The sequence below is a fragment of the Chromobacterium sp. Ag138 genome (genome assembly GCF_055181315.1).
The window spans coordinates 4,118,457-4,174,981 of the sequence record NZ_JBUPWA010000001.1 but is presented as its reverse complement, the minus strand read 5'-3'; the positions used below and the strand labels follow the sequence as shown (position 1 = coordinate 4,174,981).

The following is a 56,525-nucleotide window of genomic DNA, read 5'->3' as shown; positions in this document are numbered from 1 at the left end:
CGCCCAACCCGATGTCGTGCGGAGGATGCTGGTCGTTGGGCTTATCCAGCAAGGGAATCTGGAAAAAGCGCGGCTCAATGAAGACGAACTCGGGAAAATCGTCCGGCTTCGCTTGCGCCACATCCTCGGCGAAACTGGAAAAACGGCGGCGCAATGACGGTATTTTCCAGGTCTGCCGCAGCAGCAAGGACAAAGAGACATCATGGTAATAAACGCGCGGTCGCTTCCCGGCATCGTGCAGGCGGTTGAAAATGGTGGGCATGTCGTAATCGCGGAACAAGGTGCCTATGGTTTCGACGCCCTCCGGCATGCGCAGATTGCCCTTGGTGGTGCCAGCCAGCGCGAAGAAGCGATTGGGCCAGGTCGGGCCGGGGATTGACGAAAACCAGTGGTCGCACACCACGTATTCCTGCGCCAGTCCCTGCAACGCGGGTATCGCGCCCTGGCTGCCCGTGTTCACCGGAAAATACGCCATGCTCTGGCTGATGCTCTGTCGCAACGTCTTGGGATTGAATTTGTCCTTATATGCCTGGTAAGCGTTGGCGACAAAGCCGTTCATCACCGGCTGGCCGAGGCTCCCGCCCAACTGGGCTTTCACATCGACAAATTCATGATGCGGATCGAAGCTTGTCTTCTCACCCAATGTCCGGGCATCTAGGCTTCGCAAGGCATTGCCCCGGAAAGGCACCGGCTCCGCATCGCCAGGAATCAGGCTGGGATGCCGCAACGCATACGACTGCGCATTCTTCACTCCTTCCAGCCTCGGCAGTTTCTGATCCAGATCGCCCAGCAAATGGTCGAAAGACCGATTTTCCAGCATCAACACGACAACGTGACGAATGGGGTCGCTCATCTGCTTATCCTCCCTGACGCTCCAAGACCTGCGCGCTCACTCGGAAAGCCCGCCGGACAACAGCACCGAAACAGGCATCCACGCGAAAACGCCAACGTTTCCGCTGGCGTTTTAACTATATTCAGGCCCGCCCGGGCACGATGTACGGCAAACTACCTACCTCACGCCCTGTCTCGCCAAACTGCGCCCAAGCGCCGGCAGACAACAAAAAAGAGAGGCCAGGCCTCTCTTTATGTTTCACCCGAAGCAGGTCAACCTCAGGCCGGCGCAGACTCCCGCCTGCGGGTGCGTCCCGAATGCAGGTAATCGGCGATGTAGTCTTGCGACACCTCGCCGCAGTAGCGGCCGGCCTCGTCCACCACCGGCATCCAGGTGAGGTTGTGCTCGTACAGCCGCGACAGCACGATGCGCAGGTTCTCGCCGACGCCGGCCGTCACTTCGATCCTATTGATCTTGTCGCGGCAGCGGCCATCGCCGCCGGACTTGGCGTCGCGGCGCTTGACGAAGCCCAGCGGCTCGCCGGAGCCGTCCACCACGGTCAGATGCAGCAGATCGGCATCGTCCATCATGCCGTAGGCGGCGGACAGCGGGGTATCCAGCCGGGCGGTCAGCGTCTCGCGCTGCTCGGCCACCTCGCCGGCCTTCACCAGCAGCAGCCGCTTCAGCGTGCGGTCGTGGCCGACGAAGCTGGCGACGAAATCGTCGGCCGGGCGCGCCAGCACCTCGTCCGATCCGGCGCACTGCACCATCCGCCCCTGGCGGAACACCGCGATGCGGTCGCCCAGCTTGATCGCCTCGTCGATGTCGTGGCTGACCAGCATCACCGTCTTGCCCAGCTGGCGCTGCATCTGCAGGAATTCGTTCTGGATCTGCTCGCGGTTGATCGGGTCCACCGCGCCGAACGGCTCGTCCATCAGCAATACAGGCGCGTCGGCCGCCAGCGCGCGGATCACGCCGATGCGCTGCTGCTGGCCGCCGGACATCTCGCGCGGGTAACGCTGCAGGAAACGGTCCGGATCCAGCGCCACCATATGCATCAGCTCGCGGGCGCGCTCGCGGCAGCGCTTCTTGTCCCAGCCCAGCATGCGCGGCACCACGGTGATGTTTTCCTCGATGGTCATATTGGGAAACAGGCCGATCTGCTGGATCACGTAGCCGATGTGCCGGCGCAGCGTCACGGTGTCGATGCCGGCGGTGTCCTCGCCGCCTATCAGCACCTTGCCCGATGTGGGCTCGATCAGGCGGTTGATCATCTTCATGGTGGTGGTCTTGCCGCAGCCGGACGGGCCGAGCAGCACGCAAATCTCCCCCTCGGCCACCTTCAGGCTGACATTGTCCACGGCCTTGAACGCCTGGCCGTTCTTTTGGGTGAATTGCTTGCAGAGATTTTGCAGTTCTATCATCGGATTCCTTTCGGTGTCAGCGCGCGCTGGGCGCGCAGCAGCAGCCAGTCCATGGCCACGGCGAGCAGGCTTACGGCGAGGGCGCCGGCGATCAGCTTGCGGATGTCGCTCTGGCTGATGCCGTGCAGGATCAGCGTGCCCAGGCCGCCGGCCCCGACGATGGCGGCGATCGCCATCACGCCGATATTCAGCACCACCGCGGTGCGGATGCCGCCGAAGATCACCGGCACCGCCAGCGGCAGCTCCACCCAGCGCAAACGTTGCCAGAAAGTCAGGCCGATGCCGCGGCCGGCCTCGCGCACGCCGGGCTCCAGCTGCGTCAACGCCGCGTGGGCGTTGCGCACGATGGGCAGCAGCGAGTAAAGAAAAGCGGCGGAGATGGCCGGCACCGCGCCGATGCCGTGGCCGATCAGCGAAAACAGCGGGATCATCAGGCCGAACAGCGCGATGGCGGGAATGGTCAGCAACACGGTGGCCAGGCTCAGCACCACATTGGCGGCGGCGGGAAAGCGCACGATGGCGACGCCCAGCGGCACGCCCAGCAGCACGGCGAGACTGACGGCGACGGCGACCAGCGTCAGATGCTGCCCGGCCAAGACGCCGATATAAGACAGATTGGCCAGCACGTAGCGGCCGGTTTCCAGCAGGGTTTCCATCACGCGCCCTCCTTCGCCAGGCCGCGGCTGCGCAGGAACTCGGCCGCCACCTCCTTGACCGGGCGGTGCCGGATATCCACCTCGGCGTTCATCGTCGATACCGCATCGTTGTCCAGCAAGGCGGACAGGCGGTTCAGCTCGTCGGCCAGGCCGGGATTGCGGTCCAGAACCTCCTTGCGCACGACCGGCGTCGCCGCATAGGCCGGGAAGAAATTCAGGTCATCCTCCAACACCAGCAATTCGAAGCCCTTGATCCTGCCGTCGGTGGTGTAGGCCAGGCCGGCGTCGACAAAGCCGTCGCGGATGGCGTTGTACACCAGCCCGGAATCCATCTGCCGGATCTGCGGCCGGCTCAACGCCATGCCGTACAGCTGCTGCAACGGCTTGAGGCCGTCCGGACGGCCGGCGAACTCCATGTCGAAGCCCAGCTGCCAGCGCTTGTCGCCGCCGTTGTTGCGATTCACTGCGCGCGCTAGATCGGACAGCGTGCGCACGCCCTCGGCCTCGGCGCGCTCGCGCTTCATCGCCAGCGCGTAGGTGTTGTTGAGCGCGGCAGGGTTCAGCCAGACCAGACCCATGGGCTCGTCCAGCCGCTTGACCATGGCGTAGGCCTCCTCGTTGCCCATTTTTTTCTGAATGCCGTGATGGACGATGAGCCCGGTGCCGGTGTAGTCCCAAGCCAGGTCGATCTGCCCGCTTTCCTGCGCCTTGCGCAGGATCACCGAGGCGAGGTCGGTTTTTTGCGCCACCTCGTAGCCCTTGCCGCTCAGGTACTGCGCGGTCAACTCGGACAGCAAGTGCTGCTCGGTGAAATTCTTGCTGCCCAGCGTCAGGCCGGCGGCAGCGGCCGCCGCCGGCAGCAGCGCCAGCGCCGCTCCCGCCAGGCAGACGGAAGCCAGCCAGCGTCGAAAACACGCGATCATTTTCATAGGTAATCCCTCCTGCAAGTCAGCTCAGGCCACGCCGCGCGCGGCGGCCAGGCGTCCGACCAGCGCCACCGACTGGTCCAGCGCCAACGCCATCAGCGCGGTGCCGCCGGCGCCCAGCAGCAAAGCCGTGTGGTTGTTGAGATAGATGCCGGGGAAGATCAGCTCGCCGTAGCTGCTGGCCCCGATCAGGAAGGCCAGCGGCGCGGTGCCGACGTTCAGCGCCAGCGCGATCCGCACGCCGGAGAGAATCACCGGCAAGGCATTGGGCAGCTCTACGCGCCACAACCGCTGCCGCGGCGTCATGCCAAGCGCGTCGGCCGCCTCCAGCAAAGCGGGCGGCAAGCCGGCCAGACCGGCGTAGACATTGCGCACAATCGGCAGCAGGGATGCCAGGAACAAGGCGGCGATGGCCGGCGCGTCGCCGATGCCCACCACCACCATGGCCAGCGCCAGCACCGCCATCGGCGGCAGGGTGTTGCCGATATTGAAGATCTGCATCCAGGACTCGGCGCTGCGCCGCAAGCGCGGCCGGCTCAGCAGGATGCCGCTGGGCAAGCCCACCGCCAGCGCCAGCGCCATCGACGCGCCGACCAGATAAAGATGCCGCCCGCCCAGATAGACCAGGTCTTCGCGGTATTCCGCCCACACGGCCGGGCCAAGGCCGTAATACAGTCCCGCCGCCGCCAGGGCGGCCAGGGTCAGCCAGATCATGCTGCGCTTGCCAAACGCTCTTTTGTGCATCTGCGTCCTCCTTGGCGGATAGCGACGACAAAACCGTCGGCGATCCGCTGTAATGATCGCGACAACCAGAGAGCTGCCAGTAGATTTTCAAGACATCCGGCCTGGCCGGATACGAGGTGCGTGAAACGCGGGAACGGGACAAGCCCGAAGATTGAGTGGCGCATGGCGCGCCAGAGAACTTCGCAAATACTATAACACCTGGCAAATCAACATGCAAACAATCTAATATTAAAAAACACCATAAAAATCTTGGCATTGCGAAAAAAAATATAATGGCGAACCTTAAATTTGATCCAAACGTGCTGATGAACGTCTCACCCTGAATGGCCTTCTATTCGCAATCGAACCGGCAGTCCACACCGGGAAAAATCCGCCGGACCCATTGAAAAACAAACGGAATCCGCCTTCGTCATCGAAGACTGGACAGCGGGCTCCGCTCTTCCTCCCCGACCTTCGCTCAGGCGGCATGGGGTATCCACCGTCATGAAAAGTAAAATTGCATGGCTGCATGCTTTGCATTTCATTTGCCAAGCGAAACCAGGCGCGCCCAGACGCGGCCCGCCCCTCGCCCGGGACTTCTCGGCGAAGGAAACGGCCTGCGCCTTCCAGCCCGCAAGCCATGCTGGAATGACGTATGAGACATGCAGCCCAAAGACAAACCCTATGTCGTGAATCCTTGAAGGACGGGCTGAAGCCGCATCCGTACTTCTACTAGCCGCCATCCATTTGTCTTGATTGAAGGCCAAACGCCATTCAATTCGAGCCATCGCTTATGCCAAAAGGCAATGCGATGAACTAACTTGAATGGATGAGACGGTCCGCGCCTCGAGGGCGGGCCGGAAATGGAGTCCGTGATGACAGAATCACAGTCAAAAAGACTGTTCGGCTTCGACAGGCGGATCGCGTTGCTCGGCCTGCTGTTGTGGGGTCTGCTGGCTGCGGCGGTCACCTGGATCGCCGGCGAGCATGAGCGCGAGCATGCGCTGTCCTCGATGCACAACCGGCTGGCCTCGCTCGTCCAGCTTAGGCTGGAAATACTGAGCCAGAGCCTGGAGCGCTACAGCCAAAGCGTGCGCTTTCTGGCCAATACGCCGCCCGTGCCCGGCCTGGCCCGCGCCAGCGTGAACAACGACTTCGACGCCGAAGAGCGAAGCTCCGGCGAGCTGTGGCGAAGACGCCTGGCCGCGATCTTCCAGGCCTATGCCGCCAGCGCCCCGGAAGCGCTGCAACTGAGACTGATCGGCCTGGCTGACAATGCCCGCGAGCTGGTCCACGTGCTCAACCGCCGCGACGGACCGGTCAGCCTGCCGGCATCGGAAATGCAGCACAAGAACGATTCCGATTACTTCAAGCAAGCCATCCGTCTGCCCGCAGGCGAAATCTACTTGTCGGACATCCGTCTCAGCAAAGACCGCAGCCGTAACGAAAAAGAGCCGCCGCTGCCGGTGCTGAGGCTGGCCACCCCGATCTACAACGCCGGCGGCAAGCTATTCGCCGTGCTGTCCCTCAATATCGACGCCCGCCACCTGATGTCTTATCTGCGGGTGGGCAGCGGCGAGAGGAACGTCCGCGTCTACATCACCGACCAGAATGGCGATTTTCTCGACCACCCGGACCCGAACAAGACTTTTGGCAAGGATCTCGGCAAGCGCTGGCGATGGCAGGATGAGTTCCAGCCTCTCCCCGCGCCCGACGGCCACAGCGGGCTGCAGCGCCTGCGATCGCCCGAAGGGGAAATCTACGCGGTGAGCCGCCAGTTGCCGCTGATGCCGCAAAAACGCGATGGCCGCTACCTGGTCATCACCGAGGCGCTGCCCGAATCCATCATCGCCGACGCCGTGGCCACCGCGCGCCGCGACACCTTGCTGGCGATGTGGCTTGGCGGCCTGCTGGTGGCGGCGCTCGCCTGGGCGTACCAGCGCCAGCGCAACCGCTTGCACATGCAGATCCGCGAGATGAACGCCTCGCTGGAAACCGAGGTGCAGCAGCGGACGCAGGAAATCCGCCGTTACGCCGCATTGCAGCGTGCCATCTTCAATGACGCCAGTTACGCCATCGTCGCCACCGACCAGTCCGGCCTGGTCACGCTGTTCAATCCGGCCGCGGAGGCGCTGCTGGCCGAAAGCGCCAGCGAAGTCGTCGGGCGCCGCCACCTCATCGACTGGCTGGACGCATCGGAGCTGGAACGGCATTCCCGGCGGCAGGCCGAGCAAAGCCACGCCCTGCCCGCAAACGCTTTCGAAGCGCTGGTATCCGGCTCCCGCGGCGGCCGGTCCAGCCAGCAGGAATGGACCGTTACCGCCAGCGACGGCCGCCGCATACCGGTGTCGATCGCGATGACGGAGCTGCGCGACGACGATGGCGAGCTGCAGGGTTTTCTCGCCATGGCGGCGGACATCTCCGCCCAGCAGCAGTACCAACGCGAACTGATGAGCGCACGCGACCAGTTGGGCAAGGCGGTGGAAGTCGCCGAACTCGGCATCTGGACCTGGTGGCTGGCCGACGATTCGCTGGAACTGAATCCGCGGATGTTCGACATGTACTGCTTCCCGCCCGAGTTGCGGCATGGCGGCCTGACTTACCTGCATTGGCGCAGCCGACTCCACCCCGACGACGTCGATGCCGTCGAATACCAGCTGCGGGAGGCTATCGCCGGCCACGGCGCATGCGCCCCGGCGTTCCGCATCGTGCTGCCGGATGGACAGATCCGGCACATCCAGGCCGGCGCGCTGGTGGAGCTGGACGACGACGGCCAGCCGCGCCGGGTCACCGGCATCAACCGCGACATCACCATCCAGCACAATATCGAGACCACGCTGCGCGAGGCCAAGGAAACCGCCGAGGCCGGCAGCCGAGCCAAGGCCAACTTCCTGTCCAATATGAGCCACGAGATCCGCACGCCGATGAATGCCGTGCTTGGTCTCGCCTACCTGCTGGAGAAGCACGGCCTGCCGGCCGAGGCGCTGGATCTGGTGCACAAGATCCGCATCGCCGGCCGCTCGCTGCAGGCCATCATCAACGACATTCTCGACTTCTCCAAGATCGAGGCCGGCAATCTGGAGATCGAGCGGGCGCCGTTCCGCCTCGCCGACGTGCTGGACAACCTGTCCACCATCATGAGCGCCAGCGTCGGCAACCGCGACGTCGAACTGATCATCGCGCCGCCGCCAGCGGACATCGACTACCTGCGCGGCGACGCGCTCAGGCTGGAGCAAGTGCTGATCAACCTGACCAGCAACGCGATCAAGTTCACCGAGCAGGGCCACGTCAAGGTCAGCATCCAGCCGCTGGAAATCCGGCCGAAGCAAGTCCGGCTGCGCTTCGCGGTGGAAGACACCGGCATCGGCATCCCCCAGGCCAAGCAGCGCGAACTATTCCGGCCCTTCACCCAGGCCGACGCCTCCACCACCCGCCGCTTCGGCGGCACCGGCCTGGGGCTGGCCATCAGCCAGCGGCTGGTGGCGCTGATGGGCGGCGAGATCGGCCTGGACAGCGATCCCGGCCGCGGCAGCACCTTCTGGTTCACGCTGCGCCTGCCCCGCGAGCAGGGCGTCAGGCTGTCCTCTCCGGAAATGGCCCATCTCAACGTGCTGATCGCCGACGACAATCCCATCGCGCGCGAGACGCTTGGCGTCACCGCCAACGAACTCGGCTGGAAAACGCTCGCCGTCGACTCCGGCCGCATGGCGGTGGATCAGGTGATCGCCGCGCTTGACGGGAACGAGGCGGTCGACGTGGTGATCCTGGACTGGAAAATGCCGGGCATGGACGGCCTGGAGGCGGCGCAGGCGATCCGCCAGGCCTGCCGCGGCAAACACATGCCCATCATCCTGATGGCCACCGCCTACTCCCGCGAGATCCTGCTGGCCGACCCCGCCGCCGACACGGTGACCGAGGTGCTGAACAAGCCGGTGACGCCGTCAGGGCTTTACAACGCCGTCGCCCGCGCGCTGCGGCCGCAACAGGCCGAGCCGAAAATCGCGGCGCCGGCGCAGCATGCCGGCCGGCTGCATGGCTTGCGGCTGCTGGTGGTGGACGACAGCGACATCAATCGCGAAGTGGCGCAGCGCATCTTCGAGGACGAGGGCGCCGCGGTCTCGCTGGCCAATGACGGACGGCAGGCGTTGGACTGGCTGCTGCAGCACAGCGGCGAGGTGGACATTGTGCTGATGGACGTGCAAATGCCGGTAATGGACGGTTACGAGGCCACGCGGCAAATCCGCGCCACCCCGGCCCTGACCCATATTCCGGTGGTGGCGCTGACCGCCGGCGCCTTCCAGGCGCAACAAGACGCCGCGCGCGAGGCCGGCATGAGCGACTACATCGCCAAACCGTTCGATGTCGAGATCGCCATCGGCCAGCTGCGCCGGCTGGCCGGCCGTCAAGCCACTCCGCCGGCGGACGCGGGCGCTGCCAGCCAGACGCCGATGCAATCGGACCTGCCCGGCCTGGCGATCTCGCGCGGGCTGCAGATCTGGCGCGACGCCGACGTGTACCGGCAATACCTGCGCAAGTTCGCGCGCGATTACGGCGACAGCCCGTCCACCATGCGGCTGGCCGGCAAGGTGGTCGCGCAGGCGCTGGCCCACAAACTGAAAGGGGCCGCGGGCAATCTGGCGCTGGACGAGGTGTCGGCGCGCGCCGCCGACGTGGAAAGCCGGCTGCAGGCCGGCAGCGAGCCCGGCCCGGCGCTGGACGCTTTGCGCATCGCGCTGGCGCGGGCGCTGGACTCCATTTCGCGCTACGCGCCGGCGACGCAGGCCGGCGAGGCCGCAAGCGCCCCCGCCATCGACGCCGAGCGGTTGAGGCCGTTGCTTCTCCAAGCGCTGCAGGCCTTCAACCGCGACGATCCCGCCGCGGTGGAGCCGGTGCTGGACCAGTTGGCAGCCCTGCTGCCGGACAAGCAGGTGGCGCCGCTGCGCGACGCCGCGGAGAACTTCGATTTCCGCGGCGGCGAAGCCGCCACGCAAGCCCTGGCGGAAACGCTGGGCCTTTCCCAGGAACGGTGACACATGCAGCCCTCTCCCCCCTTGCTCGTTGTCGACGACGAACCGCAGAATCTGGCGGCGATGCGCCAGGTGCTGGCGCCGCAATATCCGCTGGTTTTCGCCCGCAACGGCGCCGAAGCGCTGGCCGCCGCCGCCAAGCACCGCCCCTCGCTGGTGCTGCTGGACATCCAGATGCCGGACATGGACGGCTACGAGGTGTGCCGCCGCCTCAAGAAAGATCCGCAATCTTCCGCCACCCCGGTGATCTTCGTCACCTCGCTGGCGGAAATCGGCAACGAGGCGGCCGGTTTCGACGCCGGCGCGGTGGACTATCTGGTCAAACCCGTCTCCCCATCCATCGTGCAGGCGCGGGTCCGCACCCATCTCTCGCTGGTTCAAGCCACCCAGCTGGAGAAAAGCCACCGCGACGCGATCTACATGTTGGGCCAGGCCGGCCACTTCAACGATACCGACACCGGGGTCCACATCTGGCGGATGGCCGCCTATTCGGCCATGCTGGCCTCGACCAGCGGCTGGGACGCGCCGTCCTGCCATCTGCTGGAACTGGCCGCGCCCATGCACGACACCGGCAAGCTGGGCATACCGGACGCCATCCTGCGCAAGCCGGGCCCGTTGACGCCGGAAGAATGGGAAATCATGAAAACCCATACCCGGATCGGCCACGACATCCTGATCCGCAGCGAGGCGCCGGTATTCAGGCTGGCGGCGGAAATCGCGTTGCGCCACCATGAGAAATGGGACGGCAGCGGCTATCCCGACGGGCTGGCCGGAGAAGCCATTCCCGAATCGGCGCGCATCATTTCGCTGGCCGACGTGTTCGACGCGCTGACGATGCGCCGCCCTTACAAAGACGCCTGGCCGATGGAAAAGGCGCTGGCCACGCTGCGGCAGGGCAGCGGCGTCCATTTCGAGCCCAGGCTGGTCGAAGTGTTCGACGCCGCGCTGCCCAAGCTGCTGGAAATCAAGGAAATATGGGGCGACCTCTCCCAGCAGGCGGAGCACGACGTGCTGATGCTGTTCTGAGCGCGCGGGGGCGCCCGACGCCGCCGGCTCCCGAGGGGCTGCCGGCGGCGCTAAACCGCCTCGACGTTGTTGTGCACCTCGCTGTCGCGCAGCACCACCTGCGCCCACACCACCGAATCCAGGTAATACTGGTTGGCCAAGTCCAGGTCGAAATCCAGCACCCTGGCCAGCGCCTCGATCTGCGCGTTGTCGCCCTGCTCGCACGCCATCGCCAGCGACAGGTGCGGCGAGAAGATGCCCTTGCCCTCCACCACCGCCTCCCTCACCGTCAGCGGCAGCTCCAGCGGGTCCAGCACATCCGGAAAGGGTTGGTTGAGCAGCACGTCCAGCAGCGAGAACATCCCGGTCAGGAACAGGTGCTCAGCCTCCAGCTTGTTGCCGCGATAGCCGCCCAGCTTCTCCATGAAGCGGGCGCGGATCAACGACTTCTCCAGCAGCGCGACGGCGGTGCCGTCCTCCTTGCGCGAAGTGAACAGCAGCATGGACAGCCATTTGAACAAGGTCTCCCGCCCCAGCAGCAGCAGGGTCTCCTCTATCGTCTGCACCTTGCGCGACAAGCCGTGTATCGGCGAATTGATGAAGCGCAGCAGCTTGAACAGCAGCACCGAGTCGAGCTTGAACTGGGCTTCCACATCCTTGGGATCGGCGCTGGTGCGCAGCAGACGCATGATCTGCAGCACCCGGGTCTGGTTGGTGTCCACCTTGCCGCCCTCCAGCGCATGGGCGGTGGTGACGAAGGGGCCGTGGAACAAGGCGAAGCGGTTGTTGCCCGGCGCGCGCAGGCAGACATCCATGTCCTCTGCCGTGCCGACGTTGCGCGCCAGCCATCGGGCGCCGGGATAGCGCTTGGGGAGTTGATCCAGAATAGGCGCCAGCACCCGGGTGGACGGGCCGGCGAAATCCAGCACCATGAAGTCTACCCGGCTGAACAAATCGGCCTGCAATGCTGGGCTCAGCATGTTCTGGTCGTAGGCGGCGGGTTCCAGCGCGAAGCGCAGCCCGAGCTTCTGCAGCTCGTCCAGCTGGCGCAGCATATGTTCCGCCACCTCCATGCCCGGCAGCGGCTCCAGCACGAAGATCACGCTGCCCGCCGGCATGCCGCGCAGTTGCGGATCGTCGAGCGAGGTCATCGCGATGTGGACGAAGGCGCGGCGGTAGGCCAGCAGCCGGAAGATGTCCATATTGTGCAGCGTGGCCAGCAACAGCCGGTCGAACTCCTGCTGCTTGCCGGCCTCGATGTTGCGCTTGCCCTGGCGCACGAAGAAATCATAGGCGACGACGCGCTGCTGGCGGTCCATCACCGGCTGGTGCGACACGAAGCCCAGCGTGGCGGGCAGATCGGCCGGCTCGCCCTCCTCCGGCGGCAGAATGATGGTATCGGGCGGCTCCGGCCTCGCGTCCTGGTGCGGGGCCTCTTCCTCATGCGCGTTCTTCTTCAGACGTCCGGCCAATCCATCTATCAGATTTTTCAGCATGGTGTCATCCCAGGGTTGAACTGGCCTAGAGCCTGCCCGGCCGGTATATGTGCATTTTAGCCGATATGACCCGCAATTCTCGGCGTTTCCACCCGCACGTCGCCGCATTGCGCGCGGTGGCGCAAGGCATGGTCGATCAGCACCAAGGCCAGCATCGCTTCGGCGATCGGCGTGGCGCGGATGCCGACGCAGGGATCGTGGCGGCCATGGGTTTCCATGACCACGGCCTCGCCCTGCTTGTTGATCGAGCGCCGCGGCTGGGCGATGGACGACGTGGGTTTGATGGCGATGGAAACGTCGATCTGCTGGCCGGTGGAGATGCCGCCCAGCACGCCGCCGGCGTGGTTGCTGGCGAAGCCTTGCGGCGTCAGCTCGTCGCCGTGCTCGCTGCCCTTCTGCGTCACGCAGCCGAAGCCCGCGCCGATCTCCACGCCCTTGACCGCGTTGATGCTCATCATGGCGTAGGCGATGTCGGCGTCCAGGCGGTCGAACACCGGCTCGCCCCAGCCCACCGGCACATTGTCGGCCACCACGCGCAGCCGCGCGCCGATGGAATCCAGGCTCTTGCGGATGGAATCCATATATTCCTCCAGCCGCGGCACGATGTCCGGATCGGCGCTGAAGAAGGGATTGCCGCCCACATGCTCCCAACCCTTGAACGGCATCTGCACTTCGCCGATCTGGGTCATGTGGCCGCGAATGACGATGCCGTATTTTTCGCTCAGCCATTTCTTGGCGATGGCGCCGGCCGCGACCCGCACCGCGGTCTCGCGCGCCGACGAGCGGCCGCCGCCGCGCGGATCGCGGGTGCCGTATTTATGCCAGTAGCAGTAATCGGCGTGGCCGGGGCGGAAGGTCTCGGCGATATTGCCGTAGTCCTTGCTGCGCTGGTCCGTGTTGCGGATCAGCAGCGCGATCGGCGTGCCGGTGGTCTTGCCCTCGTAGACGCCGGACAGGATTTCGACGGTGTCCGGCTCGCGGCGCTGGGTCACGTGGCGGCTGGTGCCGGGCTTGCGGCGGTCGAGCTCCGCCTGGATGTCCGCCTCGGTCAAGGCCAGCCCCGGCGGGCAGCCGTCCACCACGCAGCCTATGCCCGGCCCGTGGCTCTCGCCGAAGGAAGTCACCGTAAACAATCGTCCCATGCTGCTGCCTGACATCTGCGTTCCCCTGCTGCTGATTGCGTATCGTCATCGATTCTAGCATGGCGCGCGCAGCAAGCAGCCATGCTGCGGCGCGCATTGAAATCGGCGGCGGACGCTGGCATTCTTTTTGCATAAACGGGCGATGCGGGAATGCCCGCCCTTTCCCGACGGGGAAGGCCATCCAATCGGACAGGAGTCTGCCATGAACGCATCGACACCCGGCCTCGCGCGCAAGCTCGGCGGCTGGCAACTATGGGGCATCGCCGTGGGGCTGGTGATTTCCGGCGAATACTTCGGCTGGAGCTACGGCTGGGCGCAGGCCGGCACGCTGGGCTTCCTCTGCGCCACGCTGTTCGTCGCGCTGATGTACGCCGCCTTCATCTTCAGCTTCACCGAGCTGACCACCGCCATCCCGCATGCCGGCGGACCGTTCGCCTACGCCCGCCGCGCCTTCGGCCCGCTGGGCGGCTTCGTCGCCGGCTTCGCCACGCTGTGCGAATTCGTGTTCGCGCCGCCGGCCATCGCGCTGGCGATAGGCGCCTATCTCAACGTGCAGTTCCCGTCGCTGGCGCCGAAATGGACCGCCTGCGGCGCCTATCTGGCCTTCATGGCGCTGAACATCGCCGGGGTCGGCATCGCCGCGATGTTCGAACTGGCGGTCACGCTGCTGGCCATCTTCGAACTGCTGGTGTTCATGGGCGTGGTGGCGCCGGGCTTCAGCTGGGACAACTTCATGCGCCACGGCTGGGCCGGACAGGACGCCTTCCATTGGGGCGCCGCCAGCGGCATGTTCGCCGCCTTGCCGTTCGCGATCTGGTTCTTCCTGGCGATCGAAGGCGCGGCGATGGCGGCCGAAGAAGCCAAGGACCCGGCGCGCACCATACCGCGCGCCTACATCGCCGGCATCCTCACCCTGGTGGCGCTGGCCTTCGGCGTGATGGTGATGGCCGGCGGCGCCGGCGACTGGAGCCGGCTGGCCAACATCAACGACCCGCTGCCGCAGGCGATGAAGCTGATCGTCGGCGAGCACAGCGGCTGGCTGCACATGCTGGTGTGGCTGGGCCTGTTCGGCCTGGTGGCGTCGTTCCACGGCATCATCATGGGTTATTCGCGGCAGATCTTCGCCCTGGCGCGGGCCGGCTACCTGCCGCGCGCGCTGGCCGCCGTCCATCCGCGCTTCAAGACGCCGCACCGCGCGATCCTGGCCGGCGGCGCGGTCGGCATCGCCGCCATCTTCAGCGACGATCTGGTGCAGATCGCCGGCCAGCCGCTGACCGCCAACATCGTCACGCTATCGGTGTTCGGCGCCATCGTCATGTACATCGTGTCGATGCTGGCGCTGTTCCGGCTGCGCGGCCGCGAGCCGGCGCTGCCCCGGCCGTTCTCCGCGCCCTGTTATCCGTGGCTGCCGGCGCTGGCGCTGGGCTGTTCGCTGATCTGCCTGCTCGCCATGGTCTATTACAACCGCTTGCTGGCCGGCATCTTCGCCGCGATGCTGGCCGCCGGCTACCTGTACTTCCTCGCCACCGCCCGCCAGCGCGCCGAAGCCGTCCAGGACGCGTTGCTGCAAGGCGCGCCATCCGAAACCCAACCCGATCCCGTCAAGGCCACGACATGAGCCACGCCATCGCCATAGGACCGCGGACCTACCGCTTCGCCGACCTGAAGACGCTAATGGCGCGCGCCAGCCCGCTGCGCTCCGGCGACCAGTTGGCCGGCGTCGCCGCCGCCAGCGCCGAGGAGCGGGTGGCGGCGCAGATGTGCCTGGCCGACCTGCCGCTGACCGTCTTTCTCAACGAGACGCTGATCCCGTACGAGGAGGACGAAGTCACCCGGCTGATTCTGGACAGCCACGACGCCGCCGCCTTCGCCGCCGTCTCGCACCTGACCGTCGGCGGCCTGCGCGACTGGCTGCTGTCCGACGCCGCCACCGCGGAGACGCTGGCGGCGCTGGCGCCGGGGCTGACGCCGGAAATGGCGGCGGCCGTGTCCAAGCTGATGCGCAACCAGGATCTGGTGCAGGCGGCGAAGAAATGCCGCGTCGTCACCGCCTTCCGCAATACCCAGGGCCTGCCCGGCCGCATGGGGGTGCGGCTGCAGCCCAACCATCCGGCCGACGACGCGCGCGCCATCGCCGCCGCCACGCTGGACGGCCTGCTATACGGCGCCGGCGACGCGGTGATCGGCATCAATCCGGCCGGCGACAGTCCTGAAGACATCCGCGGTTTGCTGACCCTGCTGGACGAGGTGCGCCAGCGCTACGCCATCCCGACCCAAAGCTGCGTGCTGACCCACGTCACCAGCACGCTGGACCTGATCCGCCAGGGCGCGCCGGTGGACCTGGTGTTCCAATCGATAGCCGGCACCGAGAAGGCCAACGCCGGCTTCGGCGTCAGCCTGGCCGTGCTGGACGAGGCGCATCAGGCCGCGCGGGAGCTGAAGCGCGGCACGGTAGGCGGCAACGTGATGTATTTCGAGACCGGCCAGGGCAGCGCGCTGTCGGCCAACGCCCACTGGGGCGTGGACCAGCAAACTTGCGAGGCCCGCGCCTACGCGGTGGCGCGCCGCTATTCGCCGCTGCTGGTCAACACCGTGGTCGGCTTCATCGGCCCGGAATACCTGTACAACGGCAAGCAGATCATCCGCGCCGGGCTGGAAGACCATTTCTGCGGCAAGCTCCTGGGCCTGCCGATGGGCTGCGACATCTGCTACACCAACCACGCCGAGGCCGACCAGGACGACATGGACGCGCTGTTGACGCTGCTGGGCGCGGCCGGCGTGCACTTCATCATCGGCGTGCCCGGCGCCGACGACATCATGCTGGGCTACCAGAGCACCTCCTTCCACGACGCGCTCTACCTGCGCAACACCTTGGGGCTGAAGCGCGCGCCGGAATTCGAAGACTGGCTGGAGACCATGGAAATCACCCGCGGCGGCAGGCTGCTGCCGCAGGATAGGCGGCAACGGCTGCTGGCGATGATGGAGGGCGTAGCGTGAAAGAGAAGCAGAACCCGATCACCGAAGACGGCTGGGGCGAACTGTCCCGCCTCACCGCCGCCCGCATCGCGCTGGGCCGCGCCGGCAGCAGCCTGCCCTGCCGCGAGACGCTGCGCTTCGCCCTGGCCCATGCCCAGGCGCGCGACGCGGTACACACGCCGCTGGACGTGGCGGCCTTGGCCGGCGAGCTGGCGGCCGACGGCCATCGCGTCATCGACATCCATAGCGCGGCCGCAAGCCGCGCCGAATACCTGCAGCGGCCGGACCTCGGCCGCAAGCTGGACCAGGCCAGCCGCGCGCGGCTGCTGGCCGAAACCGGCAAAGGCTGCGATCTGCTGATCCTCATCGGCGACGGCCTGTCCTCGCGCGCGCCGGCCCTGCACGCGGTGCCGCTGCTGCGCGAGCTGCTGCCGAGAGTGCGGGAGATGGGCCTGAGCGTCGGCCCGCTGCTGATCGCGCGCGAGGCGCGGGTGGCGCTGGGGGACGAGGCCGGGGACATCCTGGGCGCGCGAATGACGGCGATGCTGATAGGCGAGCGCCCCGGCCTGAGTTCGCCGGACAGCCTGGGCCTGTACCTGACCGCCGCGCCGCGCGCCGGCCGCAGCGACGCCGAGCGCAATTGCATTTCCAATGTGCGGCCGGACGGCCTGCCCTATCCGCTGGCGGCGTTCAAGCTGGCCTGGCTGATAGACGCCGCGCTGCGCCAGGCCACCGGGGTGGGACTGAAAGACGGCAGCGCGGCAGATCCTCGCTGGGCGGCGCTGTTGGCGAGGCAGGCCTGCCTAGTCAAAGACTGAGCGCTAGCACAGCTCGTATGTGTCCGCTGCGCGGACAGTATTTTAAGTGCCGGTTCCGCCCGGCAAACGGGCCAGGGGCTGTGCGGCCAGCCCCTTGGCGATCCCAGGCCGCCCCTGCAGCCCACGAAACCCCGACAAAAAAGCGTCTGGCCAGGAGCAGCCGAAACTAGCCGCGCGCTAACGTCGCGCGGCGTCGAACAAGTCGGCGGCTTAAAACCCGGCCAGGCGCTTTCTTGCCGGCGTGCGCTGAAGGGGAATATGGTCGTGCTAAAACGGATCTACCTAAAGCAGGAAAATCCAAGTCGATGACCTGCCGCTACGACCGAGCTCTATCAAACGTGCAATTTAAGAGACGCAATTCAACATCAGGGCTTGCCATAATCCTCACCACGGCAAGCTGCCGCCCTGGCGGCGATACCAGCCGGTGATAGATAGCCGCTGCTTCCGCGCCGGCAGCACCTCATGCCAGAAACGGTCGGCCAGGAACAACACCAGGGTGCCGGCTTCCGGCTCCACATCGATGAATTCCTCGCAGGCATCGTCCAAATACAGGCGGATCTGGCCGCCGCCGTCGGCTGGCCAGTTTTCGTTCAGATAGAACACCGTGGTCAGCGCGCGGGCATCGTCGTCGCGGAAGCGGTCCAGGTGTTTTTTATAGAACGCGCCTTCCGGGTAGACCGCGAAATGGGACTCCAGCTCGGCCAGGCCCAGATACAGGCCGCGGTTCACCGCCTGCATGATCTCGTCCATCGCGGCGTTGTAGGCGCGCACCGCCGGCAACTCGCCCACCTGGTCCAGCCACAGCACCGAGTCGGAACGGATCTCGGCGCGGCGCGCCTGGCCATCGGCGCGGCCGGTGGCGGCCTCGTGGAAGCGGCCTTCATCCCATACCGTGAGGCAGGCCTCGCGCAGATTGGCGACCAGTTCGGCCGGCAAGGCGCGGGGGATGACGATCCAGCCCTGGTCGGCCAGGGTGTCGAGTACGGCGTCGAGTTCGAATTGCAGCGCGGTCATGTCGGTGTTGTCCAGAAAACGGGCTGACGCTTTCTACCACATGCCGCCCCCGCTGGCGAATGTCGAATATCAATCCTTGCAAGCTTATCCGGCCGCGTCGCGGCGAGATGGTCTTCTCGCCCCTCACCCGCAGCCAGCCCCGCCAGATCCGCGGCGGGCAGCGCCATGAAAAAAGGGAGCGGAATCATTTTCCGCTCCCTTTTCAAAAAACGATTTCTCACGCATTCGGCGGCGTGCCCTCGGCATTGGCCACCACGGCGTCGATTTGTATCATCGCGCCGCGCGGCAAGGCGCCGACGCCCACCACCCGCCGGGCGGGAACCCCGCCGGGGAAGAAGGTGGCGTAAACCCCGTCCACCGCATCCATGTCCGCGATGTTTTTAAGGAAAACATTGACCTTGACCACATCGCTCGTCGCGTGGCCTATGCTTTCCACGATGGCTTTGATGTTGTTCAAGCACTGCGCGGCCTGATCCTTCACGCCGCCGGCCACCATTTCATTCGTCTCAGGATGCAAAGGCAGCTGGGCGGAAAGATGGTTGTAATGCGAGAACGCCACCGTTTGCGTAGACAGCGGGCATCGGGGAGCCTTGTCTGTGTTGTGCGCCTTGATCACAATGCCATGCCTGTCTTCAACGGCTTGCGGCGGCGTGCCATCCCCATGCGACACCACCGCTTCAATTTGAACCAGGGCATCCATCGGCAGCGCGGCGGCTTCCACCACCGTGCGAGCCGGAACATAGGCCACAGCCCGGGCGATGGCCGAATCGGGGAAAAACGCGCGGTACGCTTCGTTTACCGATTCGATATCCGACAGGTTTTTAAGGAAGATATTGACTTTAACGATATCGTCGAACGGCACGGCGATGTTCTCCAAAATCGCCCGGATATTCTGCAAGCACTGCACCGCCTGCTCTCTTGCGCCGCCGGCGACCAACTTTCCGGACTCAGGATCGATCGGCAACTGCGCCGAGATATTGTTGTAATGGGAAAAGGCTACCGACTGCGTGGACAGGTGGCTGGTCGGCGCATTGCGGGTATCGCTTGCGATCTTGACCAGGTCGCCCGCCTGCGGCGCATTGGGAATGGTGCCCTCGCCATTGGAAAGCAGGGCCTCCACCTGCAGCAAGGCGCCCATCGGCAAAGCCGCGACCGCGACAGTCGTCAAGGTAGGGACATAATCCGCGAAGAAGGTGGAATACACCGCATTGACCGCATCCATATCCGAGATATTCTGCAAGAAAATGGTGACTCTCACCACATCGTTCATCTCATGGCCGATGCTTTTTATGATTGCCTGAATATTTTTAAAGCATTGCTCGGCCTGCTCTTTCGCGCCGCCAGCCACCAAGCGCCCCGTCGCGGGATCCACCGGCAATTGGGCCGATAAATTGTTGTAATGCGAGAAAGCTACCGTTTGGGAGTACGGTCCCATTCCAGTTGGCGCCTTTTCGGAATTTCTTGCCAGTACCGCGTTGAAGCTACTCATGATGGTGCACCTGTTTCGTTCGAATGAATTCGCAGCCTGGCGAATATATATCGTTTCGCCATCCACAGCCGCCGCGCCATTGGCATTGCCATTATCCAATCCACTCCGCAGACAAATAAAGCCTTGGCAAAACCGAAAAACCAACCAAGACCACAGCCACGGGAAATGGAAGCAATGCTTTCAAGATTCCGGATTTTATCGGTTCATCGCCCAGGACTGTCAATACGGCTCTGCAATAAAACAAGGCGCAAAAAATTGATTCAAATCGAGTAAAACCGCGTCACCACAGGTGGTAGCCATCCATCATGTCGCATATTCAACCAAAGCTGCGCTTTAATGCTAATAATTCGCGCTGGTATTTTCTTCACACCCGCCCTTTAAAACTGCAGGATCAAACATATTCCAAAGAGGCCGGATTTGATAATGATCAATATCAACACCATGCGGTGCCAAATGTTTTTTGCTTATCACGTTTTAAATGGAAATCGCAATTCGGCAAATAGCCGCGCGCTCCGGCGGCAGTGTCGCGGCGACTCGGATAAAGACACGCGAGCGGGCGCATGGCATCCATGCCGCCTCGCCCCGCAAGTAGAAATGCAGAAGGACCCTGAAATCCAAGACCCGTCGCCCATCCAGCCAAAGCGGCTCAATAATTCTCCGCCACCGCGTCGTAACGCCCCGCCAGCCAGTCCAGCGCCAGCGGGAAATGGTCGCGCGGCGCGTCGGGGTGGGTCAGCAGCGACACATGGTTGTAGTCGTGCAGGTGGCCGGAGCGGCGCCCCAACAGGTGCAGGCGGGACAGGTGCGGGCCGGATTCGTCGCGGAAGCGGCGCACGTCTTCCGGATGGCCGCGGCAGGGATCGTTGGCGGCGGCGAAATACAGCACCGGCGGCAAATGGCCGGCGCGCGCGGCTTCGGCGTAATCGAAGCCATCGTCGCTATCCACCCACGGTCTGGGCTGGGCCCACAGCTTGCTCTGCAGATGGCTCTTGTCGCTCTCGTCGTCGGCGCCCAGCCGGATGCGCCGCGCCGGCAGATAGCCGCAGGCCTTGATCAACCAGCGCGCGGCGGTGCACCACATGAAGTCCACCTCGATCAGCTTGTTCAGATTGCTCACCCGCACGCTGCGTTTGGAGCCGAAATACACCACGCTCGCCACCTGGGCGGCTATTTCCGGGAAACGGACCAGGCAGCTGGTCATGTGCACGCCGCCCCAGGAGTGGGCGATCCAGTGCGCGCGTTGGCCGCCGCTTTTCCTGCGGACGAAGTCATGCAGCGCCGGCAAGTCCTCGCAGATGGTCTCGGTCTGGCCGTGGCGGGAATGCGGGCCGATCTTGGGCGTGCTCTTGCCTCGGCCGCGCAGGTCGGCGACGTACACGTCGTAGCCCGCGTCGGCCAGGAAGTGGGCCAGGCCCTTGCCGGACTCGGTGTAGAAGGTGCGGCCGTTGGCCATCACGCCGTGGACCATCAGCACCGGCGCGCCGCCCTCGCGGCCGCAGATGCGCTTCAGATGCAAGCGCTCGCCGTCGCCGACCGGCACCCATAAGTCCTGCTGCAGTTTCTCCATATTCTCCTCGCTGGCCGATGCCATCGCCGTCTGCGCGGCAATTCAAGCAAACGCTTGATCATGACAAAGAACCCGGCAAAGGAAAAGCCATTCGCGCGCCGTTCTGTCGCAACCGCAGCCGCTCGCTGTAGAGCGCCAGCGCCGCGCCGGCCACGCACAACAGCGCCAATATGGCGAACACCACCCAGGACGGCCCATGCGACAGCAGCGCGCCCACCATCGCCGGCCCCAGCGCGCCGCCCAGCGAAGCCAGGTTCTGCGCGCCGTAATAGCTGCCCTTCAGCGCATCCGGCGCGATGGCGTCAATGTACAGGTACTCGGCCGGCACCAGCACGATCTCGCCCAAGGTGAACAGCGCGATCGCCGCGCACATCAGCGGCAGGCTGTCGACATTGCCCAGCCACAGCATGCCGGCGCCGATCAGCAGAAAACCGCCGACGATGGCCCGCATCAGCCGGTTCGGCTTCAGCAGCCGGCCCAGCGGATATTGCAGCACCACCACCACGATGGCGTTGCAGCTGATCAGCGCCGACATCCAGCGCATCGCCTCGGCCTCGTCCATCCGCGTCAGCAGGAACAGCGGCAGATAGCCGGAAAAACGGCCGTACACCACGTAGGCCAGCAGGCTGCTGACAGTGAACCAAACCAGCACCCGGTCGCCGGCCAGCGTGCGCAGCGTGGCGGCGAAACCGTCGGGCAACGCCGCGGGATCATGCCGCCGCGCAGGCAGCCGGGGCTGCGCCGCGAGGCCGGCCAACGCAAGCAGGCCGCCCAGCCAATAAGGCGCCGTCTCGTGCCAGAACAGCATGCCGGCACACAGCATGGGGCCCAACGCCCAGGCCACGTTGGCCAGCGTGTAGCGCATCGAAAACGCCTTGCTGCGCCACCTCTCGGCCACCACGTCGCTAAGTATCGCCTTCACCGCGATGCCATAGACCACCATCGCCAGTTCGCCCGCCGCCAGCGCCGTCACCACCGTCGCGTAGCCATGGCCGTAAGGCAGCAGCACGCTGCCCGCGCCCATCAGCACCGCCGCGCCGCGCAGGGCCGGCCCTCTGGGCAGCCGGTCCAGCCAGTAGCCGCCGTAGAGGCCGAACAAGGCCGAGCCGAGCAGCACCATCGCCAGCAGCGTGCCGGTGGCCTGCACCGACAACTGCAATTGCTTGCCCAGCGCCAGCACCAACAGCGGCGAGATCACCGCCCGCGACAGGGACAACAGGAAGGAAGACAGCAGCACGCGCCGCACCACGGAAGAACGCAGATCCACGACAACACCTTGTAAAGCAAAGGGAACCGCTGCAGTATTGCCGATAAAGCGGAATGTAAAAATGGATGCGATCCCGAATAAATACTTCCGCTTTTATCCCGCCCATCCCAACAGGAGTCTCGATGCGCCTGCAGCAGCAATACCAGCAGCTCTACCTGGCCTATGGCGACGCGCCGGCCCAGCCCGGCCTGCCGCAACTGGCCGAGTTGTGGCGATGCGGAGAACGCAACGCGCGGCTGCAGCTGGCCAGGATGCGCGAACTGGGCTGGCTGGAATGGCAGGCCGGCCGCGGACGCGGCCACCGCTCCACGCTCAGGCTGCTGCAGCGGCCGGACGAGCTGGAATGGCAGCAGTTGCAAGGCATGCTGGCGCGCGGCCAGCTGGAGCAGGCGTTCTCCCGGCTCGAGCCGTCCAGGCAGCAGCGGCTGCTGGCTACCCTGCCCCAACATCTGGGCGCCGGCGACAGCGGGCGCAGCCTGCGCATTCCCATTCCGCACGCGCCGCTGACCCTGGACCCGCAACACGTCAACTCCCGGCTGGAATCGCACCTGGTGCGGCAGATCTTCGACCGGCTGTGCCGCCACGATCGCCTGGGCCAGGAGCTGCGGCCGGCGCTGGCCCACCACTGGGAAGCCGATCCGGAAGGCAGAAATTGGCGATTCTGGCTGCGTCCGGGCCTGCGCTTTCACGACGGCGGCGCGCTGGACGCCGAAACCGCGGCCGCCAGCCTGCTCAGGCTCAAGCGGCCGGACAATCCCTACCACGCGCTGTACGGCCATCTGCGGCAAGTTGACGTCCATGACGCGCTGTCGTTCAGCTGCCGGCTGTCCGAAGCCGACCAGCTGTGGCCGCAGCGGCTGGCCACCGCCAATTCGTCCATCGTGCCGATGCGGCGCGGCGCGGATTTCGAGCGCATGCCGGTGGGCAGCGGACCGTTCCGCGTCGAGCTGCACAGCCCGCAGCGGCTGAAACTGGCCGCGTTCGATCAGCACTACCGCGAGCGCGCGCTGCTGGACGCGATCGAACTGTGGATCATCCCGTCTCCGGCCGAGCAGGAGTTTCACCTGCGGCTGGAATACGGTAGCCAGCGCGGCGCCACCATGCTGCAATCGGCTTGCACCTACCTGCTGCTGTCGCCGCGCAGCGCCCGCGTTCCTGATGGGCAGCGGCTGCCGCTGATGCGCTTCCTGGCCGAGCCGCATCCGGTGGCCGCCTGCGACGAGCGCGCGCCGGCGCTGGGACTGCAGCCGGGCTGGCGCCACCCGCGCCCGGCGCCGTCCCCGCCGCCGCGGCTGGATGGCGCGCGGCTGACGCTGTTCCATTACGATCTGCCCTGCTTCCCGCCGCTGGCCGCCGCGTTGGCGCAACGGCTCGCGCAGTTGGGCATCGCGCTCGACATCCACGGCCTGTCGCGGCGCGAATTCTTCGACAGCGCCGCCTGGCGCGACCGCGCCGACCTGATTCTGTGCAGCGAGCTGCTGCACGACGACCGCGACTACGGCATGTTCGAATGGCTGAGCGGCTGCAGCACGCTGCAGCTGGGCCTGGCGCCCGACGCCGCCGCCCGGCTGGCGCGCGACATGCGCAGCCTGCAGGCGGAGCCGGCATTCGCCGCGCGCCAGGACGGCTACCGCCGCGCCGGCGACTGGCTGGTGGCAGAAGGCTGGATGCTGCCGCTGTCGCACGAGACGCTGGGCCACGTCGCCAGCCCGCAGCTGGCCGGCTTGCAGCTGGGCGGCAACGGCTGGACCGACTTCGCCGGCCTGTGGCTGCGCGGCTGAGTTGACGCGCGTCAAGTCAGAACGCGTCCCGCCTCTTGAAACCGCTCGCATGCGCCTCATCTTCGATGACAAGACGGCACATCCGCCGTAAGCCCATGAACTGAAAGGAGAAGCAAATGAGCATGCTGCCTGCCCGCCATAGCCTGTTTGACGAGTTTTTCCGCGATTTCACCCCGGGTTTCCTCATCAAGCCGTTGCATGGAGACCCGCTGCCGGCTCAGATCAAGATGGACGTGAAGGAAACCGGCGAGGCTTACCAGGTGGAAGCCGAACTGCCGGGCGTCGGCAAAGAAGACATCCACGTCGACATCGACGGCGCGCTGGTGACGATCAAGGCCGAGATCAAGCAATTCGACCAGCAGGACAAGGATGAACGCCCGCTGCGCAGCGAGCGCTATTACGGCCTGGTATCGCGCAGCTTCCAGCTGCCGCAGGACATCGACCGCGAAACCGCCAGCGCCAAGTATGAGAACGGCGTGCTGAGCCTGACCCTGCCCAAGCGCCGCAACAGCGGCGCCAGCCAGCGGCTGCGGATCGAATAAGCGGCGCGACAGCGCCGGGGCAATAAAAAACGCGCCGGTCTCCCGGCGCGTTTTCACTGGCGATGACGCGAATCAGGCCAGGATCTTGGATACGATCTCGTACACGTCCTTGGACAGCTCGGCCCGGGCCATGCGCTCCAGCTCGGCGCGCATCAGCGCCTGCCGGCCCGGCTCCAGCTTCTGCATCCGGCGGAAAGCGCGGGTCAGGCCGCTGGCCCCCTGCGGATTGATGGCGTCCAGCTCCAGGATGCGGTCGGCCAGGAAGCGGTAGCCGCTGCCGTCTCCGGCGTGGAAGTGGTGCAGGTTGGCGCCGAACGCGCCCAGCAGCGAGCGCACCTTGTTGGGGTTGCGGATGCTGAACGCCGGGTGATGCAGCGCCGCCTCCACCCGCTGCAGCGTGCCGTCCAGCTGGCTGCCGCCGATTAAGGTGAAGAACTTGTCCATCACCAGCGCCTCGTTCTGCCAGCGCGAGGCGAAGTCGGTGAAGCAGTCGTCGCGCTCCTGGCCGTCGCGGTCGCGCAGCGCCAGCAACGCGCCCATCTGGTCGGTCATGTTGTCGGCGTCGCGGAACTGCTTGGCGGCGATCTCGGCCGGCCAGGCGTCGTCCAGGCGGTTCAACATCCATAGCGCGCGGTTCTTCAGGCTGCGCTTGTCGGAGTCCTGCGGCTTGTACTCGCGGGTGAGATTGAGTTCGTACGCCTCGCGCCATTCGCCGCGCAGCGCCTGCGCCAGCTGGTCCAGCACGAATTCGCGCACCTGGTGGATCGCCGCCGGATCGGCCACGTCCACCATTTCCAGGATTTCGCCTTCGCTCGGCAGATTCAGCATCAGCGCCTTGAACGCCGGATCCAGGCTATGGTCCTTCAACACCGCGCGGAAAGCGCCGACGAACGTTTCGGACAGCTTCAGTTCGCGGCCGGCGGCCGCGTCGTCCAGCAGCTGCTTGAACAGGCGCTCGGCGAAGATCTGGCCGGCTTCCCAACGGCAGAAGCTATCGCTGTCGTTGGCCATCAGGAACACCAGCTGGTCGTCGCGCCAGTCGTACTCCAGCTTCACCGGCGCGGAGAAGCCGCGCAGCAGCGACGGCACCGGCTCGGCCGGGATGTCGACGAAGGTGAAGCTCTGCTCGGCGGCCTTGACGTCCAGCACGCGCGAGACGCCGACGGCTTCCGCCTCGCCCTTCAGGCGCAGCGGCAGGTCCTGGCCGTCCTGGCCCACCAGGCCCAGCGCCAGCGGGATGTGGAACGGCAGCTTGGCCTGCTGGCCCGGCGTGGCCGGGCAGCTCTGCTTGACGGTCAGGGTGTAGCTTCGCTCGGCGGGGTTGTAGCTGGACGACACGGCCAGACGCGGCGTGCCCGCCTGGCTGTACCACAGCGCGAACTGCGACAGGTCGACGTCGTTGGCGTCGGCCATCGCGGCGCGGAAGTCGTCGCAAGTGACGGCTTGGCCGTCATGGCGCTTGAAGTACAGGTCCATGCCCTTGCGAAAGCCGTCGCGGCCCAGCAGCGTCTCGTACATCCGCACCACTTCCGCGCCCTTCTCGTACACGGTCATGGTGTAGAAGTTGTTCATCTCGATGTAGCTGTCCGGGCGGATCGGGTGCGCGGTCGGGCCGGCGTCCTCGGGGAACTGCGCCATGCGCAGGCCCTTGACGTCCTCGATGCGCTTCACCGCGCGGCTGTAGATGTCGGCGCTGAATTCCTGGTCGCGGTAAACGGTCAGGCCTTCCTTCAGGCTCAGCTGGAACCAGTCGCGGCAGGTGACGCGGTTGCCGGTCCAGTTGTGGAAGTACTCGTGGCCGATCACCGCCTCGATGCCTTCGAAGTCGGCGTCGGTGGCGGTGTCCTGGCGCGCCAGCACGTACTTGGTGTTGAAGATGTTGAGGCCCTTGTTCTCCATCGCGCCCATGTTGAAGTCGCCGACCGCGACGATCATGTAGATGTCGAGGTCGTACTCCAGGCCGAAGCGCTCCTCGTCCCACTTCATCGAGTGCTTGACCGACTCCATCGCGTGCGCGGTTTTGTCCTGGTCGGCGGGCTCGGTCCAGATTTCCAGCGCCACTTCGCGGCCGCGCATGGTGACGAACTTGTCGCGCAGGGCCGTGAGCTTGCCGGCCACCAGCGCGAACAGATAGGACGGCTTGCGATACGGGTCTACCCATTTAACCCAGTGGCGCTTCTTGTCCACCATGCCCTCGCCCACCTTGTTGCCGTTGGACAGCAGCACCGGGTACTTCTGCTTGTCGGCCTTGATGGTGGTGGTGAACTTGGCCATCACGTCCGGACGGTCCAGGTAGTAGGTGATCTTGCGGAAGCCTTCCGGCTCGCACTGGGTAAACAGGTTGCCGCTGGACGCGTACAGGCCCATCAGGCTGGTATTGGCCGCCGGGTCGAGCTCGGTTTCCACTTCCAGGATGAAGCTGTCCGGCACCTGGCGCACGGTCAGCACGTCGCCGGCCAGGCCGTAGCGGGTCTCGTCCAGCTTTTCGCCGTCCAGCAGCACGGCCAGCAGCTTGGCGCTGCCGTCCAGCGTCAGGTCGCGCTCGGCCGATTCGCCGTTGCGGGTGACCACCAGCCGCGACTGCACGCGGGTGGCCTCGTCTTCGATGTCGAACACCAGATCGACGCGGTCGATCAGGAAGGCCGGAGCCCGATAGTCCTTGCGATACTTGACTTCTGGCTGTTGAGCCATGCGTGTCTCCTTATGGTCCGGCTCGTGGCCGGTCTCTTTCATAGACGGCGCGGCGCCCGGTCGGCGCCGCTCTTGGTCGAAATCGGCCGTTCTGTCAGCGGCCCGCAATCCATTTGCCGCTGTCGGCTTCCAGCTTGAGGCGGCAGGTGTCCTCCGGCGCGGCCTGCGGCGCCACGTCGAACGTCATCAGCTCGTCGCGACGGAAGGCATGCAGCTTGATCTTGTCGCCCGCGGCCAGACGGGCAAGCTGTTTGTCCAAATCGTAGGCGCGCAGCTTGTCCACCGCCACCACCACGTCGCCGCCGGACAGGCCGGCCTGTTGCGCGGCGCCGCCGTCCAGCACCTGAACCAGCTTGACGCCGGCGGCGTCGGCCGCGGTCTTCACGCCCAGCGTCAGCGGCGCCGGCTTGCCGGCGAAAGCGTCCACCACGCCGCCGCGGTCAGCCGCGCTCTGCGCGGCCTCGAATTTCAGCTCCACGCCCTGGCTCTTCAACAACTCCGCCAGCGGCAGGTCCTGGGTGCTGCGCAGCGCCAGATCGAAGAACGGTTTCAGCTTGAGGCCGGTGGTTTCGATCGCGACCTTTTCCCACTCGTCCTCTTCCAGGCCCTTGCCGTCGGCCAGCCACTTGCTCCACAGCGCGCGCATCACGTCGTCCAGCGACTGCTTGCCCTTGCTGTCGCGGCGGATGGTGAGATCCAGCGCCAGCGCGGCCAGCGAGCCCTTGGTGTAGTAGCTGACGATGCTGTTGGGGCTGTTTTCATCCTGACGGTAGTACTTGGTCCAGGCCTCGAAGCTGGATTGCTCCAGCGTCTGCTTGAGGCGGCCCGCGCCGCGTTGCACGCCGGTGATGGTTTCGGCCAGCAGGCCCAGATAGCGCTTCTCGTCGATCAGGCCGCAGCGGACCAGGGTCAGGTCGTCGTAATAGGAGGTGATGCCTTCGAACGCCCACAGCAGGCGGGTCATGCCTTCGCGGTTCAGGTCATACGGCGTGAACGCCGCCGGCTTCATCCGCTTGACGTTCCAGCTGTGGAAGTATTCGTGGCTGATCAGGCCCAGCAGCTTCAGATAGCCGTCGCCGATGTCGGTGGCGCCAGGGGCGGGCAAGTCGTCGCGGTTTGCCACCAGCGCGGTGGAGGCGCGGTGCTCCAGGCCGCCGTAGATGTCTTTGCCGACGAACAGCATGAACACGTAGCGCTCGAACGGGGCGGGCTCGCCGAACAGCTTGATCTGGTATTCGCAGATCTTGCGGGTGTCCTCGGCCAGCCGCTTCAGATCACCCTGGAAACGGCCGGAAACGACGAACTCGTGCGGCACGCCGCAAGCCTTGAAGCTGACCTTTTGGAACTCGCCCATTTCCACCGGGTGGTCGATCAGCTCATCGTAACTGGATGCCTGGTAGCCGCCGAAGCCGCTCTTTTTCTTGACGTCGGCGGCGGGCAGGCTGGTCGCCACTTTCCAGCCGGCGTAAGCCTTGCCCTCCGGCGCCTGGATCTCCACGGCGCAGGGCTCGTTTTCGTAGCCTTCAGCCGCCAGGAACACGCTGGTGCCGTTGAAGAAGCCGCGCTCGCCGTCCAGGTAGGCGCCGCGCACCGACAGGTCGAAGGCGTAGACCAGATAGCGCAGCGTCAACGCGCCCTTGGCCGGCGCCGCCTGCCAGCGGTTCTTTTCCAGCTGCCGCAACGCCACCGGTTTGCCGCCGGCGCGGGCCTCCATCTCGACGATGTGCTTGGAAAATTCACGGATCATATAACTGCCGGGAATCCACGCCGGCAAAAAAAACACCTGGCCATCCTTGGCCGGGTGCGTAACAGTGACAGTTGCTTCGAACAGGTGCGCTTCCGGCGAGACCGGGCGCAGCGTGTAATGTACGGGGACGGGTTGGGTCATGATCGGCCTGCAAGCGTTGCAAAACTTGATGATTCTAGCATTTCCGCGATTTTGGCGGTTGCCCTCATGGCGTATTGATCCATGTCAAGAAGTCATACCAATACGCAAATACAATTGCATGCGTAGCAACATGCACTATTCGTATCGCTACCCTCGTAATACCGCGAGAATTGGGACAGACAAGAACCGATCCAAGCCGACTATGCAACTGGCTCGCATAAGGCATTTGATTTAGAATAACGGCATTGGATACGTGGAAATTTGGTGCTATCGAAAAGGCCGGCAAACTGCTAATACAGACATCAAAGCCTATCGGTACAGGTCAAGCACCTGATTCGACTTTCACGACACGGTTCCCCGCGGCTTGCTTTCCCATTTCCAGATTGGGATGAGGTTGAAAAGTTCAAGCCGCCTCGGTTTGTCATGTTCTGAGTTAGCAACCTTGGAGAAAACCTTAAATGGAAACGCAACCCACTTATAACTATAAGGTGGTGCGCCAATTTGCCATCATGACCGTAGTTTGGGGCATAGTCGGCATGTTGGTGGGCGTCATCATTGCGGCCCAGCTGGTGTGGCCGGAGCTCAATTTCGGGCCCTGGTTCCACTTTGGCCGCCTGCGCCCCTTGCACACCAACGCCGTCATCTTCGCCTTCGGCGGCTGCGGTCTGTTCGCCACCTCCTACTACGTGGTGCAGCGCACCTGTAACGTCAGGCTGATTTCCGACAAGCTGGCCGCCGTCACCTTCTGGGGCTGGCAGCTGGTGATCGTGCTGGCGGCCATCACGCTGCCGCTCGGCTTCACCACCTCCAAGGAATACGCAGAGCTGGAATGGCCGATCAAGCTGCTGATCGCCGTGATCTGGGTGATTTACGCGATCGTGTTCTTCGGCACCATCGCCATCCGCAAGGTCAAGCACATCTACGTGGCCAACTGGTTCTACGGCGCCTTCATCCTGGCCGTGGCGTTGCTGCACATCGTCAACTCCGCCTTCGTGCCGGTGACCATGTGGAAATCCTATTCGGTGTACTCCGGCGCCGTCGACGCGATGGTGCAATGGTGGTACGGCCACAACGCGGTGGGCTTCTTCCTGACCGCGGCCTTCCTCGGCATGATGTACTACTTCGTTCCCAAGCAGGCCGGCCGTCCGGTGTATTCCTATCGCCTGTCGGTGGTGCACTTCTGGGCGCTGATCTTCACCTATATGTGGGCCGGTCCGCACCACCTGCACTATACCGCGCTGCCCGACTGGACCCAGTCCGTCGGCATGGTGTTCTCGCTGATCCTGCTTGCGCCGTCCTGGGGCGGCATGATCAACGGCATCATGACCCTGTCCGGCGCCTGGCATAAGCTGCGCACCGATCCGGTGCTGAAGTTCCTGGTGGTGTCGCTGTCGTTCTACGGCATGTCCACCTTCGAAGGCCCGATGATGTCGATCAAGACCGTCAACGCCTTGTCCCACTACACCGACTGGACCATCGGCCACGTGCACTCCGGCGCGCTGGGCTGGGTGGGCTTCATCACCATCGGCTCGATGTACTACCTGATCCCGCGTCTGTTCGGCCGCGAAACCATGCACAGCGTCAAGCTGATCGAGGCCCACTTCTGGCTGGCCACCGTCGGCGTGGTGCTCTACATCGCCGCGCTGTGGATCTCCGGCGTGATGCAAGGCCTGATGTGGCGCGCGCTGAACCCGGACGGCACCCTGACCTACGCCTTCGTCGAGGCGGTGAAAGCCACCTACCCGTACCACACGGTGCGCCTGCTGGGCGGCTTCCTCTACCTCTCCGGCATGCTGCTGATGGCCTACAACACCTACCGCACCGTCGTCGCAGGCCGCGCCGTCGATGCCAAGATCCCGGCCATCACCGCAGAAGCACATTAACAGGCGAGAATAATCATGGACAGAATCCAGAAACTGATTGAAGAGCATGTAGGCTGGCTGATCGTGCTGACCCTGTTGGTGGTCAGCGTGGCCGGCCTGGTGGAAATCCTGCCGCTCGCGTTCCAGAAATCCGTGACCGAACCGGTGGCCGGCGTCAAGCCCTTCACCGCCCTGCAGCTGGCTGGCCGCGACATCTACATCCGCGAAGGCTGCACCACCTGCCACACCCAGATGATCCGCCCGTTCCGCGCCGAAACCGAACGTTACGGCCACTACTCCGTGGCCGGCGAGTCCGTCTACGACCACCCGTTCCTGTGGGGCTCCAAGCGCACCGGCCCCGACCTCGCCCGCGTCGGCGGCCGCTATTCCGACGAATGGCACCGCGTGCACCTGAACAACCCGCGCGACGTGGTGCCGGAGTCGAACATGCCGGCCTTCCCGTGGCTGGCCAAGAACCTGGCCGACGCCGACGTGGTGCCGAAGAAGATGGAAGCCCTGCGCCTGGTCGGCGTGCCCTACACCGACAAGGACATCGCCGAGGCGAAGTCCCAGGTGGAAGGCAAATCCGAACAGGACGCCGTCGTCGCCTACCTGCAAGGCCTGGGCCTTGCCGTGAAGAACAGGCGCTAAGCCATGGACTGGGTCACTTTCGGGCGTTCGCTGTTCACCGTGGTCTGCTTCGCGTTCTTCATCATGGTGTTGATCATGGCCTACAGCAAACGCTCCAAGAACCGGTACGAGGAGGCGGCCAACCTGCCCTTCCTGGACGACGACAAGGTAGAGGAAGCCCCGCATGACGAGGCTGCCCACGGAGCAAGAAAATGAGTCAATTCACAAGCGGTTTCTGGAATATCTGGATTATCGTGATCGTGCTGGGCGGCATCATCGGCCTGACGCTGCTGGTGTTCACCCAATCCAAGACCACGGTCAAAAAGGGCGAGGAAGTCGACATCACCGGACACATCTGGGATGGCGACCTGGCCGAGTACAACAACCCGCTGCCGCGCTGGTGGATGCTGATGTTCTACATCACGCTGATCTTCGGCGTGGTCTACCTGATGCTGTACCCGGGCCTGGGCGACTACAAGGGCGCCTTCGGCTGGACCCAGATCGACCAGTACAAGGCGGAAAGCAAGGCTGCCGAGCAGAAATACCAGCCACTGTACGACAAGTACCTGAAGCAGGACCTGAAGTCGGTCGCCGCGGATCCCAAAGCCCAGGAAATGGGCCGGCGCCTGTTCCAGACCTACTGCGTGCAGTGCCACGGCGCGGACGCCCGCGGCGCCAAGGGCTTCCCCAACCTAGTCAGCCATGACTGGATGTACGGCGGCGAGCCGGACACCATCAAGACCACCATCCTGAATGGCCGCCACGGCCAGATGCCTGCCTGGGGCGCGGCCTTCGGCGAGGAGAAGGTCAAGGATGTGGCCAACTACGTGATGTCGCTGTCCGTGCACAAGAAGAAGTTCGACGCGGAGCGCGCGGCCCGTGGCAAGGAAACCTTCGCCGCAGTATGCGCCACCTGCCACAACCCTGACGGCAAGGGCAATCAGCAACTGGGCGCGCCCAACCTGACCCACCCGTCGGGCAGCTGGCTGTACGGCGGCACCGAGAAGGCCATCATCGAGACCATCACCAATGGCCGCAACGGCCAGATGCCGGCCTGGAAGGACTTCCTCGGCGAAGGCAAGGTCCACCTGCTGGCAGCCTACGTCTGGAGCCTGTCCAACAATCCCAAGGCGCAGCAGTAAGCGCCTTGCACGGCGCGCCGCCCGCTCCGCGCGGGCGGCGCGCTTCGCCTCTCCCCCACCCAGAGGCTTTGGTAGAGCGCATCGACCGGTGAGTTTCACCAAACCCTCTTCAGGAAAACGACATGTCCGAATCGCTGAAGAAAATCCCGATCAAGGTTGAAGGCGCCGGCCAGGACAACGAAACCGTCTCGCTGTACGAATCCCACCAGAAAATCTACGTCCGCGCCGCCAAAGGCATGTTCAACAACCTCCGCATCCTGTTCGTGCTCGGCACCCAGCTGGTCTACCTGGGCCTGCCCTGGCTGCAATGGAACGGCCGCCAAGCGGTGCTGTTCGATCTGGCCGACCGCAAGTTCTACCTGTTCGGTCTCACCATTTGGCCGCAGGATTTCGTCTATCTCGCCGCGCTGTTGATGTGCTGCGCCTTCGGCCTGTTCACCTGGACCACCATCGCCGGCCGGCTGTGGTGCGGCTATTCCTGTCCGCAGACGGTGTACACCGAGATCATGCTGTGGATAGAGCAATGGGTGGAGGGCGACCGCAACAAGCGCATCAAGCTGGACGCCTCGCCGATGAGCATGCGCAAGCTCAGGCTGAAAACCGCCAAGCACTTCATCATGATCGCCTTCTCGCTGTGGACCGGCTTCACGCTGGTCGGCTATTTCACGCCGATGCGCAGCCTGGTCGCGGCGCTGCCCACCTTCGGCTACGGCCCGTGGGAGACGTTCTGGATGTTCTTCTACGGCGGCTTCACCTATCTGTTCGCCGGCTTCATGCGCGAGCAGGTTTGCAAATACATGTGCCCGTACGCCCGCTTCCAGAGCGTGATGTTCGACGCCGACACCCTGATCATCTCCTACGACGAGGCCCGCGGCGAGCCGCGCGGCGCGCGCAAGAAGGGATCGGACCCGAAAGAGCAGGGCCTGGGCTCCTGCATCAACTGCAGCATCTGCGTGCAGGTGTGCCCGGTGGGCATCGACATCCGCAACGGCCTGCAATACGAGTGCATTGGCTGCGCCGCCTGCATCGACGCCTGCGACGAAGTGATGGACAAGATGGGCTATCCGCGCGGCCTGATCCGCTACACCACCGAGAACGCGCTGGAAGGCAAGTACCCGGAAAAGGAAATCGCGTCGCGGCTGAAACGGCCCCGCGTGGTGCTGTACATCCTGGTGCTGAGCGCGGTGATCATCGCCGCCGTCACCTCGCTGGCGATGAGAAAGCCGTTCAAGGTGGACATCCTGCGCGACCGCGCGTCGCTGGTGCGGGAGACCGACGAAGGCTGGCTGGAAAACACCTACATCATCAAGATCATCAACACCACGGAACGTCCGCAGCAATTCCGGATCACAGCCGAAGGCCTGCCCGACATCAAGGTCAAGACCGAAACGCCGCTGGTGGCCATTCCCGCCGCCGCCACCGACAGCGCCACCGTGCACGTGGAGGCCGATCCGCAGTACGCGACCAAGGGCAGCCACCCTATCCGCTTCATCGTAGAGTCCGCCGGCGATCCCTCGCTGCGGGTAGAAGAAAAATCCAGCTTCATCGGAGAATGACATGCAGCACACCGCCCACCACCCGTCTCGTCCCTGGTACAAGGAACCCTGGCCCTGGATACTGTTCGGCCTGCCGGCGGTGTCCGTCGTCGTCGGCGTCTTTTTCCTGATGGCGGCGATCAAGTCCGACGATGGCCTGGTCACCGACGACTATTACAAGAAGGGCAAGGCGATCAATATGGAGCTGCGGCGCGACAAGGCCGCGGCGCAGATGGGCCTGTCGGCCCAGCTGATGTTCGGCAGCGACGGCCGCAGCCTGCGCCTGGTCACCGCCAGCAAGGTCAAGCTGCCGGACACGCTGTCCTTCCGCATGATCCATCCGGCCCAGGACGATTACGACCTGTCCGCCGTGATGACCATGGCCGGCCCCAACCTGTACCAGGGCATCCTGCCCAAGATCCCCGTCAATGCCAACCACTGGTACGTGCAGCTGGAAGACCATGACAAGAAATGGCGGATCCAGGGCGAATGGAAGCCGGGCTCCGGGCAGATGGTGACGCTGGGCCAGCCGCATCTGGAGCCGGTCGAGCACTGAGCGCCAAACGCCCTTCCTTATCGAAACGGCCCGCGCGCGGGCCGTTTTCCTTGCCTGGCCGACAGCTGGATTAGGCCACCGCCCTCACCCGGCTGAGCCAGGCAAGCGCGCCCGCGCCGGCCTGCCACGCCGCCGTCGCCAGCATCAAGTCCCGCAGCGGCATGCCAGCCGACAACATGCCCCCCAAGACCAGCGCCAGCGGCATCAGCAGTTTGAACAAGGAGCCGGTCAGCCCGGACACGCGGCCGATCAGCGCCGCCGGCGTCGCCTCCTGCCGGTAGCTCCACACGCCGACATTGCCGCACACCACGACAAAGCTCTGCAACGCCATCGCGCCCGCCAGCCACGGCATCTCGCTCAACACCGCCTGCGCCGCCATGCCGCCGGCTTCCAGCAGCAGCGCCAAGCAGATCATCCGCCCCAGTCCCAGCGCCGCTCTCACCCGCGCCACGCACAAGCCGGCCGCGATGCCGCCGGCGCCGGCGCAACCGAACAACAGCCCCAGTTGGCCGGGCGAGAAGCCCAGCTGGTCGCGAGCGCGGAACAGGAACAACACCTCCGCCACGCCGGCCGCGCCGTTGGCCAGCACCACCACCCAACTCAGCTGCCACAACGCCGCGTTGCCGCGCAGCGCCCGGCAGCCATCGGCCAGCTCCGCCCAGAAACGGCGGGCGCCGGCTGGCCGCGGCGGACTCGCCGGCACCCTGGCCATCAGCAGCGCCGACAGCACAAACATCAGCGCCGGCGCGCCCAGGCTCCAGTGCGGGCTGGCCCAGGCGATCAGCAGGCCGGACAGCATCGGGCCGCTGACCGCGAACACGTCGGACAAGCTGCCCAGATAGCCATTGGCCTGCACCAGCTGCGCCGGCGGCACGCTCTCCTTCACCAGGGCCATCCGGCAGATGGCGGTCACGTAGTTGCACAGCATCACGCAGAAGGTCAAGGGATAGAACAGCCACGACGCCATCCGGCCGCCGGCCAGCGCCAGCGCGCAAACGCCCAGCAGCGCGGCCATCGCCAGCAAGGCCCGCTGCGCCCAGCTGCGGCGGCACACCCGGTCCACCCACACGCCGATGAACACCGCCAGCAGGAGATTGGGCAGAAACTCCACCGCGCGCAGATTGCTCATCGCCGCCAGCGAATGAGTCAGCTCGTACAAGATCAAGGGCAGCGCCAGCTGGTAGATCTGGCCGCCCAGCGCCAGCAGCGCGGTGGACGCGAACAGGCCGGCGAACACCGGCTGCCGCCATAAAGAAGAAGAAACCGCGGACATGCGCGCTCCATGACATTTGACAGAAGCGGCAGTATCCGGCACAAAAGCGGAGACAAAAACGGAACAAATCAAAACCATTCCTCTCCTTTTATGCGCCTGCTCCAACACTACCAGCGCCTGAGCCTGGCTTTCCCCGCGCACGACGGCCCGGCGCGGCTGGCAGACATCGCAGCCGCCCTGCATTGCAGCCCGCGCCATGCCCGCGAACTGATGCAGAGCATGGCGGCAAACGGCTGGCTGCGATGGCTGCCCGGCCAGGGGCGCGGCCATGCGTCGCGGCTGCGCCTGCTCGCGCCGGCAGGCCAGCTGGAAACGGAAGCGGTGCGCGGCCACCTGGCCGCTGGCGACATCGAAAAGGCGATGCGCTTTCTGCCCACCGCCGCCCGCCGCCAAGTGGCCGAGCTGCTGCCCGCTTATCTCGGCGTCCCGCCGGCCGAACCGCAAACGCTGCGCCTGCCCTTCTACCGGCCGCTGCACAGCCTGGACCCGGTCCGGATCAATCGCCGCACCGAATGCCACCTGATCCGCCAAATCTTCGACGGTCTGACCCGCTATGACCGCGCCCTGGGGCAAATCGTCCCGGCGCTGGCCCACCACTGGAGCCATGACGGCGCATGGCGGAACTGGCGCTTCCATCTGCGCCCCGGCGTCGCCTTCCACCATGGCCGCGCGCTGGATGGCGAAGACGTGCGCCAGACCCTGCTGCGGCTGCGCGACGAGGCGGGTCCGCACCAGGGCCTGCTGTCCCATCTGGAAAACGCCAGCCTGCCCGCGTCGCTGACCGTCGACATCCGCCTGGCCCGCCCCGACGCCCTGCTGCCGCGGCGGCTGGCCGACAGCGCCGCCTCCATCCTGCCGCGCGAATGCTGGCCGCAAACCGACTTCGGCCGCTTCCCCATCGGCACCGGCGCGTTCAAGCTGGAAGCCAACAACGACTACCGCGCCACGCTGCGCGCCTTCGACCGCCACTGGAAAGAAAGGCCGCTCTTGGACGCCGTGGATATCTGGGTGGTGGACGACCCGGAGGTGCGGGCGCGGCTGGACGCCCGCTTCTGCCACCCGGATGAGCCCGCCGTCCGGCCATCGCTGCGCCAACTGGAGGCCGGCTGCAGCTATCTGGCTGCGAACCCGGCCCGGCTGGACTCTGTTCAACGGCGGGCGCTGGCCGACTGGCTGCACCCAACCGTCTGGCAAGCCGCGCTTGCCGACGAGCCGGCGCTGGGCATGCTGCCGCAATGGCGGCACCGCCCGGCGCCCATCCAGCCGCAGCCTCCGCGCCTGCCGCCGACGCTGCGGCTGGTCACCTACCAACTGCCGGCCCATATCGAGCTGGCGGAGGCCGTGGCGCGCCGCTTGCGCGACGCCGGCTGCCGGACCGCGCTGACCGTCATGTCCTATCCCGATTTCGCCCGCTACGACTGGCGGGATGACGCGGACCTGCTGCTGACCGGCGAGGTGATGGGCGACGACGTGGATTTCGGCGTCTATCAATGGCTGTGCCAGGATGCCGGCTACCACTGCTGGCTGGAAGCGGATGCCCGGCAAAGAATGCGGCTGGCGGCAAAAAACTTAGCGGTGGAAGCCGACGCGGAACGGCGGTGGCGAGGCTATGAGACGCTGGCGCGCGCGCTGGTGGAGGAAGCCAGCTTGATTCCGCTGCGGCACCACCAGCAGACGATGGAGTTTTCGCCGCAAGTGCGGGGCGTCACGCTGGCGCAGTGCGGCTGGATGGACTTCGGCAAAGCGTGGCTGGCACCCTCAGCCTGAGCAAGCCCTGGCTCAGATGGCGGCGTCCGAGTGATAGCGCAGCCAGAAAGCCTCGCGGCAGCCGTTGTCGAAGCTTTTGCGCATCGGCTCTATACCCGGTGAGCCGCCCAGCTCCAGCACTTCATAGCTGATCCAGCTCTCGGCGCAGGCCAATTCGCTGGGATAATCGTCCACCTCGATGCTGCGGCGGATCGCCACGCCGTTGTCGAAACGGTACACGCGCTCCCGCAGCGTCACATCGCAATCGGCCTCGCGCCAGCTATCCTGCCTATCCTCGCGGCCGACGATGCGCTCCGCGCCGGCGCCGCCCATGATCGCCCGCGCATAGCCGGCCAGCGGCTCGCTCGCGCCCGCCATCAAGCGCTCTCCTTGCGGATGTCGGCCAGCAGCGGTTGCGCCAGACGGCGGTAATCGTCGCCGTCCAGCACGATGGACGCGTCCAGCCGGCCGGCGTTGAACGCGATCTCCCGGTAGCGCGCCAGCAGCTGCGGGTCCACCACCAGGCGGATAGCCGGATCGAAGCTGAACGGCGGGATGGAGCCGATCACGCAGCCGGTGGCGGCCTCGGCGTCGGACGCGTCGGCCAGCTTCACCTTGCGCGTGCCGACGGCCGCGGCCACCTTGGCGAAATCCACCCGCTCGTCGCCAGGCAGCACCGCCAGCACGAACTGGCCAGGCGCATCCGCCACCTTGCACAGCATCGCCTTGGCGCCCTGCCCCACCTCGGTGCCGCGTATCTCCGCCACCTTGTGCGAATTGCCCTCGGCTGGATGTTCTATCACCCGGAAGCGGGCTTGGCCCGCCTCCAGCATTTGTCGCAAACGTTCGAACATGCTCTTCCTCTAGCAGCGAAATCGGCCTTTCAAAACAACATGAGGCCAAACCGTGGCTGAGCAAGCCCTGCATGACACTTGTTGCCGAAATGGGCAAGCCACTACACTGCACTCTTGATCCTCATTGATGCCACGTCTCCATGCTCAAACTCAACCTCGGCTGCGGCCACGACCAGCGGCCCGGCTTCGTCAACGTCGATTCTCAAGCCGCCTGCCAGCCAGATCAGGTGGTCGACCTGGAACAATTCCCCTGGCCCTGGGCTGATGGATCGGTGGACGAGATCGTGATGAGCCATGTGCTGGAGCACCTGGGGGCCAGCACCGACATCTACCTTGGCATCATCAAGGAGCTGTACCGGGTGTGCGCGCCGGACGCTCGCGTCACCATCACCGTGCCGCACCCGCGCAGCGACAATTATCTGGCCGACCCCACCCATGTGCGGCCCATCACCGCCATGGGTCTGCAGATGTTCAATCAAGAGCTGAACCGGCAAAGCATGGCGGAAGGCGGGGCTTCCACGCCTCTGGGCGTTTACCTCGGCGTGGATTGGACGATGGAGTCGTCGGACGTGAAAATACTGGAGCCTTGGGCCAGCCGCTTCAACAGCGGCCAACTCGCAGAAGGCGATATCACCATGGCGGTGCAGAACTTCTACAACGTGATCGGCGATTGCACCTTCGTGATGCGCATCCGCAAACCGGCTTTCGCCGGCTGACGCCGGCTCCACCCATCCCGATCCGGAATCAGCCTGGGCGCCTCTCCGCCCAGGCGCGCAAACCGCTTGCCCGCCATCCGCAAGGCATTCATCATGCATAGCCTGGCCGGGCGAAAACTGGCGCTCCGCCGTCCATGTCCTTGCCGCAACCACCGTACAGAAAGGCCGAAGATCATGTCGAAAGAGCTTGTCTTCTATACCAACCCGCAATCGCGGGGCAATATCGTGCATTGGATGCTGGAGGAAGTGGGCGCGCCCTACCGCCCGGTGCTGCTGGAATACGGCGCGTCGATGAAGGCGCCGGAGTATCTGGCCATCAATCCGATGGGCAAGGTGCCGGCCATCCGCCATGGCGATCAGGTCGTCACCGAAGGCGCGGCCATCTGCGCCTATCTGGCCGACGCCTTTCCCGAGGCCGGGCTGGCCCCCGCGCCCGCCGAACGCGGCGATTATTATCGCTGGCTGTTTTTCGCCGCCAGCTGCGTGGAACAGGCCTGGACCAACCAGGCGGCCGGCTTCACGCCCACTCAGGAGCAGCAGCGCATGTTCGGCTACGGTTCCTACGAAGCGACGATGAATGCGCTGGCCAAGGCGGTGGCCGGCCGCCGCTACCTCGCTGGAGACCGCTTCAGCGCGGCCGACGTGTATGTCGGCCGCACGATAGGCTATGGCATCGAGTTCGGCAGCATGCGCGGCTGGCCCGAGCTGGTCGCTTACTGGGATGGCCTGAAAAACCGGCCGGCCCTGCTGCGCGCCACCGAACAGGCGGCCCAATGGCAGGCAAGCAAGGCGTAGACGCCTGCCACGCGCGGGAGGCGGACGCCCAGCTTCCTCCCGCCCGCAGGCGCTACGCCGGCCGCAGCCGCGCGGTGAAGTGCCGCAGTATCGGCGGCTCGTAGTCGAAGGCCAGTCCTCTCACCTCGGCCGCGCGCTGTTTCACCTCGATCAGGCAGTCGGCGATGTAGTCCATGTGATCGTTGGTGTACACCCGGCGCGGTATCGTCAGACGCATCAGCTCGAACGGCGATGGTTCCTGCAGGCCGGTCTGCGGGTTGCGGCCCAGCAGCAGCGAACCGATCTCCACCGCCCGGACGCCGCCTTCCAGATACAGCTCGCAAGCCAGCGCGTGCGCGGGAAACTGACCGGCCGGAATGTGCGGCAACAGGCGCGCGGCGTCGACGAAAACGGCATGGCCGCCGGTCGGATACTGGATCGGCACCCCGCCTTCGCGCAGCCGCTCGCCCAGGTAGGCCACCTGGCCGATGCGGTAGTCCAGGAAAGCGTCGTCCAGCCCTTCCCTCAATCCTATCGCCAGCGCCTCCATGTCGCGGCCCGCCAGGCCGCCATAGGTGACGAAACCCTCCATCGGCACGCAGCGTACCTGCACCGCGCGAAACAGCGCCTCGTCGTCCTTGAAGCAGCACAGGCCGCCGATATTGACCAGCCCATCCTTCTTGGCCGACATCGTGAACATGTCGCCGTGGCCGAACATCTCGCGCGCGATGGCCGGCATGGAAGCGCCGGCATAGGCCGGATCGCGCTCGCGGATGAACCAGGCGTTCTCGGCGAAGCGGGCGGCGTCTATCACCACCGGAATGCCGCGCGAACGGGCCATCTCGCTGGCCGCGCGGATATTGGCCATCGACACCGGCTGGCCGCCGGCGCTGTTGCAGGTGATGGTGACGATGACGGCGGCGACGTTGTCGCCCTCGGCCGCGATGATCTCGCCCAGCCGCGCCAGATCGAAGTCCCCCTTCCAGTCGTACGCCGTGCCGGTGTCCAGCGCTTGCGGCGTCAGCACGTTCACGGCGCGGGCGCCGGCCAGCTCGACATGGGCCTTGGTGGTGTCGAAATGGTAGTTGGACAGGAACACCGGCCGCGCGCCCCGGCAACGCTTCACCAGTTCCGGAAACAGGATCTGCTCCGCGCCGCGTCCCTGGTGGGTGGGGATGGTGTGCGCGTAGCCGAACAGCTCCCGCACCGTGTCGGCCAGGCGCAGGAAATTGCGGCTGCCGGCATAGGCCTCGTCGCCCATCATCAGGCCGGCCCATTGGCGATCTGACATCGCGCCGGTGCCGCTGTCGGTCAGCAGATCGATATAGACATCCTCGGCTTTCAACAGGAAGGGATTCCAGCCGGCGTCGGCCAGCGCCCGGCGACGCTCTGACGGCGTGGTTTGCCGTATCGGCTCCACCATCTTGATGCGAAAAGGTTCGGGAATGCGTCGTGCCATGGTCTTCTCCTCGGCGCGGCCGCGCCGTCCGCGAAAAAGCGGACAAGGCGGCGGCGGGCCGTCATGCGGTCGAAACAAATAGGGAATGTTTGCCGGAGGAGATCAGGCGCGCGGAAAGTCGAACGTCAGGATGATGTCGACGGTGTACCAGTTGGGGCGCAGGCCGTTGAGATGAGTCAGCGCCTGGCCAGCATGGGGTTCGATGTTCATCGCCACACCTTGAGGCAGTTGCACGGTCGCCCGGACGCGGGCGCAACCTCAAGATAGGCCAAAATTGTCAGACTGCACAACAATCAAGATCTAACAGGAATCATCATGATATTGACTTGCATACAATAAACAATAACCACTATGCAATAAACTCATAAAACTTAGAGTATTGGCTCGCAAAAAATCATCAATAAAGAAAAGCATTTGCTCTATTTATTACAACGTAATTGATATGGCTTCAAAAAAATTTTCACATCTCAACATTTAATCGATATGATCTTGCGCTGCCTACAAAATCCAAGGCGTGCATAAAAAACAAAAAACACCGCTCGTTGCTGGTGATATCTCAAGTCACTCGAAGGAACCCTTATGTCTACACAATCGCATCCCAAGGGGCTTTATCTGCTCTTTGTGACGGAGATGTGGGAGCGCTTCAGCTACTACGGCATGCGCGCCATCTTCACGCTGTACATGATCAAGGCGCTGCTGTTCGACAAGGCCCATGCTTCGGACATCTATGGCACCTATACCGGCCTGGTCTATTTCACCCCGCTGATCGGCGGCTACATCGCCGACCGCTACTGGGGCAACCGCCGCTCCATCCTGGCAGGCGGCGTGCTGATGGCCATCGGCCAATTCATGCTGTTCTTCTCCGGATCGCTGCATGACACCAACGTCGCCGCCGCTTCCTGGCTGCTGTATGGCGGCCTGGGCATGCTGATCGCCGGCAACGGCCTGTTCAAACCGAACATCTCGTCGATGGTGGGCCAGCTGTACGCCCCGGGCGACAAGCGCGTGGACTCCGCCTTCACCATCTTCTACATGGGCATCAACACCGGCTCGCTGATCGCGCCGCTGGTCTGCGGCACCCTGGGCGACACCGGCAATCCGGGCGACTTCAAATGGGGCTTCATGGCCGCCGGCTTCGGCATGCTGCTGTCCCTGGTCGTGTTCACCCTGTTCAAGAACAAATATCTGGTGACGCCGGAAGGCAAGCCGATCGGCCTGGCGCCCAAGCGCCATCACGACAGCGGCGAGAAAGTGGTGCACGCGCCGCTGACCGGCATCGAGAAGCAGCGCCTGGCGGTGATCCTGATCGTGTCCGCCTTCGTGATCTTCTTCTGGTCCGCCTTCGAGCAGGCCGGCGCCTCGCTGACCTTCTTCGCCGAAGAGCAGACCAACCGCAACCTGTTGGGCTTCACCGTGCCCGCGTCTTACTTCCAGTCGCTGAACCCGGTGTCGGTGGTGCTGTTCGCGCCGGTCTTCGCCTGGATCTGGACCAAGCTCGGCGCCCGGGGCCTGGAGCCGTCGTCGCCGGCCAAGATGGCCTTGGGCCTGTTCTTCCTCGCGCTCGGCTACCTGGTGATCGCCTTCGGCGTCGACGGCCTGGCACCCGGCGTCAAGGTCAGCATGCTGTGGCTGGTCAGCCTGTACGTGCTGCACACCTTCGGCGAACTGAGCCTGTCGCCGATCGGCCTGTCGTTGGTGGTGAAACTGTCCCCCGCCCGCTTCACCAGCCTGATGATGGGCATCTGGTTCCTGTCCAACGCCGCCGCCAACAAGTTCGCCGGCACGCTGTCGGAACTGTATCCGGACCCGGCCAAGCCGGTGCCGCACTTCCTCGGCTACGCGGTCACCAATCTGCACGATTTCTTCATGCTGTTCGTGATGATGGCCGGCGCCAGCTCGCTGGTGCTGTTCGGGCTGTCCACCGTGCTGAAGAAGATGATGCACGGCCGCTGATCCGCCGCTTGCCTCATCCAAGCCAACGCCGCCTCCGGGCGGCGTTTTCGCTGGCGGAACGGCAGACGCGGCTCCCGGTCTGTGATAGCCTTGCGCCGATCCTCTACCCCGTTTTGAAAACACGTTTACGGATGAATACCGCTGCAACTTCTTCCTGGCGGAAGGCGGCCGGCTACGCCTTGCTGGCGCTGCTGGCGATCCGCCTGCTGGCGATGTGGGCGATCCCGCTCACCGACACCACCGAGGCGCGCTACGCCGAGATCGCCCGCAAGATGCTGGAAACCGGCAACTGGGTGACGCCGCTGCACGACTACGGCGTGCCGTTCTGGGCCAAGCCGCCGCTGTCCACCTGGCTGTCCGCGGCCAGCATGGGCCTGTTCGGCGTCAATGAATTCGCCGCCCGCCTGCCGGCGCTGCTGCTGGCCATCGGCGTGCTGTGGCTGACGGCCGACCTGATGCGGCGACGCGCCGGACGCGACGCGGCGATGGCCGCCGCGCTGATGCTGGCCGGCGGCCTGCTGTTCTACGGCGCGGCCGGCACGGTGATGACCGACCCGTCGCTGATGTTCTGCGTGACGCTGAGCCAGGTGGCTTTCTGGCACGCGATGAACGGCGGCGGCCGCGTCTGGCGCTACGCCTTTTTCGCCGGCCTGGGCCTGGGCCTGTTGGCCAAGGGTCCGCTGGCCGTGGTGCTGGTGGGCATGCCGATCTTCTTCTGGGTGCTGATCCGCAATCAATGGCAAGCGCTGTGGCGCGAGCTGCCGTGGATCTCCGGCACGCTCTTGGCCGCGGCCATCGCCCTGCCTTGGTACGCGTGGGCCGAAATCCGCACGCCGGGCTTCCTCAACTATTTCATCATGGGCGAGCACGTCAGCCGCTTCCTCGACTCCGGCTGGAAGGGCGACAAATACGGCTTCGCCCACGCCACGCCGCGCGGCATGATCTGGCCGTACGCCTTGGGCGCGCTGTTCCCGTGGTCCATCGCCATGCTGGCCTGGCTGGCCTGCCGCGCGCGCCGGCTGCCGGCCATCGTCCGCGCCGGCGAAAACGACGGCTGGCTGCTCTACGTTTCGCTGTGGACGGTGATGACGCTGCTGTTCTTCACGATGTCCGGCAACATCATCTTCCCGTACTCGCTGCCGATGCTGCCCGGCGCGGCGCTGCTGATGGCCGAGCTGTGGCATCGCGGCCGGCATGAGCGATCCGGCCGCGCGCTGCCGTGGCTGGCGCTGTCCTCCGGCTCGCTGGTGCTGGCCGCCATCGGCCTGCAATGGCATGACGGCGCCCGCTACTTCCGCACCCAGAAGCCGGTGATCGCGGCTTGGCTCGAACATCAGCCGGCGCAGCAGGCCAGGCTGTTCTACTGGGACAGCCGCCGCGAGTTCTCGGCCGAGTTCTACAGCCAGGGCAAGGTGCGCACCACCGCCGACGCCCACGCGCTGGCCCCGCAGCTTGCCGCGCATCCGGGCAGCTGGATCGTCACCGAGCAGCGCGACCTGGCCAGCCTGCCTCCGGCCATCGCCGCGGGCTACGTCAAGGCCGGGGAGTTCCCGGTGATGAAGGACAGAATGCTGCTGCTGAAACCGGCCGCGGCCCAGTGAAAGCGCAAACCGCCATGACCGACGCACGCAATTTCGTTCCTCCCTATCTGCTGGAGCTGCACGCCGCCGAGCGCCCGGCCGACCCGCTGGTCAGCTGCCTGATCCCGGCCTACAACGAGTCGGACAATATCGCGCCGATGCTGGAAACCCTGCACCGGCTGCTGTCCGAGCACGGCTATCGCCACGAGCTGGTGGTGGTGGACGACGGCAGCCGCGACGACACCGTGCCCAAGGCGCTGGAAGCCGCCAAGCGCCTGCCGGTGACGGTGATTCAGCTGTCGCGCAACTTCGGCAAGGAAATCGCGCTGACCGCCGGCATCGACAATATCAGCGGCGACGTCGCCGTGCTGATAGACGGCGACTTCCAGCACCCGCCGGAAATGGTGCCGGTGTTCCTCGCCAAATGGCGCGAAGGCTACGACATGGTCTACAGCGTGCGCGCCAACCGCGACAACGAAACGCTGGCCAAGCGCGCGTTCACCCGCGTGTTCTACGCGCTGCTCAACACCGGCGCGCCGTTGAAGATTCCGGAAAACACCCAGGATTTCCGCGTGCTGGACAAGAGCATCCTGGAAGCGCTCAGGCGGATGCCGGAGCGCAACCGCTTCATGAAGGGCCTGTACAACTGGGTCGGCTTCACCCAGCTGGCGATGGAAACCCAAACCCAGGAGCGCCGCGCCGGCAAAAGCAGCTTCAACTTCCGCAGCCTGCTGGGCCTCGGCCTGACCGGCCTCACCGCCTTCTCCAATATGCCGCTGCGGATCTGGACGCTGGTCGGCTTCGCGATCTCGCTGCTGTCGATCGGCTACGCGATCTGGGAGCTGGTGCACACGCTGCTGTTCGGCAACCCGGTCAGCGGCTGGCCGACGCTGGCGGTCGCCGTCACCTTCCTAGGCGGCGTGCAGCTGCTGTCGATCGGCATACTCGGCGAATACGTCGGCCGCATCTTCAACGAGGTCAAGGGCCGGCCCACCTATTTGATCAGCCGCATCGCCAAGCGCAGGGACGGGCAGGACGCATGAAGAAGCAGCTGTTCTGGTTCGGCGTCGTCGGCGTGTCGGCGATGCTGCTGCACTTCGCGCTGGTGACGCTGGCCCTGGTGCCGCTGGGCGTGCCGCCGCTCGTCGCCAATGTCCTGGGCTTCCTCGGCGCTTTCCAGCTCAGCTACTGGGGCCACCGCCGCTTCACCTTCGATGCCGGCCACGTGCCGCACCGCCAGGCGCTGCCGCGCTTCTTCGGCGTGTCCTGCCTGAGCTTCTGCGTCAACGAGGCCATGTATTTCGCGCTGCTGCGCCTCACGCCGCTGGATTACCGCGTCTCGCTGGCCATCGTGCTGTTCGCGGTGGCGGCGCTCACTTTCCTGCTCGGCAAGCTGTGGGCCTTCGCCTCCGCGCCGCAAACAAATTAACGTTGTCGCGATGACGACGGAAAACTTTTGGAATCGACGACAGTCCTACCGCGCATGACGAAACGATTGACACTCTGCGCCGATGACTTCGCCCAGTCCGGCAGCATCAGCGCCGGCATCCTGCAATTGATCGATGCCGGCCGCCTGTCCGCCACCAGCGTGCTCAGCCAGTCCCCGCGCTGGCCGGAGCTGGCCGGCGAACTGAAGGCGCGGGCGGAGCGGGTCGACGTCGGCCTGCATTTCAACCTCACCCATCCGTTCGACGCGCCGGTCAAGCCGCTGTCGCACTGGCTGATGAAGAGCCAGCTGCGCCAGCTGTCGCTGGCAACGCTGCGCGACGCGGCGCTGGCGCAGATCGACCGTTTCGCCGACCACTTCGGCCGGCTGCCTGACTTCGTCGACGGCCATCAGCACGTGCACGCGCTGCCGGTGATACGCGACGCGCTGTTCGACGCCATTCTGCGGCGCTGGCAGCAGAATCCGCTGCCCTACCTGCGCTCGCCGGACCGCCTTGGCCACCCGGGCGACAACCGGCTGAAGGCGCTGGTGCTGCGCAGCGTGTGCACCAATTTCGACGAACAAGCGCGCGAGCGCGGCTTCGCCACCTCGCCCTGGTTCGGCGGCATGTATTCGCTGAGCCCGCAGGCCGACTTCCCCGGTCTGATGCAGGCCTGGCTGGCCAAGCTCCCGGACCGGGCGCTGATCATGTGCCACCCGGGCCTGCCCGCCGCCGACGCCTCCGACCCCATCGCCGCCAGCCGCGGCCGCGAATTCGACTACCTGGCCGGCGGCGCCTTCGCCGAACTGTGCCTGAAGCACCGGATCAGCATCGCCCGCTTCCAGCCCGAGCCCGCCGTCGCCGCTTAAAGGGCTGAACGCTCAGGCGCCCGGCCAGGGTTGCCGCCAGGGCTCGCCCAGTTCCTCAAGCCTGGCGCGGCAAGACGCCCCGGCGAATTTCTCGCCCGCAGTCGGTGGGCAGACGAAGGCGAAACGTTCGCCGTCCAGCTCGAAACGCAGCGCGTAGGCATGCAGGTAGCCGCGGTCGGCCGCGCTGCCGCCGTACAGCGCGTCGCCCAGTATCGGCGCGCCCTGCGACTTCATCGCCACCCGCAGCTGATGCGTCTTGCCGGTGCGCGGCCGCAATAGAAACAGCCTCAGCCCCGGCTCCAGCGAAAAACTGAAAAACTGCGTGACGGCCGGATTCTCCCTGCCCTCCGTCAAGCGCCAGGCGCCGCCGCGTCCCTTGGCCATGTCACCCGCCACCCGGCCCTGCTTTTTCAGCGGCTTGCGGTCCGATAAAGCCAGGTAATACTTCTCCATCTCCCGCCCGGCCAACGCCTCGCCCAGCGCGCGCGCGGCCTCCGCCGAGCGCGCCACCAGAATCAGGCCGGACGTGATGCGGTCCAGGCGGTGCACCGGCCACAAGGCGGCGTCTCCCAAGCCCTCGCGCAGGGCGTCCATCAGCCCGGGCTGGCCGTCTTCGCGGTGGAAACCGACGCCGGGATGCTTGTCGACGAGATAGAAGCGGGGATCTTGATGAATCAGGGTGTACATGGCGGTTCCGGCTGCGGATCAGCCGCCGATTGTAGAGCAGGCGCCGCGCCGGCGACAGCAGCGGGCGAAACATGACAAATGACAATAAAATGCCAATTATGCCTTGAGCATGGAAAGGCCAAATTGATAGCCTTACCCGCGACGCGGCATGCTGCCGAAACCGACCGCGCCCCTTCGCCAAAACAGAAAGGACTTTTCCGTGAAACACGCCGCACAGCAGGGATTCACGCTGATCGAATTGATGATAGTCGTCGTCGTGCTCGGCATTCTCGCCGCCATCGCCATTCCCCAGTACCAGAATTACACCGCGCGCACCAAGGCGGTCGCCGCGCTGGCCGAGCTATCGCCCGCTCGCACCGCTTACGAGATTCACCTCAACGACGGTAAAACCATCCTGAGCGCCGGCTCGACCGACGCGATACTCAGCCCGATTGGCCTGCGCGACGAGCCTAGCAATCACAGCGACATGAGCACGCTGGGCGACTCTCTGGCCACCGCCGGCATCCAGTGCGACATCGAACATGCGCCGGCCGCCTTGAAAAAGAACCTGGCGCAAGAGGTAAAGCCCTTCGTGCGGCTGGTCCGCGGCGAAAAAGCCGACTGGCAGTGCAAAACCAATATCAGCGAGGTAGAGCTGCGCCCGGCCGGCTGCAAATCGCCGGACGAAATCTAACAAGCCCCCAAACCATCATGGATGCCGTCACTGCGACTTTTTCTTGGCATCCATCTCTATCCGCAACTGCTTGCGCATTTCGGCGGCGCGAAAGCGCTGCCGCTGCTCCTCGGTCTCCAGCACCAGGGTCGGCACCGCCATCGGCTTGCCGTCCTGATAGGCCACCATGGTGAAATAGCAGCTGTTGGTGTGGCGCTGGCTGCGCTGCTGGATGTTTTCCGCCACCACCTTGATGCCCACCTCCATCGAGGTGCGGCCGACGTGGTTGACGCTGGCCAGGAAGGTCACCAGCTCGCCGACGTGTATCGGCTGCTTGAACAGCACCTGGTCCACCGACAACGTCACCACGTAACAGCCGGCATAGCGGCTGGCGCAGGCATAGGCCACCTGGTCCAGCAACTTCAGCAGCACGCCGCCGTGCACATTGCCGGAAAAATTGGCCATGTCCGGCGTCATCAGCACCGACATCACCAGCTCTCTTTGCCCCTGGGCCTCTTCGCTCATCGTCTGCTCCCGCATGTGTACAAGCGGACATTCTGCCACGCTGATTGGAATAGCGGGCAGGCGCTTCTATACTGAATGGACAGAGGAACGCGTTTCATGTCCATTTCCAGTGTAGCCGGCGGCTCTTCCAGCTACGGATTCAGCATGCATGGCGCCAATTGCCAGTGCCCCGCCTGCCAAGCCTTGCGCTCGCAGGCTGCGCCCGTTTCCGGCTCCTCTTCCTCTCAGCCGCAAACCGCCAACGCCGCGCCTCCCGCGTCGGCCGGCGACCAAACCGGCAACGATGCCTCCCGCCAGAATGGCTCCGGCAACGCGCAAGCCTCTCAGCGGACCGATGCCGCCGCGCCCAAAGGGCCCGATGGCAAGCCATTGAACGACGCACAGCAGAAGGAAGTGGAAGACCTGAGATCGCGCGACATCGACGTTCGCCGCCATGAGGCAGCGCACCAGGCCGCCGGCGGCGCGCTGGCCGGCGCGGCCAGCTTCACCTATCAACAAGGGCCGGACGGCAAACAGTACGCGATAGGCGGCGAAGTGCCGATCCGCCTGAGCCAGGGCAGCACGCCGCAGGAAACCATACAGAACGCCCAGGCGGTGCGCGCCGCCGCGCTGGCGCCGTCCGACCCGTCCGGCCAGGACCGCGCGGTGGCGGCCGAAGCCTCGCAGATGGAGCAACAGGCTCGAGCGCAGCAGTTTCAGCAACAGCACGGCAATCAGAATCTCAGCCCGCTGCAAAAGATGCAGCAAGCCGCCGCCCCGGCCGCCAGCCAACAGGCCAAGGGCGGCAATATCGACACCTACGCCTAGGGCCTGCTCAAAGTCTTTTGCCGAACTTCGCAACGCCATCCTGAAGACTGAATGCAAAGCGAAAGGCGCAGGCCTTGGTCGTTCCAAGGCCTACGCCCGATGCCGATCAAAAGCTTGATCAGACCTTAAACCCGCCGCGCCAGCCGCAAGCCGTTGGCGATCACGATCAGGCTGGTACCGACGTCGGCGAACACCGCCATCCACAGGCTGGCCACGCCGGCCAGCGCCAGGCCGAAGAACGCCAGCTTGATGCCCAGCGCGATCGCGATGTTCACCTTGAGCACCGCCGCGGTGCGGCGGGCGTGGGCGAGCAGGTCGGCCAGCCGCGACAGCTTGTCGTCCATCAGCGCCACCCCGGCGGTCTCCAGCGCGCTGTCCGATCCGGCGGCGCCCATCGCCACGCCCAGGTCGGCGCGGGCCAGCGCCGGCGCGTCGTTAACGCCGTCGCCCACCATCGCCACCTTGCCGCTGGCCTGCAATTGCTCGATGAAGCGCAGCTTGTCCTGCGGCAGCAGGCCGCCGTGGGCGGCGGAGACGCCGGTCTGCGCCGCCACCGCGGCCGCCACCTGCGGGCTGTCGCCGCTGAGCATCACCGCGCGCACGCCCATCTCGCCCAGCCGGGCGATGGTGGCCGCGGCTTCCGGCCGTACCTGGTCGGCGACCGCCAGCACGCCCAGCGCCCGCTCGCCGTCCAGCAGCACCAGCGCGCCCTCGCCCGCCTCCGCCATCCGGCTCAGCTCGGCGGCCAGCGCCGGCGTCAGCGCGCCCTGCTCTTCCGCCAGCCGGCGGCTGCCCAGCTGCAGCGCGCGGCCGTCCACCCGGCCGCGCACGCCGCGGCCCACCAATTCGCTGACCTGTTCGGCCGCCGGGACGGCGATGCCGCGCCGCGCGGCCTCGTCCAGCACCGCCCTGGCCAGCGGGTGGGTGGAGTGGCTGTCCAGCGCGGCGGCCATCGCCAGCACGGTCGATTCCTCGCCGCCGCCCAGCGCCACCACGCGGGTGACCCGCGGCTCGCCCAGCGTCAGCGTGCCGGTCTTGTCCAGGCAGACGGTGTCGATGCGGGCCGCCATCTCCAGCGGCGCGCCGCCCTTGACCAGCAGGCCGTGGCGCGCGGCCGAGGCCAGCGCGCTGACCACGGTCACCGGCGTGGCGATCACCAGCGCGCACGGGCAGGCGATCACCAGCATCACCAGCGCGCTGTAGATCGCCTGGTGCCAGGCCATCAGGCCCAGCAAGGGCGCGGCGACGGCGAAAGCCATGGCCAGAACCAGCACCACCGGGGTGTAGACCCCAGCGAAGCGGTCGATGAAGCGCTGCGTCGGCGCCTTGGACGCCTGCGCGTCGCGCACGGTGGCGATGATGCGCGCCAGCACCGAGCCGGACGCCGGCGCCGTGGTCTCGATCTCCACCACGCCGCTGCCGTTGATGCTGCCGGCGAACACCGCGTCCTGCGGCCCCTTGTCGACCGGCAGGCTCTCGCCGGTGATGCTGGCCTCATTGAAGCTGCTGTGGCCGTCGGCGATGCGGCCGTCCAGCGGCACGCGCTCGCCGGGACGCACCCGCACCCGGCTGCCCACCGCCACCTCGGCAGCCTGCGCCTCGCGCCAGCCGGCGCCGTCGGCCACCCAGGCGGTTTCCGGCGCCAGCGCCATCAGCGCGCGCACCGCCTCGCCGGCTCTGGCCAGCGACATCGCCTCCAGCCGCTCGGCGATGGCGAACAGGAACAGCACCATCGCCGCCTCCGGCCACTGGCCGATCAGCATCGCGCCGATCACGGCGACCGACATCAGGAAATGGATGTTCAGCGTGCGGGTGGACAGCGCGATCCACCCCTTCTTCAACGTGGGAATGCCGCCCAGCAGGATGGAGGCCAGCGCCAGCGCCGCCACTTCCAGCCGGCCGTCGCCCAGGCTCCAGGCGATGCCCTCGGACGCGGCGGCGGCCAGGCCGGACGCCGCCAGCAGCAGGTTGGCGCGGCGGCCATGGCCCTGAGGCGCGGACACCTTGGCGTCGGCGTCCAGCTCCCGCGCCTGCATGCCCACCTTGGCGATGGCGCTTTTCACGCCGTCCAGATGCGGCAGGTCGTGGCGCAGCAGCAACACCCGTTCGATGAAATTGAATTCCAGCGCCACCACGCCGCTCATCCCGCCCAGCGCCTTTTCGATCAGCCTGGCCTCGGTCGGGCAATCCATCGCCTGGATCTGCAGCCGCGACTGCTTCGCGCCCTTGCCCTCGCCCAGTTGCACCCGGGACGGCCCGGCATGCTCGTGATCATGCGCGTGGCCGCAGCCAGCGCCGTGCCGGTGCTGATGCTGATGCTGGTGATCGTGCTGATGATGGTCGTGGCCGTGCTTGTCGCCCGGCTTGTGCTCGCGGCCGCAGCCGCCATGGGCATGCGGGTGCGGGTCCGCGCCCTTCAGCGCCAGCGCCGCCTCGGCCTTGGCCGAACAGCAATCGCCGCCGCGGGCGTGTTGATGGCTTTGATGCGGCGGTACGACCTTGCGGTAACGCGTCACGCTTGACATATGCACCTCCATTGGTAGTCTGGGCACATTGCACACCCTGTAGTCACTACAGGGTCAAGCGTTTCTTTCGGGAGAGCGTCATGTTGATCGGAGAACTGGCCCGCCAGACCGGCTGCGAGGTGGAAACCATCCGTTATTACGAGCGCGAAGGCCTGCTGTCCGCGCCGCAACGCTCAAGCTCCGGCTACCGCCGCTATACCGCGGAACAGCTGGGCGAGCTGAACTTCATCCTGCACTGCCGCTCGCTGGGCATGTCGCTGGCCGACATCCGCAACCTGGCCGCGTTCAAAGCCGACCACGATCACGACTGCGAGGACATCAATCTGCTGATCGACCAGCAGATCGCCAAGGTGCACCAGCAAGTGGAGGCGCTGCGGCTGCTGGAGCAGCAATTGCTGGCCTTGCGCGACAAATGCCACGACAGCCGCGCGGCGGCCGATTGCGGCATCCTGCAGACGCTGGTGGAGGCGGCCGAGGGCGCGCCCTGCGTCTGCCACACACCGTTCGGCCAGGACAATCACGGCCACAGCCAGGATTACGACCACGCAGCCAAAAAAAATGGCCGATCCAACAAGGATCGGCCCTAAATCAACGCTCGTTTGGGGAAGAGGAGAAACCCACTGACCACCACCCCACGGCAGCCAGGTCACAACAAAATCGTTACAGCCAGTGGCTGATCAAGGGCGCGGCGAACACTGTCGCCACCCCGGCCAGCATCATCGTCAGGCTGGCCACCACGCCTTCTTCGGCGCCTAACTCGCTCGCCTTCGCAGTGCCGGCCGCATGGGCCGCCGCGCCGAACAGCGCGCCGCGCGCCAGCTTGGAGCGGATCGGCAGCAGCGCCAGCATCAATTGGCCCAGCATCATGCCGCATACGCCGGTCACCACCACGAACAGCGCGGTCAGGTCGGCCGAGCCGCCCAGCGTCTGCGCCGCGGCCAGCGCGAACGGCGTGCTGATCGATCGGGGCGCCAGGCTTTTCTGCATCAAGTCCGGCAGATCCAGCCAGCGCGCCAGCATCACCGAACTGGCCACCGCCACCGGAATCGCGGCCAATACGCCGCAGCCCAATGACAGCCAATGCCTGCGGATCAGCGCCCGGTACTCGTAGATCGGCACCGCGAACGCCACCGTCGCCGGCCCCAACAGCCAGGTCAGCCAACGCGTATCGGCGAAGTAGGTCTGGTACGGCACCCGCGCCAACACCACCAGGCCGATGATCAGCAGCGGCACCGCCAGTATCGGCGTGCTCCACCAGCTGCGCGTCTTCAGGTAATACTTCTTGACCACCCAGTACAACACCACGGTGAGTACGAAGGAGATCAACGCAATCTCATGCTCCATGGACTTCAGCCCTCATCTGCGCCTTGCGGTTGCTGCCGCGGCGGCGCAGCCGGATTTCCAGCCGGTAGCAGCGATCCACGACCAGCGCGGTCGCCGCCATCACCAGCGCGGTGGAGGCGACGATCACCAGCAACAGGCGGACGCCGGCGGACAGGATCACTTCCGGGTACTGCACCACCGCCACCACGGCCGGGATGAAGAACAGCAGCATCTCGGCCAGCAGCCAGCGCGCGCCCTGGCGGAACCAATCCACCGGCAGCAGGCCTGACCACAGCCCGGCCAGCACCAGCAGCATGCCCAGCACGCCGGCCGGCACCGCCGGCAGGAAACGATGGCTCAGCTGGCTGGCCGCCATCCACACCAGGCTCAGCAGCAGAACCTGGAAAAAGGTTTGCAGCGGTTGCGACAGGCGGTGGAACAGGCGGGCCATGCTTGGCTTCCATCAACTTAGGAGTTGAGCAGAGTATAGCCAGCCGGCATGCATTCTAAAAATGAATTAAAATTATCAAGACGATTCCAGCAAGGAATGCAAATGGACATCCGCGCGTTACGCTATTTCGTGGAACTGGTGAAATGCCAGAGCTTCACCCGCGCCGCCGACGCGCTGTTCGTCACCCAGCCGACGATCAGCAAGATGGTGAAGCAGCTGGAGGAAGAGCTCGACATGCCGCTGATCCTGCGCGAGGGCCGCAGCTTCCGCCTGACCGACGCCGGCCGCGTCACCTACGAGCGCGGCCTGGACGTGCTGTCGGCGATGAACCAGCTCAAGCACGAGCTGGCCGACCTGGCCTCGCTCAGCCACGGCGAACTGGTGGTGGGGCTGCCGCCCATGGTGGGCGTCGCCTTCTTCGCCCCGGTGGTCAGCCGCTACCGCCGCCGCTATCCGCAGATCGAGCTGAAGATGGTGGAGGACGGCGCGCTGGCGATCGAGAACCGCATCAAGAGCGGCGAGCTGGAGATAGGCGTGGCGGTGCTGCCGGTGGACAGCCAGCTGTTCGAGCACTACTCGGTGGTGCGCGACCCGCTGTGCCTGGTGGCGCCGGCCGGCTCGCGCTGGCGCGACAAATCGCTGGTGCGGCTGGCCGACATCGCCGACCAGCCGCTGGTGCTGTATCCGGACGACTTCACCCTCAGCCGCCGCGTCGGCGACGCCTTCCGCGAGCTGGGCAAAACGCCCAACATCGTCGGCCGCAGCGCGCACTGGGACTTCATCGTCGAGCTGGTGGCCGCCAACCTGGGCGTCACCCTGCTGCCGCGCAGCATCGTAGAGCGGCTGGACCGCCAGCTGTTCGACGTGGTGCCGCTATACGACAACAAGCTGTACTGGCACCTGGCGCTGATCTGGCAGCGCGGCGGCTATCTGTCCCACGCCGCCCGCGCCTGGCTGGCGCTGACGCGGGAGACGCTGGGCGGGCAGGATTGAAAAAGGCCGCTGGCGCGGCCTTTTCTGCGAGGGGCGATCAGCCCTGCGTCTTCAGCACCCGCTGGCGGCGGCTTTCCGACAGCACCATGCCGGACGACACCGACACGTTGAGGCTTTCCACGCTGCCGAACATCGGGATGGACACCAGCACGTCGCAGTGCTCGCGCGTCAGGCGGCGCATGCCCTCGCCCTCGGCGCCCATCACCCAGGCCAGCGGGCCGGAGGCGTCGAAGTGGTAAAGGTCGGTATCGGCTTCCATCGTGGTGCCGGCGATCCACACCCCCGCGTCCTTCAGGTCGCGCAGCGTGCGCGCCAGATTGGTGACGGTGATGTAGGGCACCACCTCGGCCGCGCCGCAGGCCACCTTGGACACGGTGGCGTTCAGCGTGGCGGAGCGGTCCTTGGGGGCGATGACGGCGTGCGCGCCCATCGCGTCGGCGACGCGCAGGCAGGCCCCCAGGTTGTGCGGATCGGTAACGCCGTCCAGGATCAGCAAGAGCGGCGGCTCGGACAGGTTTTCCAGCACGTCGTCCAGGTCCACGTAGTTCATGCTGGCGTCTATCATCGCCACCACGCCCTGGTGGCGGGCGTTGCCGCTCATGCTGTCCAGACGCTCCTTGTCGACGATGTGCAGCTTGACGTTCTCCGCGCCGGCCTTGTCCAGCACCGCCTTGGCGCGGGCGTCGTGGCGGCCGCCGGCCAGCCAGATTTCCAGCAGGCTTTTCGGGTTCTGCCACAGGCGGGCGTTGATGGCGTGGAAGCCGTGGATCAGGCGTTTGTTGCTCATGGCGGGGAGGTCTCGAATTCTCAATTCCCGCCATTGTAGCCGCAAGCCGTCCACCGGCCCAGCCTCGGCGCGCGTCGGCTAGGCCGGCTCGGCCTCGCGCCGCCAGCCGGCGGCGAGCTTGGCGAACGCGTCCGC

General features: G+C 65.6%; 49 protein-coding genes (1 of these 49 only partly in view). 26 read left to right on the top strand and 23 right to left on the bottom strand.

The window, feature by feature from the left end; genetic code table 11:
- The 5 genes from ACY3GB_RS19580 to ACY3GB_RS19560 all read right to left on the bottom strand — a co-directional run.
- A protein-coding gene (locus tag ACY3GB_RS19580; RefSeq protein ID WP_463090205.1) for an alkaline phosphatase family protein crosses the window boundary here: on the bottom strand, positions 1-853 show its 5' portion. It extends 656 nt beyond the left edge of the window; only the first 853 of its 1,509 coding nucleotides appear in the window; it begins with the start codon at positions 851-853; its stop codon lies beyond the left edge, outside the window.
- Between the two features lie 257 nt (positions 854-1,110).
- The gene (locus tag ACY3GB_RS19575; protein ID WP_463090204.1) at positions 1,111-2,256 is read right to left on the bottom strand and encodes an osmoprotectant ABC transporter ATP-binding protein OsmV; all 1,146 of its coding nucleotides are present in this window, start codon (positions 2,254-2,256) and stop codon (positions 1,111-1,113) included.
- Positions 2,253-2,912, bottom strand: a complete 660-nt coding sequence (locus ACY3GB_RS19570; RefSeq protein ID WP_463090203.1) for an ABC transporter permease — start codon at positions 2,910-2,912, stop codon at positions 2,253-2,255. Before ACY3GB_RS19570 ends, ACY3GB_RS19575 begins: the two co-directional genes overlap by 4 nt.
- Positions 2,912-3,841 carry a glycine betaine ABC transporter substrate-binding protein gene (locus ACY3GB_RS19565; protein WP_463090202.1) on the bottom strand — a complete coding sequence of 310 codons (930 nt, stop codon included), beginning with the start codon at positions 3,839-3,841 and terminating at the stop codon, positions 2,912-2,914. The genes ACY3GB_RS19570 and ACY3GB_RS19565 overlap by 1 nt, the downstream gene beginning before the upstream one ends.
- 24 nt (positions 3,842-3,865) lie before the next feature.
- Positions 3,866-4,582: an ABC transporter permease gene (locus tag ACY3GB_RS19560; protein WP_463090201.1), complete on the bottom strand. Its 717-nt coding sequence runs from the start codon at positions 4,580-4,582 to the stop codon at positions 3,866-3,868.
- Between the two features lie 854 nt (positions 4,583-5,436).
- Here ACY3GB_RS19560 and ACY3GB_RS19555 point away from each other — a divergent pair.
- Positions 5,437-9,591 carry a response regulator gene (locus ACY3GB_RS19555; protein WP_463090200.1) on the top strand — a complete coding sequence of 1,385 codons (4,155 nt, stop codon included), beginning with the start codon at positions 5,437-5,439 and terminating at the stop codon, positions 9,589-9,591.
- Between the two features lie 3 nt (positions 9,592-9,594).
- A complete protein-coding gene (locus ACY3GB_RS19550) occupies positions 9,595-10,614 on the top strand; it encodes an HD domain-containing phosphohydrolase (RefSeq protein ID WP_463090199.1) in 1,020 nt (339 codons plus the stop codon).
- A gap of 50 nt (positions 10,615-10,664) precedes the next feature.
- On the opposite strand, the gene ACY3GB_RS19545 is transcribed toward ACY3GB_RS19550, so the two are convergent.
- Positions 10,665-12,089 (bottom strand): EAL and HDOD domain-containing protein, encoded by a 1,425-nt coding sequence (locus ACY3GB_RS19545; protein WP_463090198.1) that lies wholly within the window; start codon positions 12,087-12,089, stop codon positions 10,665-10,667.
- A gap of 56 nt (positions 12,090-12,145) precedes the next feature.
- On the bottom strand, positions 12,146-13,246 hold the full coding sequence (gene aroC / locus ACY3GB_RS19540) for a chorismate synthase (protein WP_463090197.1): 1,101 nt from the start codon (positions 13,244-13,246) through the stop codon (positions 12,146-12,148).
- A gap of 187 nt (positions 13,247-13,433) precedes the next feature.
- Between aroC and eat the strand changes: the two genes are divergently transcribed.
- The 3 genes from eat to eutC are packed head-to-tail and all read left to right on the top strand — an operon-like array spanning position 13,434 to position 17,025.
- Positions 13,434-14,849: an ethanolamine permease gene (eat, locus tag ACY3GB_RS19535; protein WP_463090196.1), complete on the top strand. Its 1,416-nt coding sequence runs from the start codon at positions 13,434-13,436 to the stop codon at positions 14,847-14,849.
- Positions 14,846-16,228, top strand: a complete 1,383-nt coding sequence (locus tag ACY3GB_RS19530; protein ID WP_463090195.1) for an ethanolamine ammonia-lyase subunit EutB — start codon at positions 14,846-14,848, stop codon at positions 16,226-16,228. Before eat ends, ACY3GB_RS19530 begins: the two co-directional genes overlap by 4 nt.
- Positions 16,225-17,025, top strand: coding sequence for an ethanolamine ammonia-lyase subunit EutC (gene eutC / locus ACY3GB_RS19525; RefSeq protein ID WP_463090194.1), 801 nt, complete (start codon positions 16,225-16,227; stop codon positions 17,023-17,025). The genes ACY3GB_RS19530 and eutC overlap by 4 nt, the downstream gene beginning before the upstream one ends.
- 384 nt (positions 17,026-17,409) lie before the next feature.
- Here the strand turns inward: eutC and ACY3GB_RS19520 are convergent, their stop codons facing one another.
- Both ACY3GB_RS19520 and ACY3GB_RS19515 read right to left on the bottom strand, forming a co-directional pair.
- On the bottom strand, positions 17,410-18,039 hold the full coding sequence (locus ACY3GB_RS19520) for a 2OG-Fe(II) oxygenase (protein ID WP_463090193.1): 630 nt from the start codon (positions 18,037-18,039) through the stop codon (positions 17,410-17,412).
- 217 nt (positions 18,040-18,256) lie between these two features.
- Positions 18,257-19,528 carry a RidA family protein gene (locus ACY3GB_RS19515; RefSeq protein WP_463090192.1) on the bottom strand — a complete coding sequence of 424 codons (1,272 nt, stop codon included), beginning with the start codon at positions 19,526-19,528 and terminating at the stop codon, positions 18,257-18,259.
- Here ACY3GB_RS19515 and ACY3GB_RS19510 point away from each other — a divergent pair.
- On the top strand, positions 19,527-19,787 hold the full coding sequence (locus tag ACY3GB_RS19510) for a hypothetical protein (protein WP_463090191.1): 261 nt from the start codon (positions 19,527-19,529) through the stop codon (positions 19,785-19,787). The genes ACY3GB_RS19515 and ACY3GB_RS19510 overlap by 2 nt on opposite strands.
- A 387-nt stretch (positions 19,788-20,174) precedes the next feature.
- Here ACY3GB_RS19510 and ACY3GB_RS19505 read toward each other — a convergent pair whose 3' ends face one another.
- Together ACY3GB_RS19505 and ACY3GB_RS19500 are read right to left on the bottom strand one after the other, a co-directional pair.
- Entirely contained in the window at positions 20,175-21,095 is a 921-nt protein-coding gene (locus ACY3GB_RS19505; protein ID WP_463090190.1) for an alpha/beta fold hydrolase, read from the bottom strand.
- 58 nt (positions 21,096-21,153) lie between these two features.
- Complete coding sequence (locus ACY3GB_RS19500) at positions 21,154-22,362, bottom strand: MFS transporter (RefSeq protein WP_463090189.1); 1,209 nt, start codon at positions 22,360-22,362, stop codon at positions 21,154-21,156.
- Positions 22,363-22,484: 122 nt separating this feature from the next.
- On the opposite strand from ACY3GB_RS19500, the gene ACY3GB_RS19495 reads away from it, so the two are divergent.
- Both ACY3GB_RS19495 and ACY3GB_RS19490 read left to right on the top strand, forming a co-directional pair.
- On the top strand, positions 22,485-24,143 hold the full coding sequence (locus tag ACY3GB_RS19495) for an ABC transporter substrate-binding protein (protein WP_463090188.1): 1,659 nt from the start codon (positions 22,485-22,487) through the stop codon (positions 24,141-24,143).
- Positions 24,144-24,259: 116 nt separating this feature from the next.
- Positions 24,260-24,685 carry an Hsp20/alpha crystallin family protein gene (locus ACY3GB_RS19490; RefSeq protein ID WP_463090187.1) on the top strand — a complete coding sequence of 142 codons (426 nt, stop codon included), beginning with the start codon at positions 24,260-24,262 and terminating at the stop codon, positions 24,683-24,685.
- Positions 24,686-24,757: 72 nt separating this feature from the next.
- Here the strand turns inward: ACY3GB_RS19490 and pepN are convergent, their stop codons facing one another.
- Positions 24,758-27,376 (bottom strand): aminopeptidase N, encoded by a 2,619-nt coding sequence (pepN, locus tag ACY3GB_RS19485; protein WP_463090186.1) that lies wholly within the window; start codon positions 27,374-27,376, stop codon positions 24,758-24,760.
- 94 nt (positions 27,377-27,470) lie between these two features.
- Positions 27,471-29,264 carry a M61 family metallopeptidase gene (locus tag ACY3GB_RS19480; protein WP_463090185.1) on the bottom strand — a complete coding sequence of 598 codons (1,794 nt, stop codon included), beginning with the start codon at positions 29,262-29,264 and terminating at the stop codon, positions 27,471-27,473.
- Between the two features lie 458 nt (positions 29,265-29,722).
- On the opposite strand from ACY3GB_RS19480, the gene ccoN reads away from it, so the two are divergent.
- The 6 genes from ccoN to ACY3GB_RS19450 all read left to right on the top strand — a co-directional run bounded on the left by ccoN (position 29,723) and on the right by ACY3GB_RS19450 (position 34,989).
- Complete coding sequence (gene ccoN / locus ACY3GB_RS19475) at positions 29,723-31,147, top strand: cytochrome-c oxidase, cbb3-type subunit I (RefSeq protein ID WP_021478124.1); 1,425 nt, start codon at positions 29,723-29,725, stop codon at positions 31,145-31,147.
- Positions 31,148-31,162: 15 nt separating this feature from the next.
- Positions 31,163-31,777 carry a cytochrome-c oxidase, cbb3-type subunit II gene (gene ccoO / locus ACY3GB_RS19470; protein ID WP_021478125.1) on the top strand — a complete coding sequence of 205 codons (615 nt, stop codon included), beginning with the start codon at positions 31,163-31,165 and terminating at the stop codon, positions 31,775-31,777.
- Between the two features lie 3 nt (positions 31,778-31,780).
- Positions 31,781-31,972, top strand: a complete 192-nt coding sequence (locus ACY3GB_RS19465; protein WP_166438999.1) for a cbb3-type cytochrome oxidase subunit 3 — start codon at positions 31,781-31,783, stop codon at positions 31,970-31,972.
- Positions 31,969-32,898 (top strand): cytochrome-c oxidase, cbb3-type subunit III, encoded by a 930-nt coding sequence (gene ccoP / locus ACY3GB_RS19460; RefSeq protein ID WP_463090184.1) that lies wholly within the window; start codon positions 31,969-31,971, stop codon positions 32,896-32,898. The genes ACY3GB_RS19465 and ccoP overlap by 4 nt, the downstream gene beginning before the upstream one ends.
- A gap of 122 nt (positions 32,899-33,020) precedes the next feature.
- The gene (gene ccoG, locus ACY3GB_RS19455; RefSeq protein ID WP_463090183.1) at positions 33,021-34,454 is read left to right on the top strand and encodes a cytochrome c oxidase accessory protein CcoG; all 1,434 of its coding nucleotides are present in this window, start codon (positions 33,021-33,023) and stop codon (positions 34,452-34,454) included.
- Between the two features lies 1 nt (position 34,455).
- Positions 34,456-34,989 (top strand): FixH family protein, encoded by a 534-nt coding sequence (locus ACY3GB_RS19450; protein ID WP_463090182.1) that lies wholly within the window; start codon positions 34,456-34,458, stop codon positions 34,987-34,989.
- 70 nt (positions 34,990-35,059) lie between these two features.
- Here the strand turns inward: ACY3GB_RS19450 and ACY3GB_RS19445 are convergent, their stop codons facing one another.
- The gene (locus ACY3GB_RS19445) at positions 35,060-36,262 is read right to left on the bottom strand and encodes an MFS transporter (RefSeq protein ID WP_463090181.1); all 1,203 of its coding nucleotides are present in this window, start codon (positions 36,260-36,262) and stop codon (positions 35,060-35,062) included.
- 90 nt (positions 36,263-36,352) lie between these two features.
- On the opposite strand from ACY3GB_RS19445, the gene ACY3GB_RS19440 reads away from it, so the two are divergent.
- Positions 36,353-38,029, top strand: a complete 1,677-nt coding sequence (locus ACY3GB_RS19440) for an ABC transporter substrate-binding protein (RefSeq protein ID WP_463090180.1) — start codon at positions 36,353-36,355, stop codon at positions 38,027-38,029.
- Between the two features lie 12 nt (positions 38,030-38,041).
- Here ACY3GB_RS19440 and ACY3GB_RS19435 read toward each other — a convergent pair whose 3' ends face one another.
- Together ACY3GB_RS19435 and ACY3GB_RS19430 are read right to left on the bottom strand one after the other, a co-directional pair.
- Entirely contained in the window at positions 38,042-38,386 is a 345-nt protein-coding gene (locus ACY3GB_RS19435; protein ID WP_463090179.1) for a hypothetical protein, read from the bottom strand.
- On the bottom strand, positions 38,386-38,862 hold the full coding sequence (locus ACY3GB_RS19430; RefSeq protein WP_463090178.1) for a YbaK/prolyl-tRNA synthetase associated domain-containing protein: 477 nt from the start codon (positions 38,860-38,862) through the stop codon (positions 38,386-38,388). The genes ACY3GB_RS19435 and ACY3GB_RS19430 overlap by 1 nt, the downstream gene beginning before the upstream one ends.
- Before the next feature lie 140 nt (positions 38,863-39,002).
- On the opposite strand from ACY3GB_RS19430, the gene ACY3GB_RS19425 reads away from it, so the two are divergent.
- The gene (locus tag ACY3GB_RS19425) at positions 39,003-39,578 is read left to right on the top strand and encodes a class I SAM-dependent methyltransferase (RefSeq protein ID WP_463090177.1); all 576 of its coding nucleotides are present in this window, start codon (positions 39,003-39,005) and stop codon (positions 39,576-39,578) included.
- Between the two features lie 174 nt (positions 39,579-39,752).
- Positions 39,753-40,373 carry a glutathione S-transferase family protein gene (locus tag ACY3GB_RS19420; RefSeq protein ID WP_463090176.1) on the top strand — a complete coding sequence of 207 codons (621 nt, stop codon included), beginning with the start codon at positions 39,753-39,755 and terminating at the stop codon, positions 40,371-40,373.
- A 52-nt stretch (positions 40,374-40,425) separates the two neighbouring features.
- Here the strand turns inward: ACY3GB_RS19420 and ACY3GB_RS19415 are convergent, their stop codons facing one another.
- A complete protein-coding gene (locus ACY3GB_RS19415) occupies positions 40,426-41,811 on the bottom strand; it encodes a tryptophanase (protein ID WP_463090175.1) in 1,386 nt (461 codons plus the stop codon).
- 579 nt (positions 41,812-42,390) lie between these two features.
- On the opposite strand from ACY3GB_RS19415, the gene ACY3GB_RS19410 reads away from it, so the two are divergent.
- The 5 genes from ACY3GB_RS19410 (at position 42,391) to ACY3GB_RS19390 (ending at position 47,640) form a co-directional block, all read left to right on the top strand.
- Positions 42,391-43,764, top strand: coding sequence for a peptide MFS transporter (locus tag ACY3GB_RS19410; protein ID WP_463090174.1), 1,374 nt, complete (start codon positions 42,391-42,393; stop codon positions 43,762-43,764).
- A 131-nt stretch (positions 43,765-43,895) separates the two neighbouring features.
- Positions 43,896-45,365 carry an ArnT family glycosyltransferase gene (locus tag ACY3GB_RS19405; RefSeq protein WP_463090173.1) on the top strand — a complete coding sequence of 490 codons (1,470 nt, stop codon included), beginning with the start codon at positions 43,896-43,898 and terminating at the stop codon, positions 45,363-45,365.
- 14 nt (positions 45,366-45,379) lie between these two features.
- On the top strand, positions 45,380-46,387 hold the full coding sequence (locus ACY3GB_RS19400) for a glycosyltransferase family 2 protein (RefSeq protein WP_463090172.1): 1,008 nt from the start codon (positions 45,380-45,382) through the stop codon (positions 46,385-46,387).
- A complete protein-coding gene (locus ACY3GB_RS19395; RefSeq protein ID WP_463090171.1) occupies positions 46,384-46,773 on the top strand; it encodes a GtrA family protein in 390 nt (129 codons plus the stop codon). Before ACY3GB_RS19400 ends, ACY3GB_RS19395 begins: the two co-directional genes overlap by 4 nt.
- Before the next feature lie 54 nt (positions 46,774-46,827).
- Complete coding sequence (locus ACY3GB_RS19390) at positions 46,828-47,640, top strand: ChbG/HpnK family deacetylase (RefSeq protein ID WP_463090170.1); 813 nt, start codon at positions 46,828-46,830, stop codon at positions 47,638-47,640.
- 12 nt (positions 47,641-47,652) lie between these two features.
- Here ACY3GB_RS19390 and ACY3GB_RS19385 read toward each other — a convergent pair whose 3' ends face one another.
- Positions 47,653-48,327 carry a TIGR01621 family pseudouridine synthase gene (locus tag ACY3GB_RS19385; protein WP_463090169.1) on the bottom strand — a complete coding sequence of 225 codons (675 nt, stop codon included), beginning with the start codon at positions 48,325-48,327 and terminating at the stop codon, positions 47,653-47,655.
- A gap of 199 nt (positions 48,328-48,526) precedes the next feature.
- Here ACY3GB_RS19385 and ACY3GB_RS19380 point away from each other — a divergent pair, with 199 nt between their 5' ends.
- Positions 48,527-49,000 (top strand): pilin, encoded by a 474-nt coding sequence (locus tag ACY3GB_RS19380; protein WP_463090168.1) that lies wholly within the window; start codon positions 48,527-48,529, stop codon positions 48,998-49,000.
- Positions 49,001-49,027: 27 nt separating this feature from the next.
- Here the strand turns inward: ACY3GB_RS19380 and ACY3GB_RS19375 are convergent, their stop codons facing one another.
- On the bottom strand, positions 49,028-49,504 hold the full coding sequence (locus tag ACY3GB_RS19375; RefSeq protein WP_021478145.1) for an acyl-CoA thioesterase: 477 nt from the start codon (positions 49,502-49,504) through the stop codon (positions 49,028-49,030).
- A gap of 96 nt (positions 49,505-49,600) precedes the next feature.
- Here ACY3GB_RS19375 and ACY3GB_RS19370 point away from each other — a divergent pair, with 96 nt between their 5' ends.
- Positions 49,601-50,311, top strand: a complete 711-nt coding sequence (locus ACY3GB_RS19370) for a putative metalloprotease CJM1_0395 family protein (RefSeq protein ID WP_463090167.1) — start codon at positions 49,601-49,603, stop codon at positions 50,309-50,311.
- A gap of 125 nt (positions 50,312-50,436) precedes the next feature.
- Here the strand turns inward: ACY3GB_RS19370 and ACY3GB_RS19365 are convergent, their stop codons facing one another.
- On the bottom strand, positions 50,437-52,836 hold the full coding sequence (locus ACY3GB_RS19365) for a heavy metal translocating P-type ATPase (RefSeq protein WP_463090166.1): 2,400 nt from the start codon (positions 52,834-52,836) through the stop codon (positions 50,437-50,439).
- Positions 52,837-52,916: 80 nt separating this feature from the next.
- Between ACY3GB_RS19365 and ACY3GB_RS19360 the strand changes: the two genes are divergently transcribed.
- A complete protein-coding gene (locus tag ACY3GB_RS19360) occupies positions 52,917-53,423 on the top strand; it encodes a Cd(II)/Pb(II)-responsive transcriptional regulator (protein WP_463090165.1) in 507 nt (168 codons plus the stop codon).
- Positions 53,424-53,496: 73 nt separating this feature from the next.
- Here the strand turns inward: ACY3GB_RS19360 and ACY3GB_RS19355 are convergent, their stop codons facing one another.
- A complete protein-coding gene (locus ACY3GB_RS19355; protein ID WP_463090164.1) occupies positions 53,497-54,180 on the bottom strand; it encodes an LrgB family protein in 684 nt (227 codons plus the stop codon).
- The gene (locus tag ACY3GB_RS19350) at positions 54,170-54,610 is read right to left on the bottom strand and encodes a CidA/LrgA family protein (protein WP_463090162.1); all 441 of its coding nucleotides are present in this window, start codon (positions 54,608-54,610) and stop codon (positions 54,170-54,172) included. Before ACY3GB_RS19350 ends, ACY3GB_RS19355 begins: the two co-directional genes overlap by 11 nt.
- 102 nt (positions 54,611-54,712) lie before the next feature.
- Here ACY3GB_RS19350 and ACY3GB_RS19345 point away from each other — a divergent pair, with 102 nt between their 5' ends.
- Entirely contained in the window at positions 54,713-55,603 is an 891-nt protein-coding gene (locus ACY3GB_RS19345; RefSeq protein ID WP_463090161.1) for a LysR family transcriptional regulator, read from the top strand.
- Positions 55,604-55,640: 37 nt separating this feature from the next.
- Here ACY3GB_RS19345 and rlmB read toward each other — a convergent pair whose 3' ends face one another.
- A complete protein-coding gene (gene rlmB / locus ACY3GB_RS19340) occupies positions 55,641-56,390 on the bottom strand; it encodes a 23S rRNA (guanosine(2251)-2'-O)-methyltransferase RlmB (protein ID WP_046157559.1) in 750 nt (249 codons plus the stop codon).
- Positions 56,391-56,525: the final 135 nt, after the last annotated feature.

Coding starts and splice junctions, on each gene's coding strand:
- ACY3GB_RS19575 (WP_463090204.1), bottom strand. CDS start 2,256: ATGATAGAACTGCAAAATCTCTGCAAGCAATTCACCCAAAAGAACGGC.
- ACY3GB_RS19570 (WP_463090203.1), bottom strand. CDS start 2,912: ATGGAAACCCTGCTGGAAACCGGCCGCTACGTGCTGGCCAATCTGTCT.
- ACY3GB_RS19565 (WP_463090202.1), bottom strand. CDS start 3,841: ATGAAAATGATCGCGTGTTTTCGACGCTGGCTGGCTTCCGTCTGCCTG.
- ACY3GB_RS19560 (WP_463090201.1), bottom strand. CDS start 4,582: ATGCACAAAAGAGCGTTTGGCAAGCGCAGCATGATCTGGCTGACCCTG.
- ACY3GB_RS19555 (WP_463090200.1), top strand. CDS start 5,437: ATGACAGAATCACAGTCAAAAAGACTGTTCGGCTTCGACAGGCGGATC.
- ACY3GB_RS19550 (WP_463090199.1), top strand. CDS start 9,595: ATGCAGCCCTCTCCCCCCTTGCTCGTTGTCGACGACGAACCGCAGAAT.
- ACY3GB_RS19545 (WP_463090198.1), bottom strand. CDS start 12,089: ATGCTGAAAAATCTGATAGATGGATTGGCCGGACGTCTGAAGAAGAAC.
- aroC (WP_463090197.1), bottom strand. CDS start 13,246: ATGTCAGGCAGCAGCATGGGACGATTGTTTACGGTGACTTCCTTCGGC.
- eat (WP_463090196.1), top strand. CDS start 13,434: ATGAACGCATCGACACCCGGCCTCGCGCGCAAGCTCGGCGGCTGGCAA.
- ACY3GB_RS19530 (WP_463090195.1), top strand. CDS start 14,846: ATGAGCCACGCCATCGCCATAGGACCGCGGACCTACCGCTTCGCCGAC.
- ACY3GB_RS19520 (WP_463090193.1), bottom strand. CDS start 18,039: ATGACCGCGCTGCAATTCGAACTCGACGCCGTACTCGACACCCTGGCC.
- ACY3GB_RS19510 (WP_463090191.1), top strand. CDS start 19,527: ATGATGGTGCACCTGTTTCGTTCGAATGAATTCGCAGCCTGGCGAATA.
- ACY3GB_RS19515 (WP_463090192.1), bottom strand. CDS start 19,528: ATGAGTAGCTTCAACGCGGTACTGGCAAGAAATTCCGAAAAGGCGCCA.
- ACY3GB_RS19505 (WP_463090190.1), bottom strand. CDS start 21,095: ATGGAGAAACTGCAGCAGGACTTATGGGTGCCGGTCGGCGACGGCGAG.
- ACY3GB_RS19495 (WP_463090188.1), top strand. CDS start 22,485: ATGCGCCTGCAGCAGCAATACCAGCAGCTCTACCTGGCCTATGGCGAC.
- ACY3GB_RS19490 (WP_463090187.1), top strand. CDS start 24,260: ATGAGCATGCTGCCTGCCCGCCATAGCCTGTTTGACGAGTTTTTCCGC.
- pepN (WP_463090186.1), bottom strand. CDS start 27,376: ATGGCTCAACAGCCAGAAGTCAAGTATCGCAAGGACTATCGGGCTCCG.
- ACY3GB_RS19480 (WP_463090185.1), bottom strand. CDS start 29,264: ATGACCCAACCCGTCCCCGTACATTACACGCTGCGCCCGGTCTCGCCG.
- ccoN (WP_021478124.1), top strand. CDS start 29,723: ATGGAAACGCAACCCACTTATAACTATAAGGTGGTGCGCCAATTTGCC.
- ccoO (WP_021478125.1), top strand. CDS start 31,163: ATGGACAGAATCCAGAAACTGATTGAAGAGCATGTAGGCTGGCTGATC.
- ACY3GB_RS19465 (WP_166438999.1), top strand. CDS start 31,781: ATGGACTGGGTCACTTTCGGGCGTTCGCTGTTCACCGTGGTCTGCTTC.
- ccoP (WP_463090184.1), top strand. CDS start 31,969: ATGAGTCAATTCACAAGCGGTTTCTGGAATATCTGGATTATCGTGATC.
- ccoG (WP_463090183.1), top strand. CDS start 33,021: ATGTCCGAATCGCTGAAGAAAATCCCGATCAAGGTTGAAGGCGCCGGC.
- ACY3GB_RS19450 (WP_463090182.1), top strand. CDS start 34,456: ATGCAGCACACCGCCCACCACCCGTCTCGTCCCTGGTACAAGGAACCC.
- ACY3GB_RS19445 (WP_463090181.1), bottom strand. CDS start 36,262: ATGTCCGCGGTTTCTTCTTCTTTATGGCGGCAGCCGGTGTTCGCCGGC.
- ACY3GB_RS19440 (WP_463090180.1), top strand. CDS start 36,353: ATGCGCCTGCTCCAACACTACCAGCGCCTGAGCCTGGCTTTCCCCGCG.
- ACY3GB_RS19435 (WP_463090179.1), bottom strand. CDS start 38,386: ATGGCGGGCGCGAGCGAGCCGCTGGCCGGCTATGCGCGGGCGATCATG.
- ACY3GB_RS19430 (WP_463090178.1), bottom strand. CDS start 38,862: ATGTTCGAACGTTTGCGACAAATGCTGGAGGCGGGCCAAGCCCGCTTC.
- ACY3GB_RS19425 (WP_463090177.1), top strand. CDS start 39,003: ATGCTCAAACTCAACCTCGGCTGCGGCCACGACCAGCGGCCCGGCTTC.
- ACY3GB_RS19420 (WP_463090176.1), top strand. CDS start 39,753: ATGTCGAAAGAGCTTGTCTTCTATACCAACCCGCAATCGCGGGGCAAT.
- ACY3GB_RS19415 (WP_463090175.1), bottom strand. CDS start 41,811: ATGGCACGACGCATTCCCGAACCTTTTCGCATCAAGATGGTGGAGCCG.
- ACY3GB_RS19410 (WP_463090174.1), top strand. CDS start 42,391: ATGTCTACACAATCGCATCCCAAGGGGCTTTATCTGCTCTTTGTGACG.
- ACY3GB_RS19405 (WP_463090173.1), top strand. CDS start 43,896: ATGAATACCGCTGCAACTTCTTCCTGGCGGAAGGCGGCCGGCTACGCC.
- ACY3GB_RS19400 (WP_463090172.1), top strand. CDS start 45,380: ATGACCGACGCACGCAATTTCGTTCCTCCCTATCTGCTGGAGCTGCAC.
- ACY3GB_RS19395 (WP_463090171.1), top strand. CDS start 46,384: ATGAAGAAGCAGCTGTTCTGGTTCGGCGTCGTCGGCGTGTCGGCGATG.
- ACY3GB_RS19390 (WP_463090170.1), top strand. CDS start 46,828: ATGACGAAACGATTGACACTCTGCGCCGATGACTTCGCCCAGTCCGGC.
- ACY3GB_RS19385 (WP_463090169.1), bottom strand. CDS start 48,327: ATGTACACCCTGATTCATCAAGATCCCCGCTTCTATCTCGTCGACAAG.
- ACY3GB_RS19375 (WP_021478145.1), bottom strand. CDS start 49,504: ATGAGCGAAGAGGCCCAGGGGCAAAGAGAGCTGGTGATGTCGGTGCTG.
- ACY3GB_RS19370 (WP_463090167.1), top strand. CDS start 49,601: ATGTCCATTTCCAGTGTAGCCGGCGGCTCTTCCAGCTACGGATTCAGC.
- ACY3GB_RS19365 (WP_463090166.1), bottom strand. CDS start 52,836: ATGTCAAGCGTGACGCGTTACCGCAAGGTCGTACCGCCGCATCAAAGC.
- ACY3GB_RS19360 (WP_463090165.1), top strand. CDS start 52,917: ATGTTGATCGGAGAACTGGCCCGCCAGACCGGCTGCGAGGTGGAAACC.
- ACY3GB_RS19355 (WP_463090164.1), bottom strand. CDS start 54,180: ATGGAGCATGAGATTGCGTTGATCTCCTTCGTACTCACCGTGGTGTTG.
- ACY3GB_RS19350 (WP_463090162.1), bottom strand. CDS start 54,610: ATGGCCCGCCTGTTCCACCGCCTGTCGCAACCGCTGCAAACCTTTTTC.
- ACY3GB_RS19345 (WP_463090161.1), top strand. CDS start 54,713: ATGGACATCCGCGCGTTACGCTATTTCGTGGAACTGGTGAAATGCCAG.
- rlmB (WP_046157559.1), bottom strand. CDS start 56,390: ATGAGCAACAAACGCCTGATCCACGGCTTCCACGCCATCAACGCCCGC.